The organism is Winogradskya humida (assembly GCF_016862215.1).
Lineage (GTDB): Bacteria > Actinomycetota > Actinomycetes > Mycobacteriales > Micromonosporaceae > Actinoplanes > Actinoplanes humidus.
Genome location: NZ_BOMN01000147.1, coordinates 1 through 57,164, shown reverse-complemented (window position 1 = coordinate 57,164; position 57,164 = coordinate 1). Strand labels below are relative to the sequence as shown.

The following is a 57,164-nucleotide window of genomic DNA, read 5'->3' as shown; positions in this document are numbered from 1 at the left end:
CACGTTCTTGTCCTGCACTGCGGGGCTGGCGGCGATCTTCGTCCACTGCAGGGCCAGGTCGTGGGCGTCGCTCTTGGTGGCGATGCCCCAGTCGGAGCCACCGAGCATCACCGGCTGGTTCTTGCCCGACGTTCCGGGGAAGGGGAACGTACCCAGATCTGCGGTGGTGATCTTGGGGTTGGCCTTCTGGATCAGGCCGATCGAGCCGCTGGTCGCGAGCACGGCCGAGGTCTTGCCGTCGGCGAAGAGCTGGGTCTGGTCGGGCACGAGCGTGTCGAGGGTCTGCGAGGCCGGCGTGGAGTACGCGTTCTGGAACGTCCTGAACTCCGCCAGCCCCTTCTGCCCCGCGTCGGCGGCGAACGCGCCCTTCCACGTGCCGCCGTCGTTGTTGGCGATCTCGCCGCCGGCGTCCCAGATGAACTGCAGGCCGGCGAACCAGTACTGGCCGGGCAGGTAGAACGGCGAGAAGTCCGCGGCCGGGTTCGCTGCCTTGATCGTGTCCAGCGCGGCGGTGAGCTCGGCGTACGTCGTCGGCGCCTGCGTGATGCCGGCCGCCGCCCACGTCTTCTTGTTGTAGATGACCGCGCGCGCCCCGGCGAAGCCCGGCACGGCGTAAAGCGATCCGTCCACCGTCGCCGGGTCCGCCAGCCCGGCCAGCCAGGTCCGGCCCTGCTTCAGATCATCCTGGTACGCCGTGAGATCGAGCAGCCCGCCGTTCGCCGCGAACCCGGGCACCTGCGTGTTGCCCAGGTCGAGCACGTCCGGGGTGCCGGTGGTGGACAGCGCCGTGCTGATCTTCGTGGTGATGCCGTCCCACTGCTGAACCTGCACGTCGACCTTGGCACCGGTCGCCGCCGTGAACTTCGTGTTGATCGCGCTCAGGGTCGCATCGGTGTAGTCGCCGTCCATCACCCAGACGGTGAGCGTCTTCCCCTCACCCCGCGTGCTGGGGACCACCGTGGGCGACTTGCCGCCACCCGCGGTGGACCCGGACCCACTGCTGCACGCACTCAGGGTCAGGATCGCGGCGGTACTCAGGGCTGCTGCTGCGAGATAGCGATATTGCCGCACAGTGGTCATCCTTTTCGCCGTCCGCTGTTGTTGATGAAAATTACGACCAGCAAGTGACCTAGTCAATAACTCTTGCCTATGTTTCGATCTACGCCATGAAAGACAGGCCATGAAAGACAGGCCATGAAGGACGGGCCATGAAGGACGGGACCATGGGGTACGTGGTGGGCGTCGACGCGGGCGGTACCGCTTCGACTGCCGTGGTCGCGACGGTGGACGGCGTGGTCGTCGGGCGTGGACGGTCCGGGCCGGGGAACCCGCTGACCGCCGGTGCCCGGAATGCGGCCGCCTCGGTCACCGCCGCCGTTCGGGACGCGCTCGGGGGCCGCTCCCCCACGGTGATCGCCGCGGCGACGCTCGGTATCGCCGGACCGGCGACCGCCGCGCACTTCGCACCCGCGCTGGCCGCCCTCGGTGTCCCCGGGCCCGTCACCGTCGTCGGCGACGTGGTCACGGCGTTCGCGGCGGGAAGCCCGGCGGCGTCCGGGGCCGTCCTCATCGCGGGCACCGGCGCGATCGCCGCCTCCGTGCGCGCGGACGCCGTCGAACGCACCTCGGACGGTCTGGGCTGGCTCCTCGGCGACGAGGGCTCCGGTCGCTGGCTGGGCCTGCAGGCGGTCCGCAGCGCGGTACGGAACTGGTCGGCGCCGTTCGCCACGCGGGTCGCCGCGCAGGCCGGGGTGTCCACGGCGGACGAGATGGTCTACTGGGCGCAGGCGCTGCCCCTGGGCGAGATCGGCGACCTGGCACCACTGGTCTGCGCGGCGGCCCGCTCAGCCGACCCGCACGCGACGGCGATCGTCCGCGAGGCGGTCACGCACCTGGTCCGCACCCTCGACGACCTCGGCATGGACGGGCCGGTGGTGCTGGCCGGCGGACTCCTGACCGGTGACACCCCGATCCGCGACGGCGTGCTCGCGATCCTGCACGAACGCGGACTGATCCCCACCACCAGCAGGGACCCCGCAGCCGGCGCAGCGTGGCTCGCCGCCCGCCCCCTGAGCCGCCTCCCCCCAACGGCCCTCCACAAGGCCCTGCTCGGCCCCGCCGACAACGCCTGATCCTCAAACCGCCGCCCCAGACCGCGCACCCCAGGCAGCGCGCCCCCCAGACCGCGCACCCCAGGCAGCGCGGGCCCAAACAGCGCACCCCCAAGCAGCCCGCCCTCAAGCAGCCCGCCCTCAAGCAGCCCGCCCCAGGCCAGCGCGCCCCAGGCCAGCGCGCCCCAGGCCAGCGCGCCCTCAAGCAGCGAAACGGTCGATGTCCGCCGCGAGGTCGTCGCCGGTCAAGGAACGCTGGGCCGCGCTGAGAACGCGCGCCGCGGCGGGGAGGGCGTTCTCGTTGTCGGTCAGGATGACGCTCGCGTAGGCGCGGTCGGGCACGAGGAGCATCGCGGCGCGGTATCCGGGTAGGCGGCCGTTGAGGTACAGCTGGGCTGAGGGGCCGATTGCCCAGCCCAGGCCGTACGTCATCGGATCGTCGGGGTTTGTCCGGGGAGTGCGGGTCTCCTGGAGCAGTGACCGGTCGCCGATCAGGTGTTCGCCGAGGGTGAGCAGATCCGGGACGGACGACCACAGCCCGCCGCTGGGACGACGCGCAGGCGGGTATTCGTGCGGCGCGGCGAACGTGGTCTGTGTGAGCTTCCACGGATCGAGCAGTGTGCGCCGCAGCGCCGTTTCGTAGTCGGCGCCGGTGAGGGCGGCGAGGATCGTGCCGGCCAGGAAATAGTTGCCGTTGTAGTACGACCAGCGGGCCCCCGGGTCGCGCTCGTTGCCCGCCCGCACCACGAGCCGGGCCGCTTCGGTGAGGGTCAGGGGCGCGACGGTGGACGCGTCCACGGATTCGCGCAGCCCGGAGACCTGGCCGAGGATCTGGTCGACGGCGAGCCCGCGATCGGCCTGCCAGTCAGGTGCGAGTTGAGGGAGCAGGCTGATCGCCGGGACGTTCAGCGGGATGTTCTGCTCGCGCATCGTCAGCACCAGCGCGGCGGACGTGAACGTCTTCGTCAGCGACGCGATCCGGAACGACGACTCCGTCGGCACACCACGCGCGGCGAACTGCCGAGAGCCGGCGGTGGAGGTGCCCGCGGCTGCGCGAAGCAGACCTGCCTCAGAGTCGAGCGCGTCCTGAAGATTCACGAACCGGATTGTGCCACCAAATAGCAGTGCTAGGCCGGAGTGCAGTCGCCGGGCCCGGCAGCGCGTACCAGGGGAAGGGTGTCGGCTGTGCGGCCCGGCAGGTCGCGTAACAGCCACTGGTTGCCGGGGTTTTCCGGGAAGATCGTGATGTTGTCGCGGTCGCGCAGGACCCGGGCGGTCTCGTCGGTGACCAGCTGGGCGTAGAGGCTGATCTCCGCACCTCTGTCCTTCTGCGGCTCGGCGGCGGTCGGTTCCAGGCCGATGCCGACGTCGCGGGCCCGCCAGCCCCGGCTGGTCGTCTCGGCGACGCCGTGGAAGTAGTACGGCCCGGTGGCGCCCCGGTCGAAGATGAGCAGTTGGTAGCCGTCGGGGACTGTGCCCGTACCCGGATAGGAATGGCAGTAGGGCACCGGGTCCGGCTGCGGGCTGAACCGCAGGTCCACGACCGGCGGGCCGGCAGGCTCCGACCGGGCGAGAGCCGCGCCCGCGCCGCCGGCACCGAGCACGAGGAGCAGGGCGGCCACCGCGGCCGGCACGGAACGCCCGCGGCGCCAGCAGAGGACCAGGCCGGCGCATCCCGCGACGAGCACCGCGCTGCTGAGCCCGAGCAGCCAGCCGCCCCGGCCGACGAGGAACGACACCACCGTCACGACGGCGAGGATCAGGCCGACCACATCGGCGACGACGCCGAGCGACAGCCGTGGGAACCGTGCTCCTCCGGACGATGAGGACATGGGGCATCACCTCGATGCCTGTCGATGCTAGTGGAGAAAATTGTCCAGCACCGGCGTCAACTCGAGCGCGAACTCCTCGAAGAAGCCGTGCCGCCCGCCGGGATGCAGGTGCAGCGTCGCCCCCGGGATCCGGCCGGCGATCAGCGCAGCGTTCGCGGTCGGGACCATGAGGTCGTCGTCGCCGTGCAGGACCAGGGTGGGCGCGGCGATGCGCGGCAGCAGGTCCCAGGCGTCGTGACGATCGCTGGCGCGCAGGTGGGCACGGCTCTCGGCGGCGGTCATCGTCGGATCGCCGAGCAGGTGACTGTCGCCGGGGTCCTGCGGCCAGGCATCGGTGTAGAACAGCTCGTGCAGGATCCGGCGGCGCTCGGCACGGTCGGGCGTGGCGAGCCGGCGGCGCACCCCGGGCGTGCGTTCCTGCGCGTGCGGGCCGCCCGGCGAGGTGCAGGCCAGGATCAACCGCTCCACAAGCTGCGGGTACGCCGCCGCGAGCACCTGCGCGACCCGCCCGCCCATCGACGTGCCGTAGACCGTCGCACTGCCGATACCGAGCGCAGTCAGCACGTACGCCGCATCGCCCGCGAAACTCGCCGTCGACCACTCACCGACCGCGCCACGGCTGCCCCCGGTCCCCCGGTAGTCGAACGTCACCACCCGGTAGCGGTCCTCGAACGTCGCCCGCAGCCCGTCCCACCAGGCATGCGAGTTGGCCTGACCGGCGAGCAGCAGCAGGACGGGGCCGGTGTCACGACCGCTGACCTGCACGGCGAGCGGAAATCCGTCGGCGGTGATCATCACGGCCGATCCTATCCCTGGCTCACTGGTCATCCTGCGTTCCTTTCGCCGCCACCTGCCGCTGATGTGGCCCAGTAGGGTGCGCGCGGTGTGGAAGCTCCTGACCTCGATGCTGCTGCTCGTGTGCCTGGCCGGTTGCGAGCCGGACAGGACAGCGCTGGCCCCGCCCCCGAGCTCGGCGCCGCCGGCCGTGGTCGCCACGAGGGCCAACGTCGTTTTTGTGCTCGTCGACGATCTGGCGATGAACCTGGTGGAATACATGCCGCACGTGCGGGAGCTCGCCGCGCAGGGCACCTCGTTCACGGATTACACGGTGACCGACTCGCTGTGCTGCCCGTCGCGGACGTCGATCCTCACCGGGAAGTATCCGCACAACACGGGGGTCTTCACGAACACCGGCCCGGACGGCGGGTTCGCGACCTTCCAGCGGCTCGGCAACGGCAACTCCACGTTCGCCACCGATCTGCGGCAGGCGGGCTATCGTACGGCGTTCCTCGGCAAGTACATCAACGGATACTTCCCCAAGTCGAAGCACATCGCGCCGGGCTGGTCGACGTGGGCGGCGGGCGGGGACGCGTACACCGAGTTCAACTACGACCTGCTGGAGGACGGCCGGATCCGGCACTACGGCACAAAGCCCGGGGACTATCTGACCGACGTGCTCAGCAGGAAGGCGTCCTCGTTCATCAGCTCGTCAGCGGCGGCCGGGCAGCCGTTCCTGGTCGAGGTGTCGACATACGCGCCGCACCTGCCGTATACCCCGGCGCCCCGCGACGCTGCCGCGTTCAAGGAGGTCAAGGCGCCGCGAGGCCCGTCGTTCGGGAAACTGCCCACCGATGCGACGCCATGGCTCGCCGGGCACACACCGTTGACCGTTCAGGACATCCAGCTGATCGATCATGACTTCCGCGAGCGGGTACGCGCTGTGCAGGCCGTCGACCGCATGATCGGCGCGCTGCGGGACACCCTGGTGAAGGCGGGCGTGGCCGGCCGTACGGTGGTCGTGTTCACCTCGGACAACGGCCTGCACATGGGTGAGCACGGCCTGAACCCCGGCAAGCAGACGCCGTTCGACACCGACATCAACGTCCCGCTCATCGCGGCCGGCCCCGGCATCGTTCCCGGTGCGACCGTGACCGTCCCGGCCGAGAACATCGACCTGCGCCCGACCTTCGACGAGCTGGCCGGCGTCACCCCACCGGCCGATGTGGACGGAGCTAGCCTGATGCCGTTGCTGCGCGGCGAGAACCCGGCATGGCGCTCGGTGGCACTGATCGAACATCACGGACCGCCGACCGACCCCTCGGACCCGGACAAGCAGCCGTGGCGCAACGGCAACCCGCCCGACTACCAGGCCATCCGGGGCGCAGCCTTCACCTACGCGGAGTACGGCGACGGCGCCCGCGAGTTCTACGACAACAACGCCGACCCCGACCAGCTGCACAACGTCGTCCGCACGCTGCCCCCGGAAAAGCTGGCCCAGCTGCACGCGACCCTGAAAAACCTCTCCGGATGCCGCGGGCAGCAGGCCTGCCGAGCCGTCAAGGACTAACCCATGAAACGTACGCGACGACGCCGCAACAATCCGAAAATGAGCCCGCCCGCGAGCACCAGAACACCACCCACCGCGGCGATCGCCCCGATGCCGGGACCGGTGACGGGCAGACCGCCACCATCGCCGTCGCCGCCATCGCCGCCGCCGGGGTTGGCAGCGTCGACCACGGTCACCGTGTCGCCCTCGGGGAACGTGGCCCGTGCGATCCCGTCGATGTTCTCCACGGTCGCGCTGACGCGATAGGTGCCGGCCTTCGCGTACCTGTGCGGCTTCGCGTGTTCCTCGTAGACGAAGCCGTAATCCTCGATCGGGGTCCCGTCACCCCAGTTCACGTGCGCCTGCATATAGGCGCCGGACCCGTCGTCACCCCACTTGTCCAACTGCACCAACTCAACCGTCGCACCCAGCGTCACCCGCTCCGGCTCAAGCCGATAGCTCGCCCCGAGCGGCGCCCGCGTAGCCGTGGGCGACGCACCCGCCGCACCCGAGACGGAAGGCGAAGCCGAAGGTGGGACAGCAGCTGAGGCCGACGGCTTGGCAGGAGTCACGGCCGAGCCGGACGGCCCAGCCGAGGCCGAAGTGGACGGTTCCGGCGCGGCCCAACCCGGCGCGGCCAGAGCAGGCGCGGCCAGAGCCGCACCGGCGGTGCTTGCCAGTACGACCGCGAGAATTCCCCGTGAGATCAACATTCCTCCCGTGACTGATTGACCTGGCGGAGAATAGGGACCGGCGCCGCCGCGCGAGCGACGCCGGGATGAACAGGGCACGAAGGCTCACCACCACCAGCGGCTTCGCCGGACTCACAGACTGAGTCGCGCTCGGAGGCGGCGGTGGGCTCAGCGACGGAGTCGCACTCAGAGACCGAGTCGCACTCAGAGACGGAGGTGGGCTCAGAGACCGAGTCGCACTCAGAGACCGAGTCGCACTCAGAGGCGGAGCAGGCTGCCGAGCCGCATTCGGCGGTGTGCCAGGGTCTCTACCGATACCGCGACGAGCATTCCTGCGGTGAGCAGCCCGAACGTCTGGGCCAGCAGCGACAGATCAGCGCTGGCGCGCGCCGGCATTCCAGCGGTGAACGCGTCGAGGCCGAGGGCCGGGCCGATCAGCACGGGCAGCAGCCAGCCCATGGCCGCGCCCGCGACGAACGCGGCGGCCATCGACGGCAGCAGGTCGACGCACAGGACTGCGCGGCCTTGGCGACCGGACAGGCCGAGGGTGCGCAGGCGGGACAGCGCCAGGCCGCGGGCGGGTGCGCCGGCGAGCACCTGGAGACCCACCGCGAGCAGGGCCAGCACCGCCGATCCTGCGGCGCCGGCGACGAACACGAACGTGAGCACGCCATTGACGCTGGTGTCCTCGAGCGCACTGCGATGTTGCTGCCACGTCGTCACCGTGGCCCGGCGGGGCAGCTGTGTGTCGGAGATCGACGTGATGCGGGCGTCGCTCTGCCGTTGCAGCACGCCCAGGTAGTACTCACGCTGACCGGCGTCGGCCGCCACGCGCAACGCCTCCGTCGCGAAGCCCGTGCCGCGGATGAGGTAGCGCGTCGGGATCAGGGGTGAGTGGTCCGGGGCGGGGACGGCCTGCCAGGACAGGGCGACGAAGCGACGGGTGCCGACGTCGAGGCCGGGGAGGGACGGGACGACGGCGGCGACGTGGAAGGCGTACCGTCGGGCCTGGACCTGGATGACACCACCTGGGCCTACCTCGGCGGCGACGTCTGGGGAGACCACTGCGGGGATCGAGTCTGCACCGGGTCCGGCGGACAGCGCCGCGGGCAGGTGCCCGCCGCCGCGCAGGACCTGGTCGGCTGCGGCACCGTCGACGACCAGTTGCTGGGCCTGCAACGTGCGGCCGGAGGCTGCGATGATGGGCGCGCCGGAATACAGCAGCATCGGCACGGCCGCGTCGACGCCGGGCACCGCGGTCAGCCGGCGCTCGGTGCCGGGCGCGAACGAGAACCCGGTCACCTCCGCGTCCGCCGCGACGCTCTGATCGGTGGCCCTGTCCCGGGCATCGCCGATCGTCGCGTTCACAGCGGCGGTGAACACCCCGGTCGCGGTCGCGACGATCAGCACGGCGACGGGCCCCACCGACAGCGACGCCGCACGCCCGGCACGAGCAAGACCCAGAAACACCACAATCCCACGGGTACGCCCGGACAACCGCCCCGCCACCCGCAGCACCCCCGGCAACACCTGAACCACGACCAACGCCACCGCCGCACCCAGCAGCACCGGCACGACAGCCAGGAACGGATCCCCCTCCTGAGGCAACCCCCGCCGCCGCAGCAACACCACCCCCAGCGCGGCCAGCCCCACCACAAACACCCGCACCGCCACCCACGCCGCCCCGGGCAGTGCGGCCCCAGAACCCGAAATCCCAAACCCCGCAAACCCAGACCCCGCAGCCCCAGCCCTCCCGGCACCAAGCCCGGGCCCAGCCCCAGCCCCGGCCCGAGCCCCAGCCCCAGACCCGGCCCCGGCCCCGGCCCACGGGACTCCGGTCTGCGCGGCCACGCATACGGCGGGAACTCCGAACGCGACGGCCAGCACGGCGAGGAGTAGAGGCCCGTCGGTGCCGGCCCGCCCGGGAAGCCATGTCGACGCGTACCACCCGGCCAGGACCGCCGCGGGCACCACGAGGGCGAGCTCCGCGAGAACCCGCACCGCGATCGTCCACCCGGCGGCGCCACGGGCTCCCAGCAGCGCGGATTCCTCCCGGCGCCGCCCGGCCATCACGGTCGCGGCGAGCACGAGCAGCCCGAGCGTCGTGGCCAGCAGGCCCGTCCGGGCGACCGACCCGGTAGCCCCGGCGGCACGCTCCCGCTCCGTGAACCCGCCGAGAGCGGCATCCACCCCCGTCCGGAGGAGCACGTTCTCCCGCGGCGGGCTGCGGCGCGCGTTCACCACGGCGGTGACCAGCGGGTCGACCCCGGAGGCGCTCAGGTCCCGGGTGGCGAGCCGGTAACGCCACTGGTACGCGAGCAGGCCCGTGGTCCGTCCCGCCAGCGTCACCCCCGGCACGTCGGTGAGGATGGTGGCGTGCCAGGTCATGCGGTCGTTCTCGGGCTCGGGGCAGATGAGCCGCTCGGGTTCGTGCCCGGCCCAGAACGGCGCGGCCGGATCGCGGGGTTCGAAGACGCCGACCACGCGTACGGTGGCCGGCGCCCCGCCCGCTCCCGACGCGAGCACCGTCGAGCCGACCCGCAGCCCCGCCAGCCGGGCCGACTCCACGGAGACCATCGTCTCGGTCACCGTCGTGGACGCGGGCAACCGGCCGTCGATCACGCGCACGGCGTCCGCGGCGCCGCTCTGGTACCGCACCCGCAGCGACGGCTTGCAGAACCCGTCGTACGGCGCCGCGCCGGACAGGCCAACCCCGGGCACGTCCACATCGGCGGTGAACCAGCGCCCCTCGGTCAGCTGCGGGATCGGCGCCGGCATTCCCGCCCCGATCCGGGCCAGCTCCCCGTCGCCGGCGCGGGGTTCGAGCGTGTCGACGAGCGCCGGGCGGGCGGCGTACATCAAGTCTGCGGTCTGCCAGGGCAGCCGCGCCAGATCGCCGTGCAGGCCCTGGTCGGTGTAGTGGTTGGCCAGCCGCGGCAGGCCGCCGATCAGCAGCGCCGCCATGAACGCGAGCACGGCCAGCAACCCGATGTGCCCCGCGTACGCCCGGACGCGCCGAACCACAGCACCCACCCGCCACGCCCCTCCCCCGAGGACCCGAGGGCCGAGGCCCGCGACCCGAGCCTAGACGGGCGGCCGGTCAGATCTCCAGCAGAACCTTGGTGCGCAGCTCGCCCCTCTCCAGGCGGGCGTGCGCGACGGCGGCGTCGGCCAGCGGCAGCACGGTCTGCGGCTGCAACGTGAGCGCACCCGCGCCCAGCAGCCCCAGCACCTCGGCCAGCGCGGCCGCGACCCCCGAAGGGACCACGTTGGACAGCGTCACGCCCAGCTGCGGGCCGCGCGGGTCGGAGAGGGTGATGACCCGCTCGGCGCCACCGGCGAGCTTGACCGCGGCGGCCAGGTCGCTGCGCCCCAAGGCGTCGAACACGGCGTCGACCCGCGCGGTGACCGCGCCCACGGCGTCCACCAGCGGCTGGGCATAGTCGACCGGCACCGCGCCCAGCTCACGCACGGCAGCGAAGTCGCCGGCGCGGACCGCGGCAACGACGGTGACACCGCGGGCCACGGCCAGCTGGATGGCGATCCGGCCGACCGAGCCCGCACCGCCGAGCAGGACCAGCGTCTACCCGGAGGTCACCCCGAGCTGCCCCAGCACGCGCACCGCTGCCTCCCCCGACGCGGGAACGGCAGCCGCGTCGGTCCAGGCGACCGACTCGGGTTTGCGCGCCCAGTGGTCGGCGAGGACCAGCTCGGCGTAACCCCCGAGGCGAGGCAGGAACACCGCCACCTCGTCGCCGGCACCGACACCGGTCACGCCCGCGCCCACGGCGTCGACGACCCCGGCGGCCTCGAAGCCGAGCACGGTCCCGGACGGAGCCGGGAACACGGCGTCGAGGTGCCCGGCCCGGATGGCGAGGTCGGTCGGGCCGACCCCGGCGTAGCGCACGCGCACCCGGAGCTGTCCCGCGCCGGGCTCCGCGGCTAAAACCCGGAGCGGGTCAGGCAGTGGCCGAGAGCGACTGACACCCGGCGTGGGTCAGGCAGTGGCCGAGAACAACTGAGACCCGGAGCGGTCAGGCGGCGTCGGAGAGCAGCTGGAACTCCGCGTCGGTGAGCTCGATGCCCTCGGCGCCCATGTTGTCCTCCAGGTGGGCGACGGACGACGTACCCGGGATCGGCACCATGATCGGCGAGCGACGCAGCAGCCAGGCGAGCGCGAGCTGGGACGTGGAGGCGCCGCCGTGCTGCTTCGCGACGTCCTCGAGCGGGCCGCCGGGCCGGGCGAGGGTGCCCGCGTCGACCGGGGCCCAGGGGATGAACGCGATGCTCTCGCGCGTACAGAAATCGAGCAGTTCCTCGGCCCGGCGGTCGCCCAGGTTGTAGCGGTTCTGCACCGACGCGATCCGCAGACCGGCGGCCTGAGCTGCCTGAACGTCCTCGACGCTGACCTCGGAGAGCCCGATCTGGCCGGCCAGCCCCTCGTCGACGAACGCCTTGATCTCGCCGAACTGCTCCTCGCGCGGCGTCTCGGGGTCGATGCGGTGCAGCTGCCACAGGTCGATCCGCTCGACCCCGAGCCGCCGCAACGACATCAGGATGCACTGCCGCAGGTACGCAGCCCGCCCCACCGCCGTCCACCGGTTCGGACCCGTACGCGTGAAGCCGCCCTTGGTCGCGATGACGACGTCGCCGTACCCGCTGCCGTCGTGCAGGGCCTCGCGGATGAGATCTTCGGAATAGAACGGACCGTACGAGTCCGCGGTGTCGATGAACGTCACGCCCAGCTCCACCGAGCGACGCAGCACCCGGATCGCCGCGTCATGATCCCTGGGCGGCCCCCACACCCCGTCGCCGACGATGCGCATGGCGCCGTACCCGAGCCGATTGACGGTCCTGCCGCCGAGTTCGATGGTCGTAGTCACCCCCCGATCATGCCAGCGCCCGACCGGGCTCCGGCGGTCGTCCTGTTCTTGCTGCCAGATTACCGCGTTGTTTCAGATCTAAGTCAAACTATTGCATCAAAGTGTCGGGCGTTGTCACGATGGCGATCGATCCGGTCACTCCCCTCCCCCGGATCACCCAGGAGACCCCATGCCCCTCTCCCGCCGTAACCTGCTGTCCTCAGCCGCTGCCACGGCCCTCCCCCTGCAGCTCAAACAAGGCGAAAGGCCCGCTGAGGCCCCGGCAGCGGCGAGCCCGCCCGGCGATGTCGTCGGCAAGATCACCGTCGGGTACCAGGGGTGGTTCGCCTGCCCCGGCGACGGCGCCCCGATCGGCGGCTGGTGGCACTGGAGCCGCGACCGCTTCCAGCCCCCGTCGCCCGCCAACACCACGATCGAGTCCTGGCCGGACGTGCGCGAGTTCGACCACGCCTACCCCACCGCGTACGCGAATCTGGGCAACGGACAGCCCGCGCAGCTGTTCTCGTCCTACGACGCGCAGACCGTGAACACGCATTTCGGCTGGATGCGCACCTATGGCATCGACACCGCCGCCCTGCAGCGCTTCAACCCCACCGGCGACGAGGGCCCGACCCGCGACGCCATGGCGGCCAAGGTCCGTGCGGCGGCCGAGGCCACCGGTCGCAAGTTCTATGTGATGTACGACGTGACGGGCTGGACGGCCATGCAGTCCGAGCTCAAGGCGGACTGGTCGGCGAAGATGTCCGCCCTGACCGCGTCACCGGCCTACGCGAGGCAGAACGGCAAGCCGGTCGTGTGCGTGTGGGGCTTCGGGTTCGCCGACGACGCCCGCCCGTTCACCCCCGCGCAGGCCCTCGACGTGATCACCTGGTTCAAGGCGCAGGACGTCTACCTCATCGGCGGCGTGCCGACCTGGTGGCGACAGGGCATCAACGACTCGCGGCCCGGGTTCACCGACGCGTACCACGCCTTCCACGCGATCTCGCCCTGGATGGTCGGCCGCGCCCGGACCACCGCCGACCTCGACTCGTACTACGCGAACGCGAATGTGGGTGACTATCAGGACTGCCAGGCCCACGGCATCGACTACCTGCCCTGTGTGCTCCCCGGCGACCTGCAGTGGGGCGACCGGCGGCACGGCGACTACTACTGGCGCAGCCTCTACAACATGATCCGGCTCGGCTCCCAGGGCCTCTACGTGTCGATGTTCGACGAGTTCAACGAGGGCAACCAGATCGCCAAGACAGCCGAGACCGCGGCGTTCGTGCCGGCCGGCAGCGGCATCCGCGCGCTCGACGAGGACGGCACAGCCTGCTCGGCCGACTACTACCTGCGCATCACCACCGACGGCGGCAAAATGCTCAAAGGCCAGATCCCCCTGACCGATGTACGCCCGACGCAGCCTGCCCTCACGACCCCGCCGCCCGTGACCACGGACCTCGCCCGGGGCCGGCCGACCTCGGAGAGCAGCCACACCCAGGGCTACAGCAGCGTCAACGCCACCGACGCCGACCCGGACACCTACTGGGAGAGCAGCAACAACGCCTTCCCCCAGTGGCTCCAGACCGACCTGGGAACGGCGGTGACGCTCAACCGGATCGTCCTGCGTCTCCCCGCGTCCTGGGGTGCCCGCACCCAGACGCTCTCGGTGCATGGCAGCACCGACGGCTCCGGCTTCACCACGCTGGCCGCCGCGGCCGGGTACACCTTCGCCCCCTCCGGAGCGAACAGCGTCACGATCCCGGTCAGCCCGGTGCCGGTGCGCTACCTGCGGGTCACCGTCACCGCGAACACCGGGTGGCCGGCCGGGCAGGTGAGCGCGCTGGAGGCGTACACAGGGTAGAAGCTGGTCCGTGGCACGATGGAGCCGGCGGACAGGCGGGACGACGGGGAGCACGGGGTTGGATCTCACGGAAGCACGGGAGCTGGCAGCGGGCCTGATGGCCCAGCACAGGCTCCCGGGATGGCGGCTGGTGTTCGACAACGCCAAGACCCGGGCCGGCTCGTGCCACTCGGGCCGCCAGGAGATCAGCCTGTCCCGCACCCTCATGCGCCTCTACTCCGAGGACCAGGTCACCGAGACGGTGCTGCACGAGATCGCCCACGCCCTCGTCGGCCCCCGCCACGGCCACGACCGCGTCTGGCAGACCACCGCCAAACGCATCGGCTGCTCCGGCAAAAGGTGCATGCCCGCCGACGCACCCCAGGTCGAGGGCCCCTGGGTGGGCACCTGTGCGGCAGGTCACCGCACCACGGCCCACCGCCGCCCGATCCGCGTCAAATCCTGCACCCACTGCTCCCGCGTATTCACGGTCGCCGCGCTGTACACCTGGACCTACCGCGGCGAACCAGCGGACATGGACCCCCGCTACGACGCCGAACTGTCCCGCATCCAGGCCGCCCGCTCCGCCCCCGCGCCGATCCCCGCCCAGCTCCGCGTCGGCGACCGGGTCCGCCTCACCAGCACCGGCAAGTACGCCGACCTCACCGGCACGATCGTCAAACGAGGCCGCAGCCGCTACCACGTCAACACCCGGGCAGGCATGCTCAGCGTCGCCTTCACCGCGGTCGTCCGCGCTTCTTGACAAGCGGCATGCTCCACCGTGGAGGATGCGGCGTGCGGATTCTTGTGGTGGGTGGGAGCGGGCTGATCGGCGCGCATGTGGTGGACGTGCTCCGCGAGCGGGGGCACGGGGTGACCAGCGTCGCGCGTACGGTGCGGGATGGGGTTGATCGGGTCCTGGATTGTGAAGTTGCCACGCAGCGTGAGCTGCGGGAAGTGCTTCAGGGGCACGACGCTGTGGTTTACGCCGCGCGAACCGATGAGCAGCAGGCGCTGCCCAAGCCGATCTATCCGGCTTTCCGGAGCAACCTCGTGGATCCCCTGGTACGGCTGTTCGCGGCGGCCCGTGACGAGGGGCTGAGCGGCGGGGTCATCATGGGCTCGTACTACACGTACTTCCAGCGGGTGCGGCCTGAGTGGGATCTCGCGGGCAGACACATGTACGTACGGTGCCGGGTGGAGCAGGCGCGGGAAGCTCGCGTGGCAGCCGGGCCTGAGCTGCCCGTTGCCGTGCTGGAGTTGCCTTTCGTCGTCGGGCGGGCCGGGGACCGGTTGCCCAACTGGGTCGGGCAGCTGGACCGGTGGGCGAGGTCCCGCGCACCGCTGGTCGCACCGGCCGGCGGGACCGCCGTGGTGTCCGCGCGCAGCGTCGCCGAGTTCGCCGCTGACGCGGTCGAGAAGGCGAGCGGCGCGGACATTCCCGTGGCGGACGAGAATCTCACCTGGCACGACATGATCGCGCGGATCGCCGCGGCAACCGGGCACAGCCGCCGGGTCCGGCCTCTGCCGGCCGGCGTCGTCCGCGCCGCCACGAAACTCGGCGGCTTGTCGCAGGCCCTTGCCCGCAAGGAATCGGGGCTCAACCCGGTCCATGCCGCTGACCTGTTCCTCAAAGACCTGTTCGTCGCGCCGCTGACCGGAAAGCCGCTGGACACAGCGTTCGGTGAGAGCTTCGGTTAACGGGCGCAACAAGCTTGTGCCGGAGTCGTATCAAGGGTCTCGGCCATCGTTGACCGTCAATACAAAGTTCGTCCCTAGCGTCTTCCTCAGGCGTCACCGCGACGCCGCAGATCCAGGAGGACCGATGATCCGCTCCAGTGTCACCCGTGCCGCGGCCGCCCTCGCCGGCACGGCTCTCGCCCTCGCCGCCGCCACCCCGGCCCTCGCCGCCGAGCCGACCGGGACCGTCGAGCACGCCGGCAGCGCGACCGCGATCGACGGCTCGTACCTCGTCACGCTCAAGGACGGCACCCAGGCCGACAATGCCGTCGCGCAACGGCTCACCAGTCGTTACGGCGGCAGGGTCGGCAAGGTCTTCGGGCATGCCGTCGAGGGTTACACCGCCCACCTCAGTGCACGCCAGGCCGCCCGGCTCGCCGCCGACCCGGCCGTGGCCTCCGTCGAGGCCGACCAGATCGTGCGGATCGCCGACACGCAGACGTCGGCGCCGTGGGGCCTGGACCGCTCGGACCAGCGGGCGCTACCGCTGAGCGGGACGTACACGTACGGCCCGAGCAGTGGCGTCACCGTCTACGTCATCGACACCGGCATCACGATCACCCACCAGGACTTCGGCGGGCGGGCTTCCTACGGCTACGACGCCGTCGACGGGGACAACGTCGCGCAGGACGGCAACGGTCACGGCACGTTCGTCGCCGGGGTCGCGGTGGGCAGCACGTACGGCATCGCGAAGAGCGCCAACGTCGTCGGCGTCCGGGTGCTCGACAACAACGGCTCCGGCACCACCGCCGGGGTCATCGCCGGCATCGACTGGGTGACCGCGAACGCCGCCCGCGGCACGTCCGTCGCGAACCTCAGCCTCGGCGGCGGCACCAGCACCACCCTGGACGCCGCGGTCCGCCGTTCGATCGCGGCCGGCATCCCCTACGCGATCGCCGCGGGCAACTCCGGCGTCAACGCCAGCACCACGTCCCCCGCCCGCGTCACCGAAGCGCTGACCGTCGGCGCCACCAGCCGCACCGACGCCAAGGCCTCCTGGTCCAACTACGGCTCCGTCCTGGACCTCTTCGCCCCCGGCGTCGACATCACCTCCGCCTGGCGCACCAGCAACACCGCCACCTACACCGGCAGCGGCACCTCGTTCTCGTCCCCGCACGTCGCGGGCGCCGCCGCCCTCTACCTCGCCGCCCACCCCGGAGCATCGGTCACCACCGTCAACGCCGCCATCGTCGCCGCCGCCACCACCGGCGTCGTCACCAGCCCCGGCAGCGGCTCCCCCAACCGCCTCCTCTACACCACGTCACTCTCCAGCTGACCCCCCGACCTGGCCCGGCCCGGACACCCGGGCCGGGCCACCGGCCTGCCAGCAGCTCACCCCGATCAGATCGCGGTGACCCCACCATCGGCAACCAGCTCGAAGCCGGTGGTGTAGCTGCTCTGATCGGAGGCAAGGTAGTACGCGGCGCTGAGACAGTTCCGCTCTATCTCCTATCGGCGAAGTAGGCATAGGCTCGGGGCATGAGTGAGATTGAGCAGCAGTGGGCGCAGTGGCATGCCGGGCATGAGCGGCAGCTTGCCGATCCGCACGGGTTTCTGGCCATCACGAGCCTGAACTTCCTGAACGCGACGCCGCAGCGCTTCCCCGACGCGCCGGGGTCGTGGAGCACCGGCCCGGACGGTCCCGTGGTTGAGCTGGCCGGCGGCGAGACCCTGACCGTGGACGGGCGACCGTGACCGGGCGGTACGGCTTCGGGGTGCTCGGTGAGCGCAGCGGGATCGATGCCGGAGCCGGGGATGCCGTGATCGAGGTGGCCAGGCGGGGCGGGTTCGACATCGTCCGGCCGCGGCATCCGGAGAATCCGTTGCGGGTGCGGTTCAAGGGCGTGCCGGCGTACGAGCCGACGGAGAAGTGGCAGTTGACCGGGCGTTATGTGCCGTTCGAGCAGCCGCGGGACGTCACCGTCGGGGCGGCGGTTGAGGGGCTGGAGCACGTGTACGAGTCGCCGGGGCGGGTGGAGTTCGAGGCCGGGGGTGTGGCGCTCGCGCTGACGGTGTTCAACGGGCAGACGCCGGGGGCGTTGTTCGCGCTGTTCGTGGACGAGACGTCCGGGGTCACGACGTACGCGGCGAATCGGAGCCTGGCCATCGACGCGCCCGCCGGGGACGGCACGGTGGTGCTCGACTTCAACCGGGCGACCAACCTCGTCTGCGCGTACACCGATCATGCGACCTGCCCTCTGCCTCCCCGGGAGAACCATCTGCCGGTGGCGGTCGAGGCCGGGGAGAAGATCCCGTACGAGCGTGTAACCACCTCGTAAAACCTATAACACAGATAGGTATTGAGGGATATTCGGCGGCCACATAGCGTCATCGGCAACCTTGGATTGCCGGAGGCGCCCCGTGACACTGCTGTCCTCATCCCGCCCGCGCACCGCTGACAGAGCTCCGCAGGTCGTCGCCGCCCGGCATCCGTGGCGCTGGGTGGCCACGGCCGTGGTGCTGGTCCTGCTCGCCCAGCTGGCCCACGGGCTGGTCACCAACCCGGGCTGGGACTGGCCGACGTTCGCCGGGTACTTCTTCGAGAAGTCCGTGCTGAACGCCCTGCTGGTCACGCTCGAGCTCACCGTCGCGGGGGCCGTGCTCGGCTTCCTCGGCGGCATCGTGCTCGCTGCGATGCGACTGTCGCCCAACCCGGTGCTGCACGCCGTCAGCTGGACCTACACCTGGGTCTTCCGGTCGGTGCCGCTGATCGTGCAACTGTTGTTCTGGGCCAACCTCGGTTACCTCTACGACACGCTGCAGTTCGGCGTCCCGTTCGGGCCCGGGTTCGCCGAGGTCGAGACGTTGCACCTGGTCAGCTCGTTCGGTGCCGCGCTGCTGGGGCTCGCGCTGCACGAGGCCGCGTACGCCGGGGAGATCGTGCGCGCCGGCATCATCTCGGTCGACCAGGGACAGCGTGAGGCCGCCGCCGCGCTCGGCATCCCCCGCGGCCGGCAGTTCCGCCGCATCCTGCTCCCCCAGGCGATGCGGGCCATCCTGCCCGCCGCCGCGAACGAACTCGTCAACCTGCTCAAGGGCACATCGGTGGTGTACGTGCTGGCCATCGGCGAACTGTTCTACCAGGTCCAGGTCGTCTACGGACGCAGCGGCCGCGTGGTGCCGCTGTTGATGGTCGCCACCGTCTGGTACGTCGTCCTGACAGCGGTCCTGTCGATCCTGCAGTACTACGTGGAACGCCGCTTCGCCCGCGGCGCCCTGAGAACCCTGCCGCCCACCCCGTGGCAACGGCTCCGAGCGGCGGTGACGAAATGAGTCACCCGATGCTCGAGGTCCGCGGGGTCCACAAGCACTTCGGGACGCAGGAGGTGCTGCACGGCATCGACCTCACCGCTGAAACGGGCAGCGTCACCGTTGTGCTCGGCCCGTCCGGCTCGGGCAAGTCGACGCTGCTGCGCTGCGTGAACCACCTGGAGAAGGTCGACAGCGGGCAGGTCCGGGTCGACGGCGAACTCATCGGATACCGCCAGAGCGGTGACCGGCTCCACGAGCTGAGCGAGCGGCACATCCTGCGCCAGCGCGCCGGCATCGGCTTCGTCTTCCAGAACTTCAACCTCTTCCCCCACCTCACCGCCCTCGAGAACATCGCCGAGGCCCCGATCGCCGCGCTTCGCAGATCACCATCCGAGGCTCATGGGTACGCCCGTGAGCTGCTCGATCGCGTAGGGCTGGCCGACAAGGCGAGCGCCTACCCGCGGCAGTTGTCCGGTGGGCAGCAGCAACGCGTGGCGATCGCCCGCGCGCTGGCCCTCGACCCGAAGCTCGTGCTCTTCGACGAGCCCACGTCCGCGCTCGACCCCGAGCTGGTCGGCGAGGTCCTCGACGTCATGCGGGGCCTGGCCCGCACCGGCACCACGATGGTCGTCGTCACCCACGAGATCGGCTTCGCCCGCGAGGCCGCCGACACCGTCGTCTTCCTCGACGCCGGACGCGTGGTCGAGCAGGGCCCTCCCGCGCAGGTCCTCGACGCCCCACGCCACGACCGTACCCGCGCGTTCCTGTCCAAAGTCCTGACCTAGGAGCCCACTGTGCGCACCCGCCCCGCCCTGCTGATCGTCACCGTTCTGGCGGCCCTCACCGCCTGCGCCGCCCCCGCCGACACCCCCCGCAACGCCGCCGCCTCGGGCGCCCCGGCCATCAACACCTCGCCGGAGCAGAACCGGATCATCCCGGCCCGGGTGGACGCGATCGCCGCGCTGCTGCCCGACGCCGTCCGCACGGCCGGCACCCTCACCATCGGGAGCGGCGCGGCCGGCTCCGGCTTCCCGCCGCTCGCGTTCACCGCCACCGACAACACCACGCTGATCGGCAACGAGCCCGACATCGCGGTCGCCGTCGCGGGGATCCTCGGCCTGCGCCCGCAGCTGGAGAACACGTCCTGGGAGAACCTGTTCATCGGTCTCGACAGCGGCAAGTACCAGCTCGGCGCGTCGAACATCACCGTCACCGAGGAGCGCAAGAAGAAGTACGACTTCGTGACATACCGCCTGGACAACCTCGCGTTCGAGGCGCGCCAGGGCGGCGACTGGCGGGTCACGGGGCCGGCCGACGTCGCCGGGAAGAAGATCTCGGTCAGCTCGGGCACCAACCAGGAGAAGATCCTCGTCGACTGGAGCAAGCAGGACGTCGCGAACGGCCTGAAGCCCGTGGACATCAAGTACTACCAGACCAACCAGGCGACCTGGCTCGCACTCGGCTCCGGCCAGATCGACGCCTACCTCGGCCCGAACCCCGGCGCGGCCTACCACGTCGCGATCGCCGGGGAGACCGAGATCATCGGGACCTACTCCGGCGCGGGTGCCGATCTGCAGGGCAAGATCGCCGTCACGACCAAGAAGGACAACGGCCTGATCAAGGCGTACGCGGCCGCGGTCGACGAGCTCATCAGGTCCGGCGACTACGCGAAGATCCTCGCCCGCTGGAACCTCAGCAACGAGGCCGTCCCAGCCGCCGAGATCAACCCGCCCGGCCTGCCCCTGGAGATCAAATAATCCGCCCCGGAGATCAAACAGGTCACACGCTGACCGATCGCCCGAAACCGCCCGCCGTGTTGCCGCACGGTGGGCGTTTCGCGCACTTCCACCTGCACCGATAAGCGTTCGTGATCCGTGTTGATCGCGAATTCGGCTTGGACATCCGCGGGTATTACCTACAAGATTGGTAGGCGTTATAGGAGTTTACCGCAGGCCACCCGAGAGGAACCCCCGTCGTGACCCAGGCCGAGGCTTCCCCGTACACGTTCGTCGTCCCCGACCTGTCCGACGACGGGCTCGCCGCCGTCACCGCCGAGATCGCGTCGACCGCCACGGAGTACGACCGTACCGGCGATCTGCCCTGGGCGGGACTCGAGGCCGCGTACCGGGCCGGCCTGCTCACCGCGACCGTCGGCCGGCAGTACGGCGGGCCGGAGCTCGGGCCGAAGGACACCGCCCGGATCCTGACCGCGCTCGGCGAGGGCGACGCCTCGGTCGCGCTGATCGCCGCGAACACGCTGATCACCCATGCCGGGCAGGCGGCGCGGCCGAGCTGGCCGACCGCGTACTACGACGACCTGCTGCGCCGCTCGCGCACCGGCCCCGCCCCGGCCAACGCCGTCCGGGCCGAACCCGAGCTCGGCGCCCCGGCCCGTGGCGGGCTGCCCCGGACCACGGTCACCCGCACCGCGGACGGCTGGCGCCTCGACGGGCGCAAGGCGTACGCGACCGGGGGCGCCGGGCTCGCGTACCACGTGGTGTGGGCGGTTGCGGTCGAGCCTGACGGAGATCCGGAGAAGCCACGCGTGGGGCACGTCATCGTGCCGGGTGACCTGCCCGGGATCACATGGGTGCCCATGTGGGACCACCTCGGGCTGCGTGCCTCGAACACCCATGACGTCATTTACGACAACGTGGAGCTGCCGGCCGACGCGTTCGCCGAGATCCCGCGTGGAGCGGACGGCGTCTACCGCGATCCCGCGGCGGCCGCCGGGCCGGGCAGTTTCGGGCACCCCGCCCTGTACATCGGAGTGGCGCGCGCGGCCCGGTCGGCGTTCGCCGACTATGCGCGTACCCGTATCCCTGCGGCCCTGGGTAAGCCGATCGCGCAGACCGAGCGGATCCAGGCCGTCGCCGGGGAGATCGACCTGCAGATCGCGCAGGCCGAGACGCTGCTGTACGGCGCTCTCCTGCGCATCGAGGCCGGCGACACCGCGTTCCTGCCGCAGCTGTCCGCGATCAAGGTGGCCATCGCCCGGTCGGTGATCGCGGCGACCCAGACGGCGGTCGCGGCGCTCGGCAACCCCGGCCTCTCCCGGCACAACCCCCTGGAACGGCACCTGCGCGACGCCCTCTGTATCCGCGTGCACCCGCCGCAGGAGGACGTCGTCCTGCTCGCCGGCGGCCGCCGCGTCCTCAGCATCTGACCCCCACCCCACCAGCCCCTCATAGGCAAGGACCCCCAGCATGCGCATCTTCAGACCGATAACCGCTGCCCTGAGCGCCGCCGCCCTGCTAGCCCTGGCCGCCTGCGGCGGTGGATCGAGCGGCAGTGACGAGGCCAGTGGTACGCCGAAGTCGGGTGGCACGCTCAAGGTGTCGTTCTGGCCCGACAACGCGAACTTCTCCTGCGTGGACCCGTTCCAGGTGTACTGGATCGAGCACCGGACGATCGCCCGCAACTTCGCCGACTCGCTCACCGATCAGGACCCGGAGACCGGGAAGATCGTGCCGTGGCTCGCGGAGAAGTGGGAGGTCAGCGCCGACGGCCTGGCGTACACGTTCCACCTCAAGGACGGCGTCACGTTCAGCAACGGCACGCCGGTCGACGCGCAGGCGGTCGCCGACGACGTCGCGGGCTGGATCGCCACGGTGAAGGCGACCAACGGGGCGGCGTACGGCGCCTCCTACATCCAGGGGCTCAGCGGCGCGAAGGTCGTCGACCCGAAGACGGTCGTCCTGCAGCTGACCAAGCCGAACTCGTCGTTCCTGCAGGCCACGTCGACCACGAACCTCGCGATCACCGACCCCGCGGAGTTCCAGCTGACGCCGGCGCAGCGGTGCCTCGGCAAGGGCGTGATCGGGTCGGGCCTGTTCGTCCTGGACCACTACACGCCCAAGGTCGAGACGGTGCTGACCAAGCGCGCCGGCTACAACTGGGGCTCCGAGCTGTCCACGAACCGCGCCGAGGCCCGCCTCGACAAGGTGATCTTCAACTACGTCGCCGAGGACAGCGTCCGCACGGGCAACCTGGTCAGCGGCGCCATCGACATCGCGTGGCCCCGCAACCCGTTCACCCCGCAGGACCAGAAGCTGATCGAGAAGTCCGGCGACACGATCCAGAAGCGGGCGCTGCCGGGCGTCGCGTACACGCTGTTCGCCAACACCACGGCGGGTCACCCGCTGAGCGACCCGCAGGTGCGTAAGGCGTTCTACAAGGCGATCGACGTCAAGACGTACTCGTCGACGATCTTCGGGGCCGACTACCCGGTCGTGCAGAGCGTGTTCAACTCGACCACGCCGTACTTCAAGTCGGAGTCCGCGAAGATCACGTTCGACCCGGCCGCCGCGAAGCAGATCCTGGACGCAGCGGGCTGGACCGTCGGCGCCGACGGGTACCGCGCCAAGGACGGCAAGGTCCTGTCGATCGACTACCCGAGCGCGCTGCCCATCCCCGGCGGCGAGCTGCTGCAGTCGCAGGCCAAGGACGTCGGCATCAAGCTCGACCTGCGCCCGCTCACCACGGCCCAGTCGGCGACGTACCTGACCGAGGGCTCCTACGACCTGACCTCGACGTACTTCACCCGGGCCGACCCCGGCGCGCTGCAGTTCATCATCAACCCGGACGTCGCGAACTCCAAGGCGCTCGCCCAGCGGGTCGCCTCCCCGGCGGAGACCACCCAGATCCAGGCGCTGTTCGCCAAAGCGATCCAGACCACCGACGAGAAGCAGGCCGCGCAGGCGTACGCCGACCTGCAGGACTACCTGATCGACAACGCCATCACGTTCCCGCTGTTCGAGCGGCTGCAGAATGCCGGGATCAGCGACAAGGTGCACGGGTTCGCGTTCACCTCCGAGAGCTTCCTGAAGCTCAACGACGTCTGGAAGCAGTGACCCGGATATGACGCGGTACGTGGCCGGTCGCATCGCCCAGGCCCTCGTGGTCCTCTGGGCGGCCTACACCCTGACGTTCGCCATCCTCTACCTGCTGCCCAGCGACCCGATGCAGCTCCAGCTCGCCGCGGCGGGGGTCCAGGAGGACAGCCTGACCCCCGATCAGGTCGCCGCGATGAAGGCCGAGTTCGGTCTCGACCAGTCGATCTGGACGCAGTACTGGCATCACCTCGGCGGCGCGCTGCACGGTGACTTCGGCATCTCGCTGACCCAGCGGGTGCCGGTCACCGAGATGATCGGGGAGCGCATCGGCCCGACCCTCGTCCTCAGCGCCTCGGCGGCGATCGTCGCGCTGGTCGCCGGCTCGGCGCTGGCCTACCTGGCGACGTTCGTGCGGTGGAGCCTGCTGCGGATCCTGTTCAGCCGGCTGCCCGCGGTCGGCGCCTCGTTCCCGCAGTTCTTCGTGGCGCTGTTTTTGATCCAGTTCTTCTCGTTCCAGCTGGGCTGGTTCCCGGCGACCGGCTCGGAGGGGGCGTCCTCGCTCGTGATGCCGGTGATCACGATCTCGGTGCTCGCCTCCTCCGTGCTGGCGCAGGTGCTCATCAAGAGCTTCGACGAGACGCTGCGGCAGCCGTACATCACCACCGCACGCGCCAAGGGGCTGTCCCGCTCGGCCGTGCACCTGCGGCATGCCTTCCGCAACGCCGCCCTGCCGGCGATGACCATCCTCGGCGTCATCGTCGGCGTGACGGTCACCAGCTCGATCGTCGTCGAGACGGTCTTCACCCGCGAGGGTGTCGGCCGGCTCGCCCAGGAGGCCGTGCTGTCGCAGGACGTGCCCGTGGTCCTCGCGGTGGTCACCATCGCCGCGTCGGTGTTCGTCCTGGTCAACCTGATCGTCGACCTAATCTACCCGTTGCTCGACCCGCGGATCTCGCACACCCGCGGCAAGGTCCGGGCGCCCGCCCCGGCACCCGCGCTGGAAGGGGGCACGCTGTGACCACCACCGAGGTCGCCGAGCGCATCGAGGTGGACGCGCCGGTCCCGGAGCAGGAAGCCGGGGGCCGGAGCGCCAACCTCACAGCAAACCTCATCCAGTTGGTACGCAAACCAGGTTTCCTCCTCGCCGCCCTGTACGTGGTGTTCGTGCTGGTCTCCGCGTTCTGGCCCCGCCTGTTCACCTCGCGCGACCCGTACGGCACGGACCCGAAGTCGGCGATGCTCAGCCCGAGCATCGACCACCTGTTCGGCACCGACGTCTACGGCCGGGACCTGTGGTCACGGGTGCTCTACGGCTCGCCGCTGACGATCAAGGCGACGCTGATCGCGCTCGGGATCGCGCTGGTCGCCGGGCTCACACTCGGCGTCGTCTCGGGCTTCTTCGCCGGGGTCACCGACGCGATCCTGATGCGGGTCGTCGACGTCCTGCTCGCGATCCCGGGGCTGCTGCTCGCGCTGGCGATCGTCACCGCGCTCGGCTACGGCACGATCCCGGTCGCGGTCGCCGTCGGTGTCGGCATCGTTCCCGGCTTCGCCCGGACGACCCGGGCCGAGGTGCTACGGGTACGGACGTTGCCGTACGTGGAGGCCGCCCGCGCGGGTGGTGCCTCGTGGGGCCGGGTGCTCGTCCGTCACATCCTGCCGAACTCGTGGGGGCCGGTCGCCGTGCTCGCCGTCCTCGACGCCGGTGTGGCCATCATCGCGATCGCGTCGCTCAGCTTCCTCGGGTTCGGCGCCGCTCCCCCGGCCGCCGAATGGGGCACGCTGATCGCCGACGGCCGCAACTACCTCGTCACCTCGTGGTGGCTGAGCCTGATGCCGGGCCTGTTCGTGGCCCTGCTCGTGCTCAGCCTCAACCACATCTCGAAGACTCTGCAGGAGCTCTCACGATGATTTCGCATCGGTTTTCCGCCGCGGGAGGACTCAGTCGATGAACTTGAATCGGTTTTCCGCCGCGGGAGGGCAGAGATGAGCCTCGTCGACATCAAAGGGCTGGACGTCGGGTATGTGCGGCATCGCACGGTCCGGCCGGCGGTCATCGGGCTCGACCTGAGCGTGGGTGAGGCCGAGGTCGTCGCCATCGTGGGCGAGTCCGGGTCGGGCAAGACCACCACCGCCAACGCGATCATCGGGTTGCTGCCCCCGAACGGCCGGATCACCGCGGGCTCGGCCATCGTGGACGGCATCGAGACGGCTGGCGCCAAGGAGAAGACGCTGCGCGGATTGCGGGGCTCGGTCGTCGGGCTGATCCCGCAGGATCCGATGGTCGGCCTCAACCCGACCCAGCGCGTCGGTGCCCAGATCGGCGAGGTCGTGAAGCTGCGCGGGATCGCCGGGCCCTCGGTGCACACCGAGGTGGTGGAGTTTCTCGACCAGGCGGGCGTACCGGATCCCGAGCTGCGGGCCCGGCAGTATCCGCACGAGCTCTCCGGCGGACTGCGCCAGCGGGCCCTGATCGCGATCGCCCTCGCCGGGCGGCCGAAACTGATCATCGCGGACGAGCCCACCAGCGCGCTCGACGTGACCGTGCAGAAGCGGATCCTCGACCACCTCGGCGGCCTGGTCCGCGAGCAGGGCATCTCGCTGCTCATCATCACGCACGACCTGGCCGTCGCCGCGGACCGCGCCGACCGGGTGGTGGTCATGCAACACGGGCGCAAGACCGAGGAGGGCGATCCGCGGGTCATCCTCTCCGATCCGCGTGAGCCCTACACCAGGCGGCTCATCGCCGCCGCCCCGAGGCTCGCTCACGGCGGGCGGGTCGTGGCGCGTTTCGACGTACGCGACGAGGAGCGCCCGGAGCCGATCCTCACCCTGACCAAGGTCAGCAAGACGTTCCCCGGCAACGATCCGCGGCGCGGGCGGCGGGGTTTCAACGCGCTCGAGGACGTCACCGTCTCCGTGCCGCGGGGGCAGACCCACGCACTGGTCGGCGAATCGGGCTGCGGCAAGACGACGACGCTGCGGATCGCGCTCGGCCTGGAGAGCGCCACGAGCGGTTCCGTGCGGCTCGACGGGACCGAGATCAGCGGCCTGTCCTGGAACAAGCTGCGGCCGCTGCGGCGCAAGGCCCAGCTCGTGCATCAGGATCCGTTCGCCACGCTCGACCCGAAGTTCACCGTGGGGCAGTCGGTGACCGAGCCGCTGGTGTCGTTCCGGGTGGGCGATCGGCGTACCCGTAAGGTCCGGGCCCTGGAACTGCTCGACCAGGTGGGCCTGCCGACGTCCTATCTGGACCGGCTGCCGCAGGAGCTCTCCGGCGGCCAGCGCCAGCGGGTCGCCATCGCGCGGGCGCTCGCCCTGCAACCCGAGCTCATCATGCTCGACGAGCCGGTCTCCGCGCTCGACGTGCTCGTGCAGGAGCAGATCCTGCGCCTGCTCGCCGACCTGCAGCAGGCGTTGAACCTGTCCTACCTGTTCGTGTCCCACGATCTCGCCGTCGTCGCCGAGGTCGCGCACACCGTCTCGGTCATGAGCCAGGGACGCGTCGTCGAACAGGGGCCGGTCGCGGAGGTCTTCACGAACCCACGCAGCCCGCACACCAGGGAACTCATCGACGCCATCCCCGGCCGGCTCCCTCTTGGAGAAAAAGTTGTCTGAGTTCAACACCCGGCGGTACGTCGTGATCGGCGCGGGCGCCGTCGGCGGCGCGCTCGCCGCGCAACTCGTCCCGGCCGGGCACTCCGTGGTGCTCGTGGCCCGGGGCGAGCACGGCGACCGGATCGCCACCGAGGGCCTCACCGTCCGGCGGCCCACCGGTGACGAGGTCGTCAAGGTCCCGGTCGTCTCCGGCCCCGGCGAGCTGAGCCTGCACACCGGCGACGTCCTGCTGCTCGCCGTCAAGACCCAGGACGCCGAGGCCGCCATCGCCGACTGGGCGTGGCGGGCCGTTCTCGACGACACGGGTACGCCGCGGGGCCCGGCCGCCGCCCTCCTGCCCATCGTGACGTTCCAGAACGGGATCGCCACCGAGGATCTGGCCCTGCGCCGCTTCGAGCGGGTGTACGGCGCCACGATCGCGGTCGCCGCCAGCTACCTGAGCCCCGGCGAGATCGTGTCACCGTCGCTCGACCCCGCCGCGGTGGTGTGGGTCGGCCGCTACCCCGGAGGCTCGGACCCTCTTCAGAAGGAGGTCGTCGCGGACCTCAACGCCAGCGGGATCGCGGCCTTCTCCGTCGACGACATCCGCGCGCAGAAGGCCGCGAAGCTGCTCGGCAACCTCGCGGCGAACGGCACCGGTCTGCTCGAAGGGCCGGACGACCTGCGCGAGCGGGCCCGGGCCCTGCTGCGCGACGAGGCGATCGAGGTACTCGCCGCGGCCGGTGTGCCGCTGCCGCCCGGGGAGAAGCTCGACTTCCACGGCATCGAGTTCCGGGTCCAGCAGGTGGAGGGTCACATCGGCGGGCGGCTGTCGACGTGGCAGAGCTTCGCGCGCGGCGCGTCCAGCGAGATCGACTACCTGAACGGCGAGATCGTGCTGCTGGCCCGGCGCCACGGGCACGCGGCGCCGCTGAACCGGCGGTTGCAGGAGCTGCTCGGGGCCGCGTACCTCAGTGATCAGAGGACTTTGACCGCGCTCCTGTCGGCCGCCGGTGCCTGACCCTCGGCGCCGCTCGGCGCTGGCAACCCAGTTCGCGGGCGCACGGGCCCATCCGGGGCCGGCGATCGTCGCCACGGTCAGCGGTCTTGTCAACGGGGCCACGATGGTCGCCGGCGCCTGGGCCATCGGCTGGTCCACCGACCACCTCGTGATCCCGGCGCTCTCCGGGCACCACGTCGGCGCCGGGGTCTGGTGGCTCAGCGCGGCGTTCATCCTCGGCATCTCCGCGCTGCGGTGGAGCACCATCTTCATCCGCGGCATCGCCACCGGGCACGTCCAGTACCGCGCCCAGGCCGAGACCCGCCGCGCCGTGGTGCGCCGGTATCTCGACCTGGACCTTGGCTGGCACCGGCGCCGCTCCCCCGGCCAGCTCCTGGCCCACGCCGTGTCCGATGTGGATGCCCTGTGGTCGCCGATGCAGTTCGCGTACTTCGCGGTCGGCATGGTGTTCATGCTGCTGCTCGCGCTGACCGAGCTGTTCTTCCGCGAGCTGCTGCTCGGCCTGGTCGGGCTCGCCCTGGTCGTGCTGGTCCTCACGCTGAACCTGCTCTACCAGCGGCTGCTCGCTCCCCGGGCCCGTGAGGCGCAGGAGGCGCGCGGCGTCGTCGGCGGCATCGCGCACGAGTCGATCGAGGGCAGCCCGGTCGTCCGCAGCCTCGGCCGGGCGGACGTGGAGGACGCCCGGTTCGCACCCGGCGTCGACCGGCTGCGCGCCGCCGACGTGCGGATGGCCGCGGTCAGCTCGGTCTTCGATCCGCTGCTGGAGCTGCTGCCGACCGCGGCGGTGCTGGTGGTGCTCGCCGCGGCGGCGCCCCGGGTCGCCGACGGCAGCCTCAGCGTGGGTGACCTGGTCGGCGTCGTCTACCTGCTGATCACCATCTCGATCCCGCTCAACGTGATCAGCCGGTTCCTGTCGATGCTCCCGCTCTCGGGCGCCGGTCAGGAACGGGTGCGGTCGGTGCTGTACAGCCCCGACGTCGTCCGCTTCGGGTCACAACGACTGGCCACGCCGGTCCCGCTGCGGGTCGAACTGCGGGACGTGGGCGCCGTACGCCTCGAAGGGGTGAATCTGGTCCTGGAACCGGGGACGATCACCGTGGTCATGGGCGCGGTCGGCTCCGGCAAGACCACCCTGCTCGACCTCGCCGGCGGGCAGCACCATCCCGCCCGGGGGACGGTGCTCTTCGACGGTGTCGACGTCCGCGAGCTGGCCCGCGGTGCCGTCCCGGAGAACGTCGCCGTCGTGTCGCAGAGCCCGTTCCTGTTCGCCGAATCCCTGCGCGACAACCTCAGCCTCTCCGGCGGCTACTCCGACGAGGAGCTCTGGCGGGCCCTGCGTGTCGCGGCCGCCGACGACTTCGTCCGCGAGCTGCCGGACGGCCTCGACACGATCGTCGGCGAGCGCGGGGCGACGCTGTCCGGCGGTCAGCGGCAACGGATCTGCCTCGCCCGTGCCATCGTGCGCCGGCCGCGGCTGCTCGTGCTCGACGACGCGACCTCCGCGCTCGACACCCGCGTGGAGCGCCAGGTGCTCGACGGGTTGAAGGACCTGGTCGCGGAGGGCGGCACGACGCTGCTCGTCGCCACGAACCGGCCCGCCACGCTGACCATCGCCGACCGGGTCGTGCAGCTGCGCGCCGGGCGGATCGCGTCCCTGGAGGAGTCCCGTGCTTCGTGACCTGTCCCGGACCGGGGCGCGGGAGCTGATCGCCACGGCGGTGCGCGTCTCACCGTCGCTGCGTCAGGGCCTGCTGCTCACCGGTGTTCTCGCGCTGTTCGCCGGTGCGGGACGGATCATCGCGCCGCTGACGATCCAGCGGTCGATCGACAGTGGGCTTGTACCGCGTACGGTCATCCCGGCGGTTGTGATCGGAGCCGCAGCTGTCGTCGTGGCCGGCACCGCGTCGCTGCTGCTGAACCGGCGCCTGCAGAGCCGGATCGAGCAGGCGCTCGCCGGACTGCGCCGGGCCGGGCTGCGCCGTGTGCACGAGATGGCGGCGAGCACCGCCGACCGGATCCCGAGCGCCGACCTCGTCTCCCGGCTCACCAGCGACGTCGATCAGGTGACGACGTTCCTGCAGGGCGGCGGGATCCAGTTCCTCACCAACACCGCGCAGCTGCTGATCGCGACCGGGCTGCTGTTCGTCTACAACTGGCGGCTCGCGCTGCCCGTCCTCGTGCTCACCGGGCTCCTGCTCGTCGCCATGGCCGGAATGCAGAAGCTGATCGCCCGCCGGTACGCCCGAGCGCGCCAGGACCTGTCCCGGATGCAGACCGCCGTGGCCGAATCCGTGCTCGGCGCCGCGGTGATCCGGTCGACGGGCACCGGAGAACGAGCCCGCGCCAAGCTCGACGAGGCGGTCGACCGCGCCCGGGACAGCCTCGTCAGCACGCTCGTCCCGTTGCACGGCAACACCTCGCTCGGCGAGATCGCGATCTCCACCATGACCGTGGCCGTGCTGCTGGGCGGCGTGTGGTGGGGCATCACCGGCGATCCCAGCCTCACCGCCGGGCAGGTCGTCGCGATGGTCCTGCTCGTCACGTTCTTCGTGCGACCGCTGCAGTTCCTCGTGCAGAGCCTCGGCGAGGCCCAGAACGCGCTCACCGGCTGGCGGCGCGCCCTCGAACTGGTCACCACCGAGAGCGCCACGGTCGCCGACGGCGTCACCCTGCCACCCGGCCCGGTCGGCGTCACCGTCGAGAACGTCTCGGCGCGCTACCCGGACGGGCCGATCGTGCTGCACGACGTCACCCTGCGGATCGAACCGGGCGAGCACGTGGCCATCGTGGGGCGGACCGGCTCGGGCAAGTCCACGTTCGCGAAGCTGCTCACCCGCGGGCTCGTACCCGCTGAGGGTTCCATTTATCTCAACGGTGAGCTTCTTGAGCGCTTGGCGGGCCTGTCCCTGGCCGGCCGGGTGGTCATCGTGCCGCAGGAGCCGTTCCTGTTCACCGGCACGATCGGGGACAACATCAAGCTCGGCGCGCCCGGTGCGAGCGACGAGACAGTTCTCGGCGTCATCGACCGGCTCGGCCTGCACGAGTGGTACGGAACCCTGTCACAGGGCCTGGACACGCCGACCGGGATGCGCGGCGAGCGGCTGTCGGTCGGCGAGCGGCAGCTGGTCGCCCTGGCGCGTACGGCGCTGGCCGACCCGGACCTCGTGGTGTTCGACGAGGCGACCTCCGGCATCGACCCGGCAACCGACCTCGCCGTCCAACGCGCCCTCGCCGTCCTGACCCGCGACCGCACCACCGTCTCCATCGCCCACCGGATGATCACCGCCGAAACGGCAGACCGGGTCCTCGTCTTCGCCGACGGCCGGATCGTGCAGTCCGGGCACCACAGCGAACTCGTCCACGAGCCGGGCCCCTACGCCGGCCTGGCGCTGGCGTCCGCGGAAGGACAACCATGAGACTCGGCTTCAACACTCGGGTGTCGTTCCCGGCCGGCGAGGCCGCCCGCGGGCTGCGCGAGGGCATCGAACTGTTCCAGGCCGCCGAGGCCCTCGGCTACCAGTCCGGCTGGGCGTACCAGCGCCACTTCGACAACTACCTGTCGTCACCCCTGCCGTTCTTCGCCGCCGCGGGCCAGCACACCAGCCGGATAACCCTGGGCAGCGCGGTCATCCCGGCCCGCTACCAGGAACCCGTCCTGCTCGCCGAGGCCGCCGGCACCACCGACCTGCTCACCGGCGGCCGCCTCCAGCTCGCGTTCTCCAGCGGCAACAACACGTGGGACGCGGTCTTCGGCGGTGTCGCCACGGACGCCCGCACCGAAGGCCAGCGTCGCCTCGCCCGCTTCCTGTCCGCCGTCGCCGGCGACACCCTCCACACCGTCACCGCCGGTTCCGGTCCCACCGGCCCGGTTGCGGGCACGGAACTGAAGGTCACGCCGCACAGCCCCGGCCTGCGCGACCGCATCTGGTACGGCTCCGGCAGCATCGCCTCGGCCGAGAACGCCGCCCGCCAGGGCCTGCGCCTCATCACCGGCACGATCCTGCACGACGTCCCCGCCGGCGACTCGTTCCCGGTCCACCAGGCCCGCCTGATCGGCGCCTACCGTGCCGTCTGGGCCGGCGCCCACGACACACCGCCCCCGCCGGTCGCGGTCGCCGCCTCGATCCTGCCCGGGACCACGAAGGCACTTCGGGAGACCTATGCCGCGTACGACCTGGAGCGGCGTACCCATGGCCCGGCAGCCTCCCGCCCACAGGGTGCCCTGAATCCCACCATGACGGCGACCCTCCCGCCCGGCATCGTGATGAGCCCGGTCCACCACGGCGAGCCCGATGACGTCATCACCGCGGTCCTGGCCGATCCCGGGCTGTCGGCGGCGGACGAGGTGGTGCTCTTCCTGCCCCCGGCCTTCGGGTTGGCCGAGAACGTACGCCTCCTCAGCGACCTGACCGGGACGGTGGCACCGGCACTGGGGTGGAAACCAAGTTAGCGAGTTCGCCAGGTGCTTCGAGGGGCATGAGGTGGCCGGCGCCGGGAATGACGTGCAGGTGCGCATTCCGCAGGTACGGCATCAGGTTGTCGCGGAGCACGTCGACCGGTTCCACCTGGTCGTGCTCGCCGGCGATGACGAGGACGGGCACCTCGATCTCGCGAGCCTCGCGGGTGATGTCCTGGGCGATCCCGTGCAACGGCCATCCGGCGGTGGCCTCGGGGTTGCCGGCGCGGGAGTCCTCCACGATCTGATCCTTGTTGCTCAGCGGGGTGGCGGTCAGGACGTTGTCGCGCACGGCGGCCACGGACTCGTCGGAGTCGTAGGCGTGGGAGAGGCCCCGCTGATATTCGGGAGTGACGACCGGAGCGGGCTTCGCCGGGCCGGAGCCGACCAGGACGAGCTCTCTGAGCCCCGCGGGACGGGTCGCGGCCACCAGCTGCGCCACCTTGCCGCCCATGGAGTGCCCGACCAGCACGTAGTCGGTCAGGCCGGCATCCGCGATGACGGCTCGCGTGTCCTGGGCGAGCTGATCGAGGGTGTACGGGCCGGGCAGTTCCCGGGAACGCCCCCACCCGCGGGCTTCGATGGTAAGCGTGGCGCGGCCGGGAAGCCGGTCGATCACCGGTTGCCAGGTGCGCGCTGAGCCGCCCCAGTAGTGAAGAAAGACCAGGGTCGGTCCGGTGCCTTTGCGGTGGTCGTAGTACGGCAGCTCACCTATCAGCCACCCCGGGGCGCGCCGCTGCCCGCCGAGACGATGTCGTTCGCCACCCTGCGGCGTCTCAACGACGGGTCGACCCAGCGTGGCGACTTCCACGTCCTCGCCGTCGTCCGCCGCGGGCAGGGCCGGGTCTCGGTCGACTTCACCGCCCACCCGCTCGCCCCTCGCAGCGTCGTGTGGATCCGCCCCGGCGTGGTGCATCGCTGGGACGACCTCGGCGACCTCACCGGCGACCTGGTCCTCTTCACGCCGACCGCCCCGGCCATCACCGGCAACAGCACCCTGGTCACCGCACCATCCTGGACCGTCAACGACCACGCCTGGCCGTTGCTCCGGGCGGCACTCGACCATTTGCGCCTCGAAACGGCGTCCCCCGCCGGGGAAATCCCGGGCCTGTTGCTGTCGGCACTACTGCTGCGGCTCGATCCGCCTGCCGCCGGCCCACAGCCCGCGGCCGACGCTTTCCGCCGTTTCCGCGACGCCGTCGAGGAGGACTTTCACGTTCATCACGACGTGGCCCACTACGCCCAGCGGCTCGGCTACTCCACGCGAACCCTGTCCCGCAGCGCCCAGGCTGCCACCGGCCGCACCGCCAAGGACCTCCTCGTCGAACGGATCGTCCTGGAAGCCAAGCGACTCCTCGCCCACGACCGGCTGACCCCCGCCCGCTGCGGCCAGCACCTCGGCTTCCCGGACCCCGCCAACTTCTCGGCCTTCTTCCTGCGCGAAACCGGCACCCGCCCCGGCGCCTGGCAGGCCGCCAACGCTTAACCGGCCCCGGGCTGGATGTATTCGAAGACAGATCCGTCGGCGTGGCGGGCGATCATTCGCGGGCCGTTCGGGCCGTCGGCGGGACCCTCGAGCACAGCGCCGCCGCCGGATTCCACGATGCTCTGGGCAAGCTTGATGTTCTCGACGAGGACCGTGGCTACCCGGTCGTAGGCGGCCCGCTGGTCCGGTGGCACCTGGAGGAGCAGGAACGAGCCGATCCAGGCGAGCCGGACGGCGCGGAACTCGAAGATGCGCGGCTCCGCTCCCCCGCTGAGGTTCACGTAGGTCGGCAGGGCGCGGTCCAGGTCGTCGACGAACACGCGGGCCAGGATCTCGCGTACCAGGGGCATCCCAATACCCTATTACGTGAGTAGGATTTTGGGATGGGCGTTGTCGTGATCACGGGTGGGACGGACGGCATCGGGCGGGGGCTTGCGGCTGACTATCTGCGGCAAGGGTTCGAGGTGGTGGTTGTCGGGCGCAGTGCGCGCAAGGGACAGGAGTTCCAGGAGCCGGGCGAGCGGGCGCATTTTCTGGCCGCCGATCTGAGCCTGGTCGCCGAGAACCGCCGGCTCGCCGGGTATCTCGCCGAGCGCTTCCCGGTCGTTGACGTGCTGGTGCTCGGTGCGCGGTACCACCGGTCGGCGCGGACGGTGACCGCGGACGGGTTCGAGAGCAATTTCGCGCTGTTCTATCTCAGCCGGTTCCTGCTCAGCCATGGTCTTGCCGGACCGCTGGGCCGGGCGGAGCATCCGGTTGTCATGAACTTCGCCGCGGCGGGGCAGACCGGTGGCGTCCGGTGGGACGACCTGCAGTTGAAGCAGGGGTACGACGGGGTCGGTGCGATGGGGCACGCCGGGCGGCTCAATGACCTGCTGGGTGTCAGTTTCGCCGACCGGCACCGCGATACCGGGATCCGTTATGTGCTGAACCATCCGGGGGTGGTGGCGACCAGTTTCGCGGGCGATTACGCCCCGGGGCTCGCCGTGCAAGTGGAGCGGTTGAAGACCGTGGGCAAATCCGTGCAGGCGAGCGTCGCGCAGATCCGGCCGTACCTTGATCCGGATTGGTCGCAGCCTTTGACCGCGGTGCTGGAAGGCGTGCGGGTGCCGTTGGATCCGGCGCTGTTCGACAGCCGCGACGCCGCCCGCCTGCACGAGCTGACCGTGGGGCTGCTCAGCCGGGCAGTAGCGTGATCTTGCCGGTGGTGGCGCGCGCGAGAAGGTCCTCGAAGGCGCGGCGGGCGTCCGCGAGCGGATAGGCGGCGGCGACCAGCGGTTTCAGGGTCCTGGCGGCGACGAGGCCGAACATCTCGGTCAGGGGTTCCGCGTAGGCGCCGGGGACGGTGAGCGCCGGGCGGAGCCAGAAGCCGCTGACCGTCTTGTTGCCGTCCGCGAGCTCACCGGGGTCCACCGGCGCGCGGCCCTCGCGGGAGGCGTTGCCAAAGGTGACCAGGCGCCCGAAGTTCGCCAGCACGTCGAGGCCGGCGCTGAACACGTTGCCACCGATCGAGTCGAGGACCACGTCCACCGGGCGGCCGTCGTTGGCGTCGAGGACGCGGTCTGCGTACCCGTCGGCATGGCCTGAAACCGCGACGTCCGCGCCCAGAGCGAGCGCCAGGTCCCGTTTGGCCTCCGTGGAGGCCGTCGCGATGACCCGCCGCGCGCCGAAGTGCTTGGCGAGCTGCACCGCGAGCGACCCGACGCCACCGGCCGCCGCGTTGACGACCACCGTCTCGCCGGCGCTCACCCGGGCACTGCTTTTCAGGACATGCCAGGCCGTCAATCCCTGTACGAGCAGAGCGAGCGCCTCGGCATCCCCCACCGCAACCGGCACGTCCACGGCATCAGCGGCGTCGACCACGGCCCGTTCCGCGAAGCCCCCACCACCGAAGATCGGCGCCAGCACCCGCCGGCCTTCGGCGGTCCGCCCGACCACCTCGGTGCCGGGCACGAACGGCAGCTCCGGCGCCGGGCGGTACGAGCCCGCGATCCGGCTGGTGTCCGCGAAGTTCACCCCGGCGGCGCTCACCGTGACGAGCAGCTGCCCCTCACCCGCAATCGGTTCGGCGACATCGGCGAGTTCCAGCACCTCGGGCCCGCCGAAGCGGGTGCACTGCACGGCTTTCATCATCACTCAGCTCTGGTGGACCATCGCGAACGGGCGGCCGGGGCAGGTCAGGCACGTGAAAAAGTACAACGACCCGTCGGCGAGTACTAGGCCCGCGTCCCTGTAGTGGGTAAACGCCTCCGCCGGGTGGCCGCCCTCGCTACGCCGATCGACCGGGAATTCCTCCACCGGGACCCACCGGCGCCAGGATGCGCCGTCCCACTCGACGTCGGCCACCGTGAGCAGATAGGCCATCGGCTGCCCGCACGCACAGTCGTGATATTCCGGACCGTTCATCCAGTCAGCCCAGCCACCGACCTTGGTACCCGTGGCCGCACCGAGGTGGGAGTAATAGCTCCACCCCCGCTGCTCGGCCCATGCGTCCACGCGGTCCAGCAGGTCCCCGTCCAGCTCGAACCCCTCCGGCTGCTCCCGGACCCGCTCGGGCTGCAGGACACACGGCTTCGACACGTAATCGTCCTCCAGGTAACCCTCATCGTCGTCCGGCAGCTCGGGCTGCGCTGCCGGCGGCCCGGTCACCGTGGCCTCGGTCCGCCAATGCAGCGACGCGAGCGGCCAGGAGCCCTCGTCGTGCAGGCACGGGCACCACAGGAGCTGCAGCACGTCGGTGCCGTCCGGGAACGGGAGCTCGGGCACGTCACGGGCGTACAGCTGAAGGACCTGGACCATCGGCACCGGGGAGTCGGCATGGTCCTCGGACTCGCAGACCGGCCACGGCTCGTCGCCGGGCCAGAGCAGCGGCCCGCCCAGCGAGCTGGCCGTCACGTCCGGCTCGCCCCGGCGGGGGTGCAGCCGGACCGTCGTCTTCTCAAGCCCGGCGAACTCCGGGAAGGCGGTGATGACATCGAGGGGCGGCGGAGGCGTCGTGAGCGTCACGGCCGCCACAGTAGACGACTGTCGTTAACCGGACCGTATTGCATACATCGCAGATAGGACTTGAGGATTATGGGGATGTGCGCCTAGCGTCAGAGGCTATGGAGAGTCAGCTCGCCGCGGTCGCGGAGTGGGACAGCGGGATCTACTTCGAGGACGGCCGCATCGGAGCGTTCACGTTTCCCGTGGCTTGTCCCGCCGGTGTCCCCGAGCGGGCGAACGAGCCGGATCTTTCGCCGAGACCCCCGGCCGCGGAACCCGTCAGGGCGGCCCGATGACCACCATCGACGCTCACGACCGGACCGTGCTCGACAATCCGGCGTGGGCCTCGCTGGGCAGCGCACATGCCCGGTTCGCCGAGGTGCACGGGCGGGCCGCACGTTACGAGCACGAGGTGGCGCCGTTCCACGCTCTGGCGGATCCCACCGACGCGCGGGCTTGGGCTGACCTGGCCGCACTGGTCGGGCCGGGTGCCGACCTGACGGTGGCGGGTGCGCCGCTCGACCCGTTCCCGGGCTGGGCGGTGACCGGCAGTGTCTCCGGGGTGCAGCTCGTCGACGTCGCCCTGGAGCCGGCCGAGGAGCCCGAAGCGGTGGTTCTCACGCCGGCCGACGTCCCGGAGATCCTCGACCTCATCGATCGTTGCCGGCCCGGGCCGTTCCGGACCCGCACGATCGAGCTGGGTACGTACCTGGGGTTCCGCCACGACGGGAAGCTGATCGCCATGGCCGGGGAACGGCTGCGGCCACCCGGCTGGACCGAGATCAGCGCGGTCTGCACCGACGCGGCATATCGCGGGCGTGGTCTCGCCACCCGGCTCGTCCGGGCGGTCGCGGCGGGCATCCGGGCGCGCGGGGAGACGCCGTTCCTGCACACCGGGGCCGCCAATACGACGGCGATCCGGCTGTACGAGTCGATCGGCTTCGAGCTGCGCCGGTCGACGACGTTCGGGGCGTACCGCTGTCTCGAAAAGTCTTGAAGCGAGCCTGGAGGTCCGAGAGTGCATTTTGCCCTGGAGATCGACGGATCCGGCGCCGGATCCCCGCCTGCCACCGCGATCGGCCTGGGAGCGGCGCAGGCGGCCGAGGCAGCCGGGTTCGCGCTGGTGACCCTCGCGGACTCGCCGTTACCACCGCCCGGCGGGGGCGGGCGGGTCGAAGCGGGGGTCCGCGCGGCCTTTCTCGCCCGGCGGACGGGACGGATCGGTCTGGCACCGACCCTGCACGTCACCACCACCGAGCCGTTCCACCTGGCCACCCAGCTGGCGTCGCTCGACCACGCCTCGCTGGGACGGGCCGGCTGGGTAGTCGGCGCCGAGAACAGCGAGGCGGCCCTCGCGACAGTCGGCGCGCAGCCGCTGGGCGAGGACGAACTGCGCCGCGAAGTCGCGGACGTCATCGACGTGGCCCGGCAGCTGTGGGACTCGTGGGAGGACGACGCGGTCATCCGTGAGCACGCCACCGGCCGGTTCCTCGACCCCGACCGGGTGCACCACGTGAACTTCACCGGCGCCCGGTTCTCCGTCACCGGCCCGCTGATCACGCCGCGCCCGCCGCAGGGGCAGGTGGTGGTGCTCGGCGCGGACACGCTCGGCGTCACGGGCCGGCTGGACATCGCCCTGATCGCCGCACCGGACCTCGACGAGGTCGCGGAACGCGCCCGGCAGGCCCGCGCCGACGGTGCCCCGCTGGTCTTCGCCGAGCTCGACGTCCTGCTCGGCGAAGACCAGCTCGATGCGCTGACACCGTGGGGGCCACCGCGCCGGCTACGGCACACGGGCAGCGCCGGCGAGCTCCGCACCCTGCTGGACCGGCTCGAGGGCCTCGTGGACGGGGTCCGGTTCCACCCGGCGGTGCTCTCCATCGACCTGCCCCGGCTGGCCGCCACGCTCGGAGCCCGCCCGGGAGCCGGCCGCACCCTGCGCGAGACGCTCGGGCTGCCACGGCCCGTCAACCAGTTCGCCGCCGCCCGATAGGGGAAGAGCCATGCCGCACCGTCTGCACCTCGGAGTGTTCTTCACCGGCGTCGGGCCCCAGCTGCTCTGGACCGCCCCTGACTTCGCCGAGCACACCCACATCGACACGTTCATCGCCACGGCGAAAACCCTGGAACGTGGCCTGTTCGACGCCTTCTTCCTCGGTGAGGGGCTCCGGGTCCGGGAAAACCGGGGCCGCGTGTACGACCTCGACGTGGCCGGCCGCCCGGATGCCATCACCCAGCTCGCCGCGCTGGCCGCCGAGACCGAGCGGATCGGGCTGGTCGCCACGCAGAACACCACGTACAACTTCCCCGCCGACCTGGCCCGGCGGCTCGCGAGCCTGGACCTCGTCTCCGGCGGCCGCGCCGGCTGGAACATCGTCACCACCGACAACGCCTGGACGGGCGAGAATTTCCGCCACGGCGGCTGGCTCCCCCACGAGCGCCGCTACGAACGCGCCGCCCAGTTCGTCGAGGCCGCCAAGGCGTTGTGGGCCGGCGACAGGGTGGAGCGCCATACCGATCTGGTCGGCCTGAGCGCGGCACCGACCGTGCCTGCCAGCCCGCAGGGGCGCCCGGTGCTGTTCCAGGCGGGCGACTCAGCGGGCGGCCGCGACCTCGCCGCCCGGCACGCGGACGTGGTCTTCTCCGCCAACACCGATTACGACAAAGCCGTTGAATACGCCGCTGACCTGCGGAAACGACTCGCCGAATACGGGAGGTCGCCCGACTCGCTGCGGATCCTGCCCGGCGCCTCGGTGGTGCTCGGCGACACCCCCGCGGAGGCCGCGGAGAAGGCGGCGTGGATCCAGCGGGAGCAGACAACGGGACCGCGGGCGATCGCGTTCCTGGAACAATATTGGGGCAAGGACCTCTCCGGGTACGACCCGGACGGCCCGCTCCCCGACATCGAACCCGCCGACGGCGAACTCGACCCGTCCCGCGGCACGATCCCGATCCACCTCCGCACCGGCAAACTCGAACGCGTCGCCGAATGGCGCCGACTGTCAGCCGACCGCGGACTGTCCATTCGCGACCTCGTCATCGAGGTCAACCCGCGGCACAACTCGTTCGTGGGAACACCGGGCGACATCGCGGACGAATGGGAGCGCTACGTGCGAACCCGCGCGGTCGACGGCTTCAACATCCTTCCGCAGGAACTCCCCGGCACGATCGAGGACATCGTCGACAAGCTCGTCCCGGAGCTCCAGGAACGTGGCATCTACCGCACCGGGTACGAAGGCCACACCCTGCGCGAACACCTCGACCTGTCCTGAGGATGAGCAAGGTCACCATCCGTTCGGCGCCGCTTGTGGGTAGCCTGTTTTTTCCTAGCAGACACGTATGTTTACTAGAATTTGAAAGGTTTGAAACATTGTTCAGCTCCGGTTCGCGGTCCGTCCGCGCCGTCCTCGGTGTTTTCGCAGCTACCGCTCTTGCTCTCAGTGCGGCCTGCGGTGGCGGGGATGACTCGTCCAGTGCCGCCGCCGACAATCCGTACGATCTGCTTCAGGCCGGGACGATCCGGGCCGGCACGCTGACCGACGCGCCGCCGAACGTGTTCCTGAAGGACGGCAAGTTCACCGGGTTCGACAACGACCTGCTGACCGCCGTGGCAGCGAAGATCGACCTGAAGGTGGAGTTCGTCGGTACGGACTTCTCGGCGCTGCTGGCGCAGGTCAACACGCACAAGTTCGATGTCGGCAGCTCGTCGATCACCATCACCGAGGCCCGCCGCAAGACCGTGGACTTCAGCAACGGGTACGACTTCGGCTACTTCGGCCTGGATGTGCCCAAGGGCTCCACGATCACCGGCTTCGACGCTCTGGCCGGCAAGCGGGTCGCCGTTGTCCAGGGCACCGTGCAGGACGACTACGCGACGAAGAACAACCTGAACCCCGTCCGTGTGCCGGATTACAACAGCGCGGTCAACCAGCTCAAGGCGAAGACCGCCGACGCCTGGATCGCGCCCGCCGAGATCGGTGAGAAGCTCGCCGGGGACAGCAAGGGCGCCGTCGTGGTGGTCGAGAAGCAGCTGAGCTCGGAGCCGACCGCGTTCGCCGTCGCCAAGGGCAACGACAAGCTGCGGGAGGCCCTCGACAAGGGGCTCGACGAGGTCATCGCCGACGGTACGTGGAAGAAGCTGCAGGAGCAGTACTACCCCGGCCGCCCGATCCCGGACACGTTCAAGCCGGGCAGCGCGGGCTCGGCCGCCGCGCCGTCCGCCAGCGCCGGTAGCTGACCTCCGCTTTTACCTACAGGAAGACGTCCGTGGACACCCTGACCCAGATCTGGGACACCTTTTTCGACTGGCCCTCCATGCGCGAGGCGCTGCCGGAGATGCTCACCGTCGGCCTGCCGAACACGCTGATCCTGGCGCTGGCCTCGGCCATCCTGGGCACCCTGATCGGGTTGCTGCTGGCGGTGGCCGGCATCTCGCAGACGCGCTGGCTGCGCTGGCCGGCCCGGGTCTACACGGACGTCTTCCGCGGGCTGCCCGTGGTGGTGACGATCCTGCTCATCGGGGTGGGGCTGGCGCCGCTCGCGCTCGAATTGTGGGGCACCAACCCCTATCCGCTGGGCATTCTGGCGCTCGGACTGGTCGCCGGGGCGTACATCGGGGAGATCTTCCGCTCCGGGATCCAGAGTGTGGACCGCGGTCAGCTGGAGGCGACCCGGGCGCTGGGGTTCTCGTATTTCACGGCGATGCGACTGGTCGTCATCCCGCAGGGCATCCGGCGGGTGCTGCCGGCCCTGGTCAACCAGTTCATCGCCCTGGTCAAGGATTCCAGCCTGGTCTACTTCCTCGGCCTGCTGGCCAGCCAGCGGGAGCTGTTCCGGATCGGCCAGGACTACGCGGCGAACACCGGCAACGAGTCGGCGCTGCTGCTCGCCGGGCTGTTCTACCTCGTGCTGACCGTCCCGCTGACGCACCTGGTGAACTTCATCGACAACCGCCTGCGGTCCGGCCGCCCCGAGGCCGTCCAGGAAGCCGACCCCGAGCTCAGTGAGGTAGCACCCCGATGAGCACGACGACCTCATGGAAGACCGCCGACCCGGTGCACCTCGAGGTGCGCGATCTGCACCTGGCCTTCGGCGCCAACAAGGTCCTGCGCGGCGTCGACCTCGACATCCCCAGTGGACAGAGCGTCTGTGTCATCGGGCCGTCCGGGTCGGGCAAGTCGACCCTGCTGCGTACGGTGAACAGGCTGATCGAGCCCGACAGCGGCGAGGTCCTGCTCGACGGCGAGAACACGCTCACCTGGAACCCCGATCAGCTGCGCCGGCGGGTGGGGATGGTGTTCCAGCAGTTCAACCTGTTCCCGCACAAGACCGTCCTGCAGAACATCACCCTGGCGCTGCGCAAGCTCAAGGGCCTGTCCGCCGACGAGGCGAACGAGGTGGCCCTGGGCCAGCTCGACATCGTGGGCCTGCGGGACAAGGCCGGACGGCGCCCCGGGAACCTCTCCGGCGGCCAGCAGCAGCGGGTGGCCATCGCCCGGGCGCTCGCGATGTCGCCGCGCGCGATGCTGTTCGACGAGGTGACCTCGGCGCTCGACCCGGAGCTGGTCAAGGGCATCCTCGCGCTGCTGGCCGATCTCGCCGCGCAGGGCATGACGATGGTGGTCGTGACCCACGAGATGGGCTTCGCCCGTCGCGTCGCCGGCAAGGTGGCATTCATGGACGGCGGCGTGGTCGTCGAGGCCGGCCCGCCGGAGCAGATCTTCGACTCCCCCACCAGCCCGCGCCTGCAGCAGTTCCTGTCCCAGGTGCTGTGACGCACGACCGGCCGCCAGGCGCGAGATCCACCCTCGCCCTCTGCCTGGCGGCCGCGTTCACCACCCTGCTCGACCAGTCGGTCCTCAACACCGCCCTGCCCGCGATCCGGTCGTCGCTCGACGCCGGTCCCGCGACGCTGCAATGGATCATCGCCGGCTACTCCCTGACGTTCGGTCTCGCGCTGATCCCTGCCGGGCGCCTGGGCGACGCGTACGGCCGCAAGTGGCTCTTCATCGCCGGGATGGGCGTCTTCTGCCTCGGCAGCGTGCTCGGCGGCACCGCCACGCAGGACTGGGTCGTCGCGGTCGCCCGGCTGCTACAAGGAGTCGGCGCCGGCACGGTGAACCCGCAGGTCCTGGGCCTGATCCAGCAGCACTTCACCGGCCGGGAGCGCACCCGGGCGCTCGGCGCCTACGCCACGGTCGGGGGCATCGCCGGGGTCATCGGTCCCCTTGTCGGCGGCACCCTGCTCAGCGGACTCGGCGGGATCGGCGGGCTCGGCGGGGCTGACGGCTGGCGCTGGGTGCTGCTGGCGAGCCTGCCGTTCGGCCTGCTGACGATCCCCGCGGCGATCGTGTGGCTGCCGCAGTCACGGCCGGTCACGGCACGCCGGGTCAGCCTGGACCTGCCCGGGATCGGGTTGCTGGCGCTGGCGACGATCTGCCTGCTGCTGCCGTTCGTGCTGCCCGCCGGCCAGGGACCGCCCCGGGCGCTCTGGCTGCTCGCGCTGCCCCCGCTCCTGGCCCTGCTCATCTTCTGGGAACGCCGGTACACGGGGCTCGGGCGTACGCCCATCCTGCTCCCGGCCCTGACCCGGTCCCGCAGCTTCACCCTGGGCACCCTCGTGGCCATGTTCCAGTTCGGCTCGTCGCTGTCCGCCTCGCTGGCGCTGACCCTGTTCCTGCAGGACGGTCTCGGCTGGACCCCGCTGCGCGCCGCCCTCGTCACGCTCCCCAGCGCCCTCGGTTTCGCCGTGGCCTCGTCGCTGAGCTGGCGCGTGGTCAGCCGCTACGGCCGGATCAGCGTCGTCTGGGCGCTCGCCGGCTCACTGGCGACCCTCACCGGCACCGTGGCGGTGCTGCTGTGGGCACCGGAGCGGCACCTCGCGCTCGGGCTCACCCTGACCCAGCTGCTCCTGGGCATCACCAACGGCCTGATCATCTCCCCGAACCAGGCGCTCACCCTCGCCCACGCCCCGGCCGGCGCAGCCGGGCTCGCCGCCGGATTCCTCCAGGTCTCCCAGCGCATCTCCGCGACCGTGTGCACCGCCGCCGTCGCGGACCTCGCCCTCTCCGCAGCCACGGGCGTCACCCGGACGTCAGCGGCGTACGGCCTGACGGTCTGCTGCGCGATGCTCGCCCTCTCGGCGACGTTCGCAGCCCTCGACACCCGTCAGCCGGGCCCGCTGCCCCTCACCCCGCCCGTGCACCAGAAAGCCCGCTGACCGCACGACAGGCCCGGACCGCGAACGACGCGCAGTTGCCCCACCGGGCACGGCAGCCTGCTCGTCACTGTCACCCATTACGACGTCGGCGGAGACCGAGATGTGGGGCCGGTCCAGCTCGGCGGAGGGCACAAACGCGGCACGGTACGCGTCCACGGCGTCGATCACCGTGCTCGGACTGCGGTGGTACCCGGCGACGAACCGCAGCCCCCGCTCCCCCGCCACCGTCGCACTGGACCCGCCCGAGGCACCGAGGATCCACACCTGCACCGCCGCGCCCTCCCCGGGTTACGCGTGGACCGCCACCCCGCCCGGCGACACGTACGTGCCCGCCAGCAACGCGAGGATGTCGCTGACCTGTGACTCGTAATCGGGGGTGTACGCGCCCGGCTGCTGCAACAGGTCGAGCAGCGCGGCGACCTTGGTGCGCGAGGTCGCCAGGAGCTTGGTGACGTCGTACTGCTTGGGCAGCAGCAACCCGTTCCCGGCGCGCTGCTCGACGGTGTGGGAGCCGGTTCCGCCCCTTACGGCGTACGCTGCGGCTGCTGCTTCTGCTTCGGGCTTTTCTTTCTGCCGCCCGAACGACCGGCCAAGACCGAGATCCAGCCGCCCCGGGTACGCCGCATCGAGCAGCCCGGACTCCTCCACCGTGGCCAGCGGCTGCCGATGCCCGAGCTGAACCCCTGCCGACCCGATCCGGATGGTGCTGGTGGCCCCCGCGACCAGCGAGATGGACACCGCCGGGGACGCGCCCAGCACCCCGGGGTTGAGATGATGCTCGGCGAACCAGTAGCGCTGACACCCGAAGCGCTCGGCCTGCTGAGCCAGATCGATGACGTTGCGCACAGCCGTCACGGTGCTGTCGCCACTGCTGCGCGGGATGAGATCCAGAACTGACAACGGTGTTGTGGCGCCGACTAAACATACATAGCCCATGGGAATTGTGTGTTATGTGAACGACGCCCTGACGCCATTGTCGTGACCGAGGCCGTCCGCGACTACTACGGCTCGTCCAACCGGCGCGAGCTGGACCGGCTCGAGACCCCCGAGGGCCGCCTGGAGTTCCAGCTCACCACACGGCTGCTGCACCCGCACCTCCCCGCCACCGGCCGCGACCATCTGGCGCCGACCGGGGTGCATGAGATCGCCGAAGCCGACGCGCGCGACCTCACCCGCTGGCCCGGCGCGACGTTCGCCGCGACGCTGGCTCTCGGCCCGTTCTACCATCTCCCCGACCCCGAGGACCGCAGCCGGGCCCTGAGCGAGATCATCCGGGTCACCGCCCCCGGCGGCCTGGTCGCCATCGCCCTGATCCCGCGGTTCACCCTGCTCCGGCGCACGCTGACGATCCCCGACGAACGCGCCCGCCTGACCGACCTCGCATTCGTTGATGCGCTGCTGACCCGCGGGGCGTACAGCAACCCGCATCCCGGCCGTTTCACCTCGGCCTCCTCGCCCGCACGGCGACAGAGCCCAGCCTCCTCGGCACCGCCGGGCATCTGCTCTACATCGGTCGCACACCCTCCTGACCGTCTCTCTCTGTCAGGTTTCGCCGGGGGTCCGCGGGGCCGGTGACGATCGTGTTGCGGATCTTTATTTCAAGATCTTTTAGGCTGACTCATCGTGACCGGGTGGGGACCGTGTGGAAATCATCCCGTGTCCGCGATGTGGACGGTGCGATCACACCTCGCATTGGGTATTTGCGCACGCAGAGATGCCTCCTTTGTGTTCCGGGCTGATATCCGGAAAAGTAACCTGGCGATTTCGTCATGAGTAAATCCCTCCGGGACATGATCACTGAGGGCGATGATCCTTGGTGGACCAGCCGGAGTCAGGTCGCCCGAAGGTCGGCGATGAGTGACGCAATAGTTATTGCGCTCTGGTAAAACTCTGTCCGGCCCATTGACCGTATCGGTGCGTCACCACAATCCTATGGCGGCGGTCGGCGCCCTCACCGCCATGGGCGGTGAGTGGCGGCAGTGCATCATCTGGAGGGAATTCCTTGACGAGATTCGCAATGCCGTTCCGCCTCGCCGCGGTAACCGTGGCGCTCGGGATGGCGGTGGCCGGTTGTGGCGGTGCGTCGTCCGATGCCGGAACGGATGAGAAGGCGGCGGGGTCGAAGGGCACCGTCAAACTCGCGATCAACCCGTGGGTCGGCTATGAGGCGAATGCCGCCGTTCTCGGATATCTGCTCGAGCACGAGCTGGGCTACACCGTGGACAAGAAGTCGCTCAAGGAGGAGATCTCCTGGCAGGGCTTCGAGACCGGTGAGGTCGACGCCGTCGTGGAGAACTGGGGCCACGACGATCTGAAGAAGACGTACATCGAGGAGAAGAAGGTCGCGGTCGACCTCGGAGCGACCGGCAACAAGGGCGTGATCGGCTGGTACGTCCCGCAGTGGATGGTCGAGAAGTACCCCGACATCACCGACGGCGCCAACCTGAACAAGTACGCCGACCTGTTCAAGACCTCGGAGTCCGGCGGCAAGGGGCAGCTCCTGGACGGTGACCCCTCGTTCGTCACGAACGACGCGGCGCTGGTGGAGAACCTGAAGCTGAACTACAAGGTCGTGTACTCCGGCAGCGAGGCCGCATTGATCAAGGCCGCCCAGCAGGCGACCGCGCAGAAAAAGCCGCTGTTGTTCTACTTCTACGAGCCGCAGTGGCTGTTCTCGAAAGAGAAGTACGCGCGGGTGAAGCTGCCGGCATACACCGCGGGCTGCGACGCGGATCCGAAGAAGATCGCCTGCGACTACCCGGACTATACGCTCGACAAGATCGTCAGTAAGAAATTCGCGGACTCCGACAGTACCGCGTTCAAGCTGATCAAGAACTTCACCTGGACCAACGATGATCAGAACCTGGTTTCCGATTACATCACCAACCAGGGCATGACGGCGGAAGCGGCCGGCGAGAAATGGGTCAAGGAGCACGAGGCGACCTGGAAGCCGTGGATCCCCGCCGCGAGCTGAGCTACTGAGAATCACCGCTCCGCGGACGTCGATCCGGCGTCCGCGGGGCCTGCTTCGAAGACCCCGTCCGGGTAGAAAATTCGTACATCGCGGACCGCCCCGGTCAAATCATGGCGATGTCTGGAACCCTCGGCCACGCATCAGACACATATTCGACAGAGCTAGAGGTTGCGAGTCCGCCCCGATGAAGATTCCGCGCCCACGCCAAGCCACCGAAGATTCCGGCCTCCCCGTCACCCGGGCCGAGGACATCCCCGCGCCGCCCACACCCACCACCGGCCGGTCCGGTGGCACGATCCGCCGCCGGGTGGTCCGCACCCTGGCCCTGCCCGTCGTCGCCGTCCTGGTGCTGCTCGGCGTCATCAGCGTCATCGAGATCGACAACTACCGCAACGCCGACGCCTCCGCGAAGGCCGTCACCCTGGTCCTCGCGGTGCAGGACCTCGTCCAGGAGCTGCAGACCGAGCGTGGCCTCACCGCCGGCCTGCTCGGCGGCAACGTCGGTTTCCGTTCCGAGCTGGGCCCCGCCCGCAAACGCGTCGACGACCGGCGTGCCGGGGTCGAGAAGCTGATCGCGAGCGGGGGCACCACCCAGGACCGGGTGGCCCGGGCCGTACGCGAGCTGGACGGCCTCGCCGGCGTCCGGGCCGGCACCGACGCCGGAGCCGCCGACCGGGCACCCACCTTCACGTTCTACACAGGACGCATCGCCGAGCTGAGCAGCGTCGACTACGGCCTGGACAGCTCCGCCGACCCGGCCCTGCGCCGCGGGGTCAACGCCCTCGAGGCGCTCGGCGACGCCAAGGAGAGCACCGCCCAGGAGCGCGCGTTCCTCAACGGCGTCTTCTCCGCGGGCGGTTTCCGCTCCGGCGAGTTCCTGCAGTTCGTCACCATGCGCGCGGCCAAGGACGACGCCCTCACGGCGTTCACCCGGTACGCCACCGACACCCAGCGCACCGCGAAGGACTACGTTCTCGGCACCGGTCCCGCCCAGGTCGCCGCGTACTTCGAACAGGTCGCGCTGAACGCCGGTGACGGGCGCAACCTGCAGCTCAACCCGCAGTCCTGGTGGTCGGCGCAGACCACCGTCCTCGACGACATGCGCCAGCTGCAGCAGCACGTCGGCTCGGTCATCCAGGACCGGGCGGGCACCCTGCAGTCCGACGCCGCCCGGCGGATGGGCATCCTGCTCGGTGCCGTGCTCATCTGCGTTCTCGGCTCGGTCTACCTGGCCACGGTGGCGTCCCGGTCGATCGCGTCGCCGCTGGCCACCCTCGCCGCGGAGGCCAACCGGCTGGCGGGTGAGCGGCTGCCGGCGGCGGTGCGTACGGCCATCGCCGGTGACGACCGCACGCCACCCCCCGCCGTGGCTGTGCCCGCCCGCTCCAGCGACGAGGTCCGCCTGGTCGCCGACGCACTCGACCGGGTGCAGGCCACCGCGTACTCGCTCGCCACCGAGCAGGCGATGCTGCGGCACAGCACCACGGAGTCGCTGGCCAACCTCGGCCGGCGCAACCAGAACCTGCTGCGCCGCCAGCTCGGCTTCATCACCACCCTGGAACGGGAGGAGTCGGACCCGGCCGGGCTCGCGAACCTCTTCGAGCTCGACCACCTCGCCACCCGCATGCGCCGCAACGCCGAGAGCCTGCTCGTGCTCGTCGGCGCGGCCAGCCCCCGGCAGTGGTCGGACCCGCTGCCGATCGCGGACGTCATCCGCGCCGCGGTCTCCGAGGTCGAGGAGTACCGCCGGGTCGCGCTGCGCCGCGTCGACGAGGCCCTGGTCGCCGGCGCCGTGGTCAGCGGCATCGCGCACATGCTCGCCGAGCTGGTCGAGAACGGCCTGGTCTTCTCGCCGCCCGACGCCGACGTCGAGATCCAGGGACGCCGGATCGGGGACAGTTATCTGATCGCGATCACCGACCAGGGTGTCGGCATGAGCAGGGACGACCTCGAGATCGCGAACCAGCGGCTGCGGGGCGAGGGCGACTTCATCACGGCGCCCACCCGCTTCCTCGGTCACTACGTGGTCGGCCGGCTCGCCACCGACATGGACATCGACGTGCAGCTCGCGCCGTCCCCGGTGACCGGCGTGACCGCGCGGATCGTGCTCCCGCCGAGCCTGCTGGCCGGTCAGCCGGCCGTCGGCGCACCGGAACGCGGCACCCAGCGGATCGCCGAACCCCGCCGCATGGCCGAACCCCGGATGGCCGAACCCCGCATTGCCGAACCCCGCCGCCCGGAGCCCGCCCGCGAGCTGGCCTCGGTGGCCGACAGCCAGGCGGTGGCCGACACGCAGGCGGTGGCCGACACGCAGGTCGTCACCATGACGCCTGTCGAGCAGCCGGTGTCCACGGACAGCCGGATCAGGCCGGCCACCATCGAGTTCGTGCCCATGACCGGCAGCCCGGCGGCGCTGCGGCAGGGCCCGGAGAACACCCTCGGGATGGATATGTACACGTTCGAGCGGCCCGCCGACGACGCCGACCGCACCCCCAACGGCCTGCGCAAACGCGCACCACGCGCCCGCAAGCAGGCCAACTCCGGCACCGAACGCTCCGCGGCCACGGCCCCCACCCGTACCGCGGAACGGCCCGCCCCCGTCAGCGCCTCACCGGACGACGTACGCGCCAGGCTCACCGCCTTCCGCAGCGGCGTCCAGCGCGGAAGCACCTCCGCTGACCAGTCCTGACCCGCCCCCACCTGCGACGAGGCCGAGAACTATGAGCGTTGACACGTCCGCCGACCGGCACCAGTTCAACTGGCTGCTGGGCAACTTCGTCCACCAGACCGACGGCGTCCGCGACGCGGTGGCGGTCTCCTCCGACGGGCTGCTCATCGCCGCCTCCGACGGGCTGGCCCGCGCCGAGGCCGACCACCTGGCCGCGATCGTCTCCAGCCTGGCGAGCGTGGCGCGCAGTGCGTCGCGCCGCTACGACTTCGACGGGCTGAAGCTCATCATGATCGAGATGCAGCGCGGATTCCTACTGGTCTCGGTGATCTCGGGCGGCAGCTGCCTCGGTGTCGTGGCGGGCGGTGACAGCGACGTGGGCCTGATCGGCTACGAGATATCGCTGCTCGCCGAGCGGTTCGGCACGCTGCTCACCCCGGCGCTGATCTCCGAGTCCCGGCAATACCTGCCGCGATGAGCCACCGGGGCGAGTGGGGACCGGACCCCCGCATGATCCCGTACGCGGAACCGGCTGCTCCCGCGCGTACCGAAAAGGAAACGCCGCGGCAGGTCCCGGAGCCCGCGGATGATCCCGTCGTGCGCCCTTTCATGCTCACCGGCGGCCGGACCCGGCCGCTGCACGACGGACTGCGGATCGAGACCCTCCTGCAGGCGGCGCCGGCCGCCCTGTCCGCCCCCCTGCGGTTCGAGGCCCGGCACATCATCGAGCTGTGCCAGGCACCGATGTCGGTCGCCGACCTGGCGGTGGCCCTCAAGGTGCCGCTCGGGGTGATCCGGGTGATCGTCGCCGATCTCGTCACCGAGGGCTACCTGCGCATCGAGCAGCAGCTCGGCGAGCTGCCCATCGCATTGATCGAAAGGATCAGGGACCGTGTACGGGCTCTCTAACGAGGCTGAACGGCTGGCACCCGTCGCCGTCAAGATCGTCATCAGCGGTGGTTTCGGCGTCGGCAAGACCACGTTCGTCGGCGCGATCTCCGAGATCGAGCCGCTGGTCACCGAGGCCGAGATGACCGAGCGGTCGATCGGCATCGACGACACGTCCGCGGTGTCCGGCAAGACCACCACCACGGTCGCGCTCGACTTCGGACGCATCACCCTGGACGACGCCCTTCTTCTCTATCTTTTCGGTACGCCCGGACAGGACCGTTTCGCGTTCCTCTGGGACGACCTCGTCGACGGTGCCCTCGGCGCGATCGTGCTGCTCGACACCCGCCGCGTCGAGGACTGCTTCGCCGCGATCGACTATTTCGAGGAACATGAGATCCCGTTCCTGATCGGGGTCAACACGTTCGAGGGCTCGCGCCGCTTCGACCTGGAAGAGGTCCGCGACGCCCTCGGCATCGACAGCGACGTCCCGATCCTCGAATGCGACGCGCGCCGCCGCGAGTCGGTCAAGAACCTCCTGGTCGCCCTCACCGAAGAGGTCCTCACGAAACGGCTGAGCCGGGAACGGCCGGTCCCGACGTGGTGATACTTGAGAAACGGAATTCAATGCGCCGGCTGTACAAGCTCACCGCCCTGCTGAGCACCATCACCCTCGCCGCCTGCGGTGGTTCCACGACGGCGATCACCGCCCCGCCCGGCGTGACCCGCACCGACTGCGGCACCGTGTCCATCGCGGTCAACCCGTGGGTCGGCTACGAGGCGAACGTCGCCGTGGTCAGCTATCTGCTCAAACAGGAGCTCGGCTGCACGGTCGTCGAGAAGGACCTCACCGAGGACGCCTCGTGGGAGGGCCTCGCCAGCGGCGACGTCGACGTCATCCTGGAGAACTGGGGCCACGACGACCTCAAGAAGACCTACATCGACGACAAGAAGGTCGCCGTCGAGCAGGGCCTCACCGGCAACAAGGGCGTCATCGGCTGGTACGTGCCACCGTGGATGGCCGAGGAACACCCCGACATCGTCAAATGGAAGAACCTCAACGAGTACGCCGAGCTGTTCCGCACTGCGAAGTCCGGCGGCAAGGGCCAGCTCCTCGGCGGCGACCCGTCCTTCGTCACCAACGACGCCGCCCTCATCAAGAACCTCAAGCTCGACTACTCCGTCGTCTACGCGGGCAGCGAGGACGCGCTCATCGCCGCGTTCAAGAAGGCCGAGGCGAGCAAGGAGCCGCTGATCGGCTACTTCTACACCCCGCAATGGCTGCTCTCCGAGGTCAAACTCGTCCACATCCCGCTGCCGCTCTACAAACCCGGCTGCGACGCCGACCCCAAAACGGTCGCCTGCGACTATCAGCCGTACGACCTCGACAAGATCGCCCGCAAGCGGTTCGTCGACTCCGGCAGCCCCGCGGCCGACCTCGTCAAGAATTTCACCTGGACCAACGACGACCAGAACCAGGTAGCCCGCGACATCACCGTCAAGAAGATGAGCCGCGACGAGGCCGCCAAACGCTGGCTCGACGGCCACCGCCCCGACTGGCAGAAATGGCTCCCGGCGCGTTAACTCGGCTTCATCGTCCAGGTGCCGTCCGCCTCGATGGCGATGGCGACGGTCCCGCGGGGGATCATGACCTCGCCCGTGTATTTGCCGATCTCGTTGACCATGAGGTCGGGGTTGTCGCCGTACGCGTACACGGCGAAGTTGGACTCGCCCTTGTGGGTCAGCTTCGCCGTGGTCAGACCGTCGTCGGCGCCGGGGGCCAGCGTCAGCACCGCCGGGCCCTTGCCGGAGGTCTTGGTGGGCCAGACCGGCGCCTTCTCCAGCACCTTGACCACGACCTTCCAGGAACCGTCGGCCTCTACCCGCAGCGACGTCGGATCGTCGTCGAAGTCGAGGGGGCGGGCGCCCGAATACTTACCGACGGCGTTGACGACCAGGTCGAGCTCCTCGCCGCCTTCGCCCAGCGACCAGACGGCGAAGTTGCTGCTGCCGGTGTGCGTGAACACCGCGAAGTGGGCGTAGTCGGCCGACAACGGCTTGAGTTTCACCACCTTCTCCCCGCGGCCCTGATAGGTGACGTCGGCCGGCAGCGTCGCGGGCTTGGACGGCACCTGGGTGGTCGGCTCCGCCTCTTCCGGTGCCGTCGTGGTCGTCGTCTTCGCCGGGGCCGGGGCGGGCGCGGGCGCCGCCGTGGTCTCGTCGCTGTTGCTGCCGACGACCAGGGCCACCACCGTCCCGCTGCCGCAGCACAACAGCAGCACGCCGACAACGACGGCGAGGATCAGGGCGAGCCGGTTGTCCCGGCCCAGCTGCCCAGAACCCTGTGCCTGCGACCCAGAACCCTGCGCCTGCGACCCAGAGCCCTGCGGCCCGGGACCCGACGGCCAAGGACCGGACGGCGCGGGACCGGACGGCGCGAGATCTGATGGGGCCGGGGCGGCGGAGGGCGGTGGGGGTGTGCCGGGACCGGGTTGGGCCGGGCCGGGGTAGACCATGGGGACTCCAGTCAATGACCGCCGCTGGACGGTCCACGAGGGACATTCACCGGACGCTCCGCGGGGTCGTAGCCGGCGACCAGGGCAGCCAGGGCCGTGGTGATCGGTACGGAGGCGACCAGGCCGATCGTACCGACCGCCGCACGAAGGATCTCCTGGGCCAGGAACTCGCTGGTCAGCAGCTCGGTGAGCGGTTGTGGGCTGACCGCGACCAGCAGCAACAGCGGCAGCGACGTCCCCGCGTAGGCGAGCACGATCGTGTTGACCGCCGAACCCACGTGCGCGCGCCCGATCCGGATCGCCGAGCGGTACAGCTCGCGGCGGCTCCGCGGACGGGCGGTGGCCAGCTCCGCGACGGTGACGGCCTGGGTGACGGTGACATCGTCGAGTACGCCGAGCGCACCGATGACGATGCCCGCGAGGAGCAGCCCGCGCAGGTCGATCGTCGCGTGCGTCGTGGACAGGTACAGGGTGTCGTCGCTGCTGATCCCGCTCAGGTGCATCGAGGCCGTGAACGCTGCCCCGAGCAGGCCGGTCACCACCAGGCTGGCGAGCGTGCCGGCGACCGCGACGGAGGTGTGCACGTTCACGCCGTGCGTCAGGTAGAGCGCCCCCAGCATGATCGCCGCCGAGCCGACCACGGCGATCAGCAGCGGCGGCGAGCCGTCCAGGATCCCGGGGATGACGAACCAGACCAGCACCGCGAAGCTGAGCGCGAGCCCCGCCAGCGACGCGAGCCCGTGCCACCGCCCGAAGACGAGCACCACGGCCACCGCCAGGGCGAGCAGCCACATCATCGGCGTCGACCGCTGATAATCCCGGTAGGTGTAGACCGCGACACCCGTGGCCGGGTCCTTCACCGAGTCGAGCACGATCCTGTCGCCCGCGCGCAGCGTGACGCCCTGCGGGGGCGCGAAAGCAACGGCGGCATCCCCCACCTGCGCGAACGCCCCACGCCCGTCGATCGAGACAACGGTGGCCGGCACCCGCGCGCCGGCGATCCCGGCCGCGTCCCGTGGTGCGGCGGCGGGCCACAGCAGGATCATCCCCACGATGGTCACCGCCGCCAGCGGCACAAGAACAAGGGTCACCATCCGACGGGTACGCCGTGACGCCGCCGGTCCGTGCGCATGCGCATGGGTGTGGGCGTGCCTACCGCGCCGGACGGCCTCCATGGCGGGCAGCGTAAACGCCCGGGATCAACATGCACCCATCCACATATGCGCAGTTCTTCACCCCTTCTTCACGCCAGATACGCGGCGAGCGGGATGTTCTGGGCGCGCACGGCGCCGGCTACGAGGACGGCGATCTGCTGAGCACCGTACGTTTCGAAGTGGGTGTGATCGTTGCAGAAGAACGCGCCGACCGTGCCGGAGCCGTAGTCACCGTTGTTCGGGCAGAATGCCCGCTGGTTGTAGAGATTGACGCTGAGCGTCTGCAGATCGATGACCGGGGCACCCGTGGCAGCACCGGCGGCAACGGTCTGCGTGACGAACCCGCGGTTCTTCACCGCGCTGCTTCCGGAACACGTGATCGCGGCAACCGCCGTGAGCAGCACCGGGTGCGCACCACGCGCGAGCGCCGCCTGCGCCATCGTCGTCATGAGCTGCTGATACCGCGCCGTACCGACATGCCGCGGGCAGGCGGTGTCCCCGTCGTTGATACCGAACTGGATGAACAGGTAGTCCCCGGCCTTCATCCCCGTACTCGCGTCCAGCATCGCCTGCCACCGCGACGAGTACGCCGTCGAGCTGAGCGTGCACTCCCCCGCGGAATTCTTGACGGAGGTCACGTTCCCCTCGTACATCCAGGTCTGAATGCTGCGCCCGCCGACGGCCCGGTTGTTGACCACGACCCCGCTCTTGAACAGCGGCGCGAACTGACTCCCCCAGCCGACGGGGCAGCTCGTGCCCGGGTTGGCCATCGTCGAATCCCCCGCCAGCCAGACCGTCGGCGACGCGGCTTCTATCTCCGATGAGGCCTGGGCCGCGCATTGTTGTTGGAAGGCCTCGGCGGGAGCGGTCAGCGAAAGCGGAATCATCAGGGCGATGACGGCAAGCAGGCGCGCTTTGTTCATGATCGTCTCCATCTGTCGGCTTTACTCCGTAATGTTGATACTCGTTAATCTCCTTGTAAAGATGGAAACGCTCCCACGGTAAATTCGTGGCGTGCTGCCGCGGGCGTCGGGACACTGCGTCGGTGACCGTTTCCGCCCTGCTCCGACCACGCGCCCTGCGGCCCGGTGATCTCGTGGTCATCGCCTCGCTGTCCTCACCGCTGCCCGCCGCCTACGAGCCCAACATCGACCGGACGGTGGTCATCCTCGAGCGAATGGGATTCCGCGTACGCCGGGCGCCGCTCCTCGAAGCGGAACGCCACCGCTGGTGGAGCGCCGCCACACCCGCGGAGATCGCCGCGGAGCTCAACGGCCTGCTACGCGACCCCGAGGTGCGCGCCATCGTCGCGAGCGACGGCGGCCAGACGGTGTTCGGCTACCTGGACCTGATCGACATCGACGCGATCCGCGCCGACCCCAAACCGATCATCGGCTACAGCGACATCTCCCTGCTGCACCTGGCCCTCCACGCCCGCACCGGCCTGGTCGGCTTCCACGCCGACATGGCCGTCCCCGGCTTCGGCCACGCCTGGCAGACCGCGCCGCCGGCCCGCCGAGCGGAACTTTCCCAGCTCTACTACCGACTGCTGACCAGCACCGACCCCCTCGGCCCCCTACCCACTTCGCCGACCTGGGAATGCTGGCGCCCCGGGCGCACCGAGGGCACGCTGATCGGCGGGGTGATCAACCGCATCGCCCTGGTGCAGGCCACGCCCTACGCCCTCCCCCTCAACCGCTTCAACGGCGCGATCCTGTTCTGGGAGGAGTTCGGCGGCCTGGCCTCATACGTCTGGAGCTACCTCCACGTCCTGCGCCACAGCGGCATCCTCGACCGCATCTCCGGCATGGTGGTCGGCACCCCCCGCGACATCCAGGGCCTCGACGCCTCTCCCACCCTGGCCGACATCGTCCTCGACGTCCTCGGCAACCGCCCCATCCCCGTCCTCGGCAACGTCGACATCGGACACGCGGGCCCCAACCTCCCCACGCCAGTCGGCATCAGGGCCGCCCTCGACGCCGGGCAGCGCACGTTGTCCCTGCTCGAACCGGCAGTCGGCCCCTGACCTTCCCCACGACATCACCCACGTGGTCATATTCCCGGCGCGTGCAGCCGCGACCAGGCTCACGCTCCGGGCGTTACTCCTCGAGCTGGCTTCTCGCCGTGCGGTTCGTTGCCGGTGGTGGCTCATTGATCAGCTCGATCAGCTCCGAGAGCAGCTTGCCCCAGTCGAGAAGATCATCGAGGCTCGGCGAGCCCATCACACCGTTCGGCGCGTCGATGGTGTTGTAGTGCTGGGGAAACATGCTCACCTCATCCCCGTACAGCGTCAGCAGCTCCTTCTCGCGCCACAGGACAACGTCGCGGGCGAGCTCGGCCATCTGCTTGCGTACCTCGAAGTGCGCCGCTTGCGCGAGCATGACGCGCTGGTGGGCATGCTCTCGACGGAGCCGGGTCTCCTGGCCCTCCAGGTCGAGATCCTGCACATCGCGCTGGTGTAACAGCTTCACGGCCTGAAGTTCAGAGTTCTGACTGCCGGTCAGCCTGGTTTTCGATCGATCAAACGCACCCTGGATCAGGGCGCCGCCCAAGCCACCGCCGACGAGGGTTCCTGCATACGCAATCCACTCGGGAATGGCCCCGGCCACAACCCTCTCTGACGGAAAGAGCCCGATGGTATCGCGGTTCTACCCTGTCGCCCGGCGTGAGCCGGAGGACCTGGAAGGACGACTAGTGCTGCGCCGCA

56 protein-coding genes (1 of these 56 running past the window's edge) are annotated in these 57,164 nt (G+C 70.3%); 38 read left to right on the top strand and 18 right to left on the bottom strand.

Annotation, left to right across the window (positions count from 1 at the left end; all coding sequences use genetic code 11):
• A protein-coding gene (locus Ahu01nite_RS48270; protein WP_239159759.1) for an extracellular solute-binding protein crosses the window boundary here: on the bottom strand, window positions 1-1,080 show its 5' portion. 261 nt of this gene lie to the left of the window's left edge; 1,080 of the gene's 1,341 nt are visible here — the first part of the coding sequence; the start codon lies at window positions 1,078-1,080; its stop codon lies beyond the left edge, outside the window.
• Between the two features lie 128 nt (window positions 1,081-1,208).
• Here Ahu01nite_RS48270 and Ahu01nite_RS48265 point away from each other — a divergent pair, with 128 nt between their 5' ends.
• Entirely contained in the window at window positions 1,209-2,132 is a 924-nt protein-coding gene (locus Ahu01nite_RS48265) for an N-acetylglucosamine kinase (protein ID WP_239159758.1), read from the top strand.
• 180 nt (window positions 2,133-2,312) lie between these two features.
• Here the strand turns inward: Ahu01nite_RS48265 and Ahu01nite_RS48260 are convergent, their stop codons facing one another.
• Genes Ahu01nite_RS48260 through Ahu01nite_RS48250 form a run of 3 tightly spaced genes read right to left on the bottom strand, consistent with a single transcriptional unit; the run spans window position 2,313 to window position 4,738 of the window.
• Window positions 2,313-3,209: a serine hydrolase domain-containing protein gene (locus tag Ahu01nite_RS48260; RefSeq protein WP_203843507.1), complete on the bottom strand. Its 897-nt coding sequence runs from the start codon at window positions 3,207-3,209 to the stop codon at window positions 2,313-2,315.
• Window positions 3,210-3,238: 29 nt separating this feature from the next.
• Complete coding sequence (locus Ahu01nite_RS48255) at window positions 3,239-3,943, bottom strand: hypothetical protein (protein WP_203843506.1); 705 nt, start codon at window positions 3,941-3,943, stop codon at window positions 3,239-3,241.
• 27 nt (window positions 3,944-3,970) lie between these two features.
• The gene (locus Ahu01nite_RS48250; RefSeq protein WP_239159757.1) at window positions 3,971-4,738 is read right to left on the bottom strand and encodes an alpha/beta fold hydrolase; all 768 of its coding nucleotides are present in this window, start codon (window positions 4,736-4,738) and stop codon (window positions 3,971-3,973) included.
• A gap of 88 nt (window positions 4,739-4,826) precedes the next feature.
• Here Ahu01nite_RS48250 and Ahu01nite_RS48245 point away from each other — a divergent pair, with 88 nt between their 5' ends.
• Window positions 4,827-6,290 (top strand): sulfatase family protein, encoded by a 1,464-nt coding sequence (locus Ahu01nite_RS48245; protein ID WP_239159756.1) that lies wholly within the window; start codon window positions 4,827-4,829, stop codon window positions 6,288-6,290.
• Here the strand turns inward: Ahu01nite_RS48245 and Ahu01nite_RS48240 are convergent.
• From Ahu01nite_RS48240 to Ahu01nite_RS48220, 5 genes are all read right to left on the bottom strand, one after another.
• Window positions 6,287-6,679, bottom strand: a complete 393-nt coding sequence (locus Ahu01nite_RS48240) for a PKD domain-containing protein (RefSeq protein ID WP_203843503.1) — start codon at window positions 6,677-6,679, stop codon at window positions 6,287-6,289. The genes Ahu01nite_RS48245 and Ahu01nite_RS48240 overlap by 4 nt on opposite strands.
• Window positions 6,680-7,219: 540 nt before the next feature.
• Window positions 7,220-9,994: an amino acid adenylation domain-containing protein gene (locus Ahu01nite_RS48235; RefSeq protein ID WP_203843502.1), complete on the bottom strand. Its 2,775-nt coding sequence runs from the start codon at window positions 9,992-9,994 to the stop codon at window positions 7,220-7,222.
• Between the two features lie 67 nt (window positions 9,995-10,061).
• Complete coding sequence (locus Ahu01nite_RS48230) at window positions 10,062-10,487, bottom strand: zinc-binding dehydrogenase (protein WP_203843501.1); 426 nt, start codon at window positions 10,485-10,487, stop codon at window positions 10,062-10,064.
• 57 nt (window positions 10,488-10,544) lie between these two features.
• Entirely contained in the window at window positions 10,545-10,928 is a 384-nt protein-coding gene (locus Ahu01nite_RS48225) for an alcohol dehydrogenase catalytic domain-containing protein (RefSeq protein ID WP_438874879.1), read from the bottom strand.
• Between the two features lie 67 nt (window positions 10,929-10,995).
• The gene (locus Ahu01nite_RS48220; protein WP_275411852.1) at window positions 10,996-11,844 is read right to left on the bottom strand and encodes an aldo/keto reductase; all 849 of its coding nucleotides are present in this window, start codon (window positions 11,842-11,844) and stop codon (window positions 10,996-10,998) included.
• A gap of 169 nt (window positions 11,845-12,013) precedes the next feature.
• On the opposite strand from Ahu01nite_RS48220, the gene Ahu01nite_RS48215 reads away from it, so the two are divergent.
• The 18 genes from Ahu01nite_RS48215 (at window position 12,014) to Ahu01nite_RS48135 (ending at window position 32,561) form a co-directional block, all read left to right on the top strand.
• Window positions 12,014-13,687: a glycoside hydrolase family 99 protein gene (locus Ahu01nite_RS48215; protein WP_203843499.1), complete on the top strand. Its 1,674-nt coding sequence runs from the start codon at window positions 12,014-12,016 to the stop codon at window positions 13,685-13,687.
• A 58-nt stretch (window positions 13,688-13,745) separates the two neighbouring features.
• On the top strand, window positions 13,746-14,429 hold the full coding sequence (locus Ahu01nite_RS48210; protein WP_203843498.1) for a SprT-like domain-containing protein: 684 nt from the start codon (window positions 13,746-13,748) through the stop codon (window positions 14,427-14,429).
• Between the two features lie 32 nt (window positions 14,430-14,461).
• Window positions 14,462-15,367 carry an NAD-dependent epimerase/dehydratase family protein gene (locus Ahu01nite_RS48205; RefSeq protein ID WP_203843497.1) on the top strand — a complete coding sequence of 302 codons (906 nt, stop codon included), beginning with the start codon at window positions 14,462-14,464 and terminating at the stop codon, window positions 15,365-15,367.
• A 124-nt stretch (window positions 15,368-15,491) separates the two neighbouring features.
• Window positions 15,492-16,682 (top strand): S8 family peptidase, encoded by a 1,191-nt coding sequence (locus Ahu01nite_RS48200; RefSeq protein WP_203843496.1) that lies wholly within the window; start codon window positions 15,492-15,494, stop codon window positions 16,680-16,682.
• 203 nt (window positions 16,683-16,885) lie between these two features.
• On the top strand, window positions 16,886-17,101 hold the full coding sequence (locus tag Ahu01nite_RS51190) for a hypothetical protein (protein WP_239159755.1): 216 nt from the start codon (window positions 16,886-16,888) through the stop codon (window positions 17,099-17,101).
• On the top strand, window positions 17,098-17,685 hold the full coding sequence (locus Ahu01nite_RS48195; protein WP_239159754.1) for a DUF1684 domain-containing protein: 588 nt from the start codon (window positions 17,098-17,100) through the stop codon (window positions 17,683-17,685). Before Ahu01nite_RS51190 ends, Ahu01nite_RS48195 begins: the two co-directional genes overlap by 4 nt.
• Before the next feature lie 82 nt (window positions 17,686-17,767).
• Window positions 17,768-18,679 carry an amino acid ABC transporter permease gene (locus Ahu01nite_RS48190; protein ID WP_203843495.1) on the top strand — a complete coding sequence of 304 codons (912 nt, stop codon included), beginning with the start codon at window positions 17,768-17,770 and terminating at the stop codon, window positions 18,677-18,679.
• Window positions 18,676-19,443 carry an amino acid ABC transporter ATP-binding protein gene (locus tag Ahu01nite_RS48185; protein WP_275411851.1) on the top strand — a complete coding sequence of 256 codons (768 nt, stop codon included), beginning with the start codon at window positions 18,676-18,678 and terminating at the stop codon, window positions 19,441-19,443. Before Ahu01nite_RS48190 ends, Ahu01nite_RS48185 begins: the two co-directional genes overlap by 4 nt.
• Before the next feature lie 9 nt (window positions 19,444-19,452).
• Window positions 19,453-20,415, top strand: a complete 963-nt coding sequence (locus Ahu01nite_RS48180; protein ID WP_203843494.1) for an ABC transporter substrate-binding protein — start codon at window positions 19,453-19,455, stop codon at window positions 20,413-20,415.
• Window positions 20,416-20,633: 218 nt separating this feature from the next.
• Window positions 20,634-21,824, top strand: coding sequence for an acyl-CoA dehydrogenase family protein (locus Ahu01nite_RS48175; RefSeq protein ID WP_203843493.1), 1,191 nt, complete (start codon window positions 20,634-20,636; stop codon window positions 21,822-21,824).
• A gap of 40 nt (window positions 21,825-21,864) precedes the next feature.
• The gene (locus Ahu01nite_RS48170; RefSeq protein ID WP_203843492.1) at window positions 21,865-23,511 is read left to right on the top strand and encodes an ABC transporter substrate-binding protein; all 1,647 of its coding nucleotides are present in this window, start codon (window positions 21,865-21,867) and stop codon (window positions 23,509-23,511) included.
• 7 nt (window positions 23,512-23,518) lie between these two features.
• Window positions 23,519-24,511: an ABC transporter permease gene (locus Ahu01nite_RS48165; protein WP_203843491.1), complete on the top strand. Its 993-nt coding sequence runs from the start codon at window positions 23,519-23,521 to the stop codon at window positions 24,509-24,511.
• A complete protein-coding gene (locus Ahu01nite_RS48160; RefSeq protein WP_239159753.1) occupies window positions 24,508-25,404 on the top strand; it encodes an ABC transporter permease in 897 nt (298 codons plus the stop codon). Before Ahu01nite_RS48165 ends, Ahu01nite_RS48160 begins: the two co-directional genes overlap by 4 nt.
• Before the next feature lie 75 nt (window positions 25,405-25,479).
• A complete protein-coding gene (locus tag Ahu01nite_RS48155; protein WP_203843490.1) occupies window positions 25,480-27,111 on the top strand; it encodes a dipeptide ABC transporter ATP-binding protein in 1,632 nt (543 codons plus the stop codon).
• On the top strand, window positions 27,104-28,111 hold the full coding sequence (locus Ahu01nite_RS48150; protein WP_203843489.1) for a ketopantoate reductase family protein: 1,008 nt from the start codon (window positions 27,104-27,106) through the stop codon (window positions 28,109-28,111). Before Ahu01nite_RS48155 ends, Ahu01nite_RS48150 begins: the two co-directional genes overlap by 8 nt.
• Window positions 28,104-29,789 carry an ABC transporter ATP-binding protein gene (locus tag Ahu01nite_RS48145; protein ID WP_203843488.1) on the top strand — a complete coding sequence of 562 codons (1,686 nt, stop codon included), beginning with the start codon at window positions 28,104-28,106 and terminating at the stop codon, window positions 29,787-29,789. The genes Ahu01nite_RS48150 and Ahu01nite_RS48145 overlap by 8 nt, the downstream gene beginning before the upstream one ends.
• The gene (locus Ahu01nite_RS48140) at window positions 29,779-31,527 is read left to right on the top strand and encodes an ABC transporter ATP-binding protein (RefSeq protein ID WP_203843487.1); all 1,749 of its coding nucleotides are present in this window, start codon (window positions 29,779-29,781) and stop codon (window positions 31,525-31,527) included. The genes Ahu01nite_RS48145 and Ahu01nite_RS48140 overlap by 11 nt, the downstream gene beginning before the upstream one ends.
• Window positions 31,524-32,561: an LLM class flavin-dependent oxidoreductase gene (locus Ahu01nite_RS48135; RefSeq protein ID WP_203843486.1), complete on the top strand. Its 1,038-nt coding sequence runs from the start codon at window positions 31,524-31,526 to the stop codon at window positions 32,559-32,561. Before Ahu01nite_RS48140 ends, Ahu01nite_RS48135 begins: the two co-directional genes overlap by 4 nt.
• On the opposite strand, the gene Ahu01nite_RS48130 is transcribed toward Ahu01nite_RS48135, so the two are convergent.
• Complete coding sequence (locus tag Ahu01nite_RS48130) at window positions 32,509-33,234, bottom strand: alpha/beta fold hydrolase (RefSeq protein WP_275411853.1); 726 nt, start codon at window positions 33,232-33,234, stop codon at window positions 32,509-32,511. The two genes, Ahu01nite_RS48135 and Ahu01nite_RS48130, sit on opposite strands and share 53 nt — an antisense overlap.
• 21 nt (window positions 33,235-33,255) lie before the next feature.
• Here Ahu01nite_RS48130 and Ahu01nite_RS48125 point away from each other — a divergent pair, with 21 nt between their 5' ends.
• A complete protein-coding gene (locus Ahu01nite_RS48125) occupies window positions 33,256-34,053 on the top strand; it encodes a helix-turn-helix domain-containing protein (protein WP_239159751.1) in 798 nt (265 codons plus the stop codon).
• On the opposite strand, the gene Ahu01nite_RS48120 is transcribed toward Ahu01nite_RS48125, so the two are convergent.
• On the bottom strand, window positions 34,050-34,403 hold the full coding sequence (locus Ahu01nite_RS48120) for a hypothetical protein (RefSeq protein ID WP_203843483.1): 354 nt from the start codon (window positions 34,401-34,403) through the stop codon (window positions 34,050-34,052). The genes Ahu01nite_RS48125 and Ahu01nite_RS48120 overlap by 4 nt on opposite strands.
• 33 nt (window positions 34,404-34,436) lie before the next feature.
• Here Ahu01nite_RS48120 and Ahu01nite_RS48115 point away from each other — a divergent pair, with 33 nt between their 5' ends.
• Entirely contained in the window at window positions 34,437-35,249 is an 813-nt protein-coding gene (locus Ahu01nite_RS48115) for an SDR family NAD(P)-dependent oxidoreductase (protein WP_203843482.1), read from the top strand.
• Here Ahu01nite_RS48115 and Ahu01nite_RS48110 read toward each other — a convergent pair.
• Complete coding sequence (locus Ahu01nite_RS48110; protein WP_239159750.1) at window positions 35,230-36,174, bottom strand: quinone oxidoreductase family protein; 945 nt, start codon at window positions 36,172-36,174, stop codon at window positions 35,230-35,232. The genes Ahu01nite_RS48115 and Ahu01nite_RS48110 overlap by 20 nt on opposite strands.
• Before the next feature lie 15 nt (window positions 36,175-36,189).
• Complete coding sequence (locus Ahu01nite_RS48105; protein WP_203843480.1) at window positions 36,190-37,059, bottom strand: YwqG family protein; 870 nt, start codon at window positions 37,057-37,059, stop codon at window positions 36,190-36,192.
• Between the two features lie 98 nt (window positions 37,060-37,157).
• On the opposite strand from Ahu01nite_RS48105, the gene Ahu01nite_RS48100 reads away from it, so the two are divergent.
• From Ahu01nite_RS48100 to Ahu01nite_RS48065, 8 genes are all read left to right on the top strand, one after another.
• Window positions 37,158-37,334 (top strand): hypothetical protein, encoded by a 177-nt coding sequence (locus Ahu01nite_RS48100; protein WP_203843479.1) that lies wholly within the window; start codon window positions 37,158-37,160, stop codon window positions 37,332-37,334.
• Window positions 37,331-38,035 (top strand): GNAT family N-acetyltransferase, encoded by a 705-nt coding sequence (locus tag Ahu01nite_RS48095; protein WP_203843478.1) that lies wholly within the window; start codon window positions 37,331-37,333, stop codon window positions 38,033-38,035. The genes Ahu01nite_RS48100 and Ahu01nite_RS48095 overlap by 4 nt, the downstream gene beginning before the upstream one ends.
• 21 nt (window positions 38,036-38,056) lie before the next feature.
• Window positions 38,057-39,031, top strand: a complete 975-nt coding sequence (locus tag Ahu01nite_RS48090) for an LLM class flavin-dependent oxidoreductase (RefSeq protein WP_203843477.1) — start codon at window positions 38,057-38,059, stop codon at window positions 39,029-39,031.
• 10 nt (window positions 39,032-39,041) lie between these two features.
• Window positions 39,042-40,310, top strand: a complete 1,269-nt coding sequence (locus tag Ahu01nite_RS48085; RefSeq protein WP_203843476.1) for an LLM class flavin-dependent oxidoreductase — start codon at window positions 39,042-39,044, stop codon at window positions 40,308-40,310.
• A 98-nt stretch (window positions 40,311-40,408) separates the two neighbouring features.
• Window positions 40,409-41,275: an ABC transporter substrate-binding protein gene (locus tag Ahu01nite_RS48080; RefSeq protein ID WP_239159749.1), complete on the top strand. Its 867-nt coding sequence runs from the start codon at window positions 40,409-40,411 to the stop codon at window positions 41,273-41,275.
• 29 nt (window positions 41,276-41,304) lie between these two features.
• Window positions 41,305-42,060 carry an amino acid ABC transporter permease gene (locus Ahu01nite_RS48075; protein ID WP_203843474.1) on the top strand — a complete coding sequence of 252 codons (756 nt, stop codon included), beginning with the start codon at window positions 41,305-41,307 and terminating at the stop codon, window positions 42,058-42,060.
• Window positions 42,057-42,812 carry an amino acid ABC transporter ATP-binding protein gene (locus Ahu01nite_RS48070; protein WP_203843473.1) on the top strand — a complete coding sequence of 252 codons (756 nt, stop codon included), beginning with the start codon at window positions 42,057-42,059 and terminating at the stop codon, window positions 42,810-42,812. Before Ahu01nite_RS48075 ends, Ahu01nite_RS48070 begins: the two co-directional genes overlap by 4 nt.
• Window positions 42,809-44,257, top strand: a complete 1,449-nt coding sequence (locus tag Ahu01nite_RS48065; RefSeq protein WP_203843472.1) for an MFS transporter — start codon at window positions 42,809-42,811, stop codon at window positions 44,255-44,257. Before Ahu01nite_RS48070 ends, Ahu01nite_RS48065 begins: the two co-directional genes overlap by 4 nt.
• Before the next feature lie 288 nt (window positions 44,258-44,545).
• On the opposite strand, the gene Ahu01nite_RS48060 is transcribed toward Ahu01nite_RS48065, so the two are convergent.
• Complete coding sequence (locus Ahu01nite_RS48060; protein WP_275411850.1) at window positions 44,546-45,193, bottom strand: LLM class flavin-dependent oxidoreductase; 648 nt, start codon at window positions 45,191-45,193, stop codon at window positions 44,546-44,548.
• Window positions 45,194-45,235: 42 nt separating this feature from the next.
• Between Ahu01nite_RS48060 and Ahu01nite_RS48055 the strand changes: the two genes are divergently transcribed.
• The 7 genes from Ahu01nite_RS48055 (at window position 45,236) to Ahu01nite_RS48025 (ending at window position 52,371) form a co-directional block, all read left to right on the top strand.
• On the top strand, window positions 45,236-45,832 hold the full coding sequence (locus Ahu01nite_RS48055; RefSeq protein WP_239159748.1) for a class I SAM-dependent methyltransferase: 597 nt from the start codon (window positions 45,236-45,238) through the stop codon (window positions 45,830-45,832).
• A gap of 442 nt (window positions 45,833-46,274) precedes the next feature.
• On the top strand, window positions 46,275-47,231 hold the full coding sequence (locus tag Ahu01nite_RS48050) for an ABC transporter substrate-binding protein (protein ID WP_203843514.1): 957 nt from the start codon (window positions 46,275-46,277) through the stop codon (window positions 47,229-47,231).
• Window positions 47,232-47,415: 184 nt separating this feature from the next.
• Window positions 47,416-49,920, top strand: a complete 2,505-nt coding sequence (locus Ahu01nite_RS48045; RefSeq protein WP_203843470.1) for a sensor histidine kinase — start codon at window positions 47,416-47,418, stop codon at window positions 49,918-49,920.
• A gap of 31 nt (window positions 49,921-49,951) precedes the next feature.
• Window positions 49,952-50,377, top strand: coding sequence for a roadblock/LC7 domain-containing protein (locus tag Ahu01nite_RS48040; protein ID WP_203843469.1), 426 nt, complete (start codon window positions 49,952-49,954; stop codon window positions 50,375-50,377).
• Window positions 50,378-50,496: 119 nt separating this feature from the next.
• A complete protein-coding gene (locus Ahu01nite_RS48035; protein ID WP_239159746.1) occupies window positions 50,497-50,808 on the top strand; it encodes a DUF742 domain-containing protein in 312 nt (103 codons plus the stop codon).
• Window positions 50,792-51,394: a GTP-binding protein gene (locus Ahu01nite_RS48030; RefSeq protein WP_239159745.1), complete on the top strand. Its 603-nt coding sequence runs from the start codon at window positions 50,792-50,794 to the stop codon at window positions 51,392-51,394. Before Ahu01nite_RS48035 ends, Ahu01nite_RS48030 begins: the two co-directional genes overlap by 17 nt.
• Before the next feature lie 20 nt (window positions 51,395-51,414).
• Window positions 51,415-52,371, top strand: a complete 957-nt coding sequence (locus Ahu01nite_RS48025; protein WP_203843467.1) for an ABC transporter substrate-binding protein — start codon at window positions 51,415-51,417, stop codon at window positions 52,369-52,371.
• Here Ahu01nite_RS48025 and Ahu01nite_RS48020 read toward each other — a convergent pair.
• The 3 genes from Ahu01nite_RS48020 to Ahu01nite_RS48010 form a co-directional block, all read right to left on the bottom strand.
• Entirely contained in the window at window positions 52,368-53,303 is a 936-nt protein-coding gene (locus Ahu01nite_RS48020) for a hypothetical protein (protein ID WP_203843466.1), read from the bottom strand. The genes Ahu01nite_RS48025 and Ahu01nite_RS48020 overlap by 4 nt on opposite strands.
• Window positions 53,304-53,314: 11 nt before the next feature.
• Window positions 53,315-54,397 carry a YibE/F family protein gene (locus Ahu01nite_RS48015; protein WP_239159762.1) on the bottom strand — a complete coding sequence of 361 codons (1,083 nt, stop codon included), beginning with the start codon at window positions 54,395-54,397 and terminating at the stop codon, window positions 53,315-53,317.
• Window positions 54,398-54,546: 149 nt separating this feature from the next.
• Window positions 54,547-55,380 carry a GDSL-type esterase/lipase family protein gene (locus Ahu01nite_RS48010; RefSeq protein ID WP_239159744.1) on the bottom strand — a complete coding sequence of 278 codons (834 nt, stop codon included), beginning with the start codon at window positions 55,378-55,380 and terminating at the stop codon, window positions 54,547-54,549.
• A gap of 122 nt (window positions 55,381-55,502) precedes the next feature.
• On the opposite strand from Ahu01nite_RS48010, the gene Ahu01nite_RS48005 reads away from it, so the two are divergent.
• Complete coding sequence (locus Ahu01nite_RS48005) at window positions 55,503-56,483, top strand: S66 peptidase family protein (RefSeq protein ID WP_203843464.1); 981 nt, start codon at window positions 55,503-55,505, stop codon at window positions 56,481-56,483.
• A gap of 73 nt (window positions 56,484-56,556) precedes the next feature.
• Here the strand turns inward: Ahu01nite_RS48005 and Ahu01nite_RS48000 are convergent, their stop codons facing one another.
• Window positions 56,557-57,066 carry a hypothetical protein gene (locus Ahu01nite_RS48000; protein ID WP_203843463.1) on the bottom strand — a complete coding sequence of 170 codons (510 nt, stop codon included), beginning with the start codon at window positions 57,064-57,066 and terminating at the stop codon, window positions 56,557-56,559.
• Window positions 57,067-57,164: the final 98 nt, after the last annotated feature.

What these genes read in the sequence shown, in the direction of transcription:
- Ahu01nite_RS48025 (WP_203843467.1), top strand. Translation starts at nt 51,415, where the DNA reads ATGCGCCGGCTGTACAAGCTCACCGCCCTGCTGAGCACCATCACCCTC.
- Ahu01nite_RS48100 (WP_203843479.1), top strand. Translation starts at nt 37,158, where the DNA reads ATGGAGAGTCAGCTCGCCGCGGTCGCGGAGTGGGACAGCGGGATCTAC.
- Ahu01nite_RS48045 (WP_203843470.1), top strand. Translation starts at nt 47,416, where the DNA reads ATGAAGATTCCGCGCCCACGCCAAGCCACCGAAGATTCCGGCCTCCCC.
- Ahu01nite_RS48060 (WP_275411850.1), bottom strand. Translation starts at nt 45,193, where the DNA reads ATGGGCTATGTATGTTTAGTCGGCGCCACAACACCGTTGTCAGTTCTG.
- Ahu01nite_RS48015 (WP_239159762.1), bottom strand. Translation starts at nt 54,397, where the DNA reads ATGGTGACCCTTGTTCTTGTGCCGCTGGCGGCGGTGACCATCGTGGGG.
- Ahu01nite_RS48250 (WP_239159757.1), bottom strand. Translation starts at nt 4,738, where the DNA reads ATGATCACCGCCGACGGATTTCCGCTCGCCGTGCAGGTCAGCGGTCGT.
- Ahu01nite_RS48095 (WP_203843478.1), top strand. Translation starts at nt 37,331, where the DNA reads ATGACCACCATCGACGCTCACGACCGGACCGTGCTCGACAATCCGGCG.
- Ahu01nite_RS48120 (WP_203843483.1), bottom strand. Translation starts at nt 34,403, where the DNA reads ATGCCCCTGGTACGCGAGATCCTGGCCCGCGTGTTCGTCGACGACCTG.
- Ahu01nite_RS48200 (WP_203843496.1), top strand. Translation starts at nt 15,492, where the DNA reads ATGATCCGCTCCAGTGTCACCCGTGCCGCGGCCGCCCTCGCCGGCACG.
- Ahu01nite_RS48165 (WP_203843491.1), top strand. Translation starts at nt 23,519, where the DNA reads ATGACGCGGTACGTGGCCGGTCGCATCGCCCAGGCCCTCGTGGTCCTC.
- Ahu01nite_RS48215 (WP_203843499.1), top strand. Translation starts at nt 12,014, where the DNA reads ATGCCCCTCTCCCGCCGTAACCTGCTGTCCTCAGCCGCTGCCACGGCC.
- Ahu01nite_RS48185 (WP_275411851.1), top strand. Translation starts at nt 18,676, where the DNA reads ATGAGTCACCCGATGCTCGAGGTCCGCGGGGTCCACAAGCACTTCGGG.
- Ahu01nite_RS48170 (WP_203843492.1), top strand. Translation starts at nt 21,865, where the DNA reads ATGCGCATCTTCAGACCGATAACCGCTGCCCTGAGCGCCGCCGCCCTG.
- Ahu01nite_RS51190 (WP_239159755.1), top strand. Translation starts at nt 16,886, where the DNA reads ATGAGTGAGATTGAGCAGCAGTGGGCGCAGTGGCATGCCGGGCATGAG.
- Ahu01nite_RS48115 (WP_203843482.1), top strand. Translation starts at nt 34,437, where the DNA reads ATGGGCGTTGTCGTGATCACGGGTGGGACGGACGGCATCGGGCGGGGG.
- Ahu01nite_RS48155 (WP_203843490.1), top strand. Translation starts at nt 25,480, where the DNA reads ATGAGCCTCGTCGACATCAAAGGGCTGGACGTCGGGTATGTGCGGCAT.
- Ahu01nite_RS48135 (WP_203843486.1), top strand. Translation starts at nt 31,524, where the DNA reads ATGAGACTCGGCTTCAACACTCGGGTGTCGTTCCCGGCCGGCGAGGCC.
- Ahu01nite_RS48020 (WP_203843466.1), bottom strand. Translation starts at nt 53,303, where the DNA reads ATGGTCTACCCCGGCCCGGCCCAACCCGGTCCCGGCACACCCCCACCG.
- Ahu01nite_RS48050 (WP_203843514.1), top strand. Translation starts at nt 46,275, where the DNA reads ATGCCGTTCCGCCTCGCCGCGGTAACCGTGGCGCTCGGGATGGCGGTG.
- Ahu01nite_RS48255 (WP_203843506.1), bottom strand. Translation starts at nt 3,943, where the DNA reads ATGTCCTCATCGTCCGGAGGAGCACGGTTCCCACGGCTGTCGCTCGGC.
- Ahu01nite_RS48040 (WP_203843469.1), top strand. Translation starts at nt 49,952, where the DNA reads ATGAGCGTTGACACGTCCGCCGACCGGCACCAGTTCAACTGGCTGCTG.
- Ahu01nite_RS48265 (WP_239159758.1), top strand. Translation starts at nt 1,209, where the DNA reads ATGAAGGACGGGACCATGGGGTACGTGGTGGGCGTCGACGCGGGCGGT.
- Ahu01nite_RS48010 (WP_239159744.1), bottom strand. Translation starts at nt 55,380, where the DNA reads ATGAACAAAGCGCGCCTGCTTGCCGTCATCGCCCTGATGATTCCGCTT.
- Ahu01nite_RS48085 (WP_203843476.1), top strand. Translation starts at nt 39,042, where the DNA reads ATGCCGCACCGTCTGCACCTCGGAGTGTTCTTCACCGGCGTCGGGCCC.
- Ahu01nite_RS48070 (WP_203843473.1), top strand. Translation starts at nt 42,057, where the DNA reads ATGAGCACGACGACCTCATGGAAGACCGCCGACCCGGTGCACCTCGAG.